We start from the raw sequence: 57,671 nt of genomic DNA on the forward strand, positions 1-57,671 counted from the left end.
TCATCTGTTTGAGTAAGAATTTGAGGTAACTCAACTATTTTATTGGTATGCGTTTGATTAAGCCAGATTGGCTCAGATGGTAATTTGAGCTGCTTTGATACTATGGCTCGATTTTGAATAACTGCATTTATAGCGTCGCCTACATGCGAAGCAAGATTTAAACCCTGATAATCATCCATACTAACACCACCAATACGAGTTGTGGTGCCAGCATGAACTTTGTTTCTAGCTTGAGTTGTCAGGCCTTTAAAAGACGCCGAAATCCATGTCATCTTGGTTCTCTGCAACATCTAATTTTAATGTGCTTAACAGATTTACAAAATCATCTGGTAAAGGAGAATGAAACTCTAGTGGCTCTCCAGTTATTGGATGATAGAATTTTAGCATTGCAGCATGTAATGCTTGTCGCCTAAAACCACGCAGTGTTTGTAGCAGTTCATCAGATGCGCCTTTTGGCGTTTGCACTCTGCCACCATATTGACTATCACCAACTAATGGGTGGCGTAAATGAGACATATGCACACGAATTTGATGCGTACGTCCAGTTTCAAGTCTCAAGCGAATATGGGTATGCGCCCTAAACTTATTAATCACTCGGTAGTGAGTAACCGCTTCTTTACCCATTTGATTAACCGCCATGTTAGTTCGTTTTGTTGGATGACGACCGATTGGCTTATCTACCGTTCCTCCCGCTGTTAAACGCCCTAAACATACCGCTTCATATTCTCGTGTGATCAAACGCTCTTGCATATCAGCAACCAACTGAGTTTGAGCCGGCACTGTTTTAGCAACAACCATCAAGCCCGTTGTATCCTTATCAAGACGATGCACGATACCTGCACGAGGCACTAAATCTATCGCTGGAAAATGATGAAGTAATGCATTCAACATTGTTCCAGATTGATTGCCTGCTCCTGGGTGCACAACTAGATTTGCCGGTTTATTAATGATCATCAGATAATCATCTTCATAGATAATGTCTAATTCTATATTTTCTGCTTCATGATGAACTTCTACTTCCAGTTCAGCAAAAATGGTAACAACTTCATTACCTGCCATTTTTTCACGAGCTTTAGTGACGACTTTACCATTTACCAATACTTTTTCGGCTAAAATCCAATCTTTTAGACGACTTCTTGAATATTCCGGGAACAAATCGGCGATTACCTGATCTAATCGTTTACCAAAATGCTGTTCATTTGCTTCTGCTTGTAGTTCAATAAGTTCTTTATTCATGATCTTTAATGTGAATTAAGTGAATTTGCCAGTGCATGCAGCATCTGACTGAGATAGAATGATGTAGATGTATTCATTCTACTCGAATTTTTACTTAACGAGAAAAGAAAACTTTCCAGGTTGAAAATAATGTTGAATTTTAAGTTTGTTCGTCACTTTAGTTTGTTAGTAGTATTAAGCGGTGTGTTATCAGCCTGTACTTCATCTCCAGATGAATTAGAGCGTATCTCCGACCGTTCACCTCAAGCCAGATATCAAGATGCAAAAGATTTTATAAATAGTGAATTATATAATCGTGCTATTACAATTTTAAATGACTTAGAAAGTCGTTACCCATATGGGCCATTATCTCGACAAGTTCAGATTGACCTTATGTTTGCCTATTACAAGGCCGGAAGATTTGAAGAAGCATTGCCAGCAATTGAACGTTTCCTAAAATTAAACCCTAATCATCCACAAAGTGATTTTGTTGTTTATTTACGAGGTTTAGTCAATCAAGAAAAAGGGATCAACGGATTCCAAGAGTTTTTTGGATTATCTAATGCCGATAAAGATATGGAGTCCTCTCGCGCTGCTTTTTCAGATTTCAAAAAGCTAATTAATAAATACCCTAACAGTATGTATGTTGAAGACGCCAAAAAACGTATGGTATCAGTCTTAAACCGATTAGCTGAACATGAAATTCTTGTAGCGCAATATTACATGCGCCGTTCGTCATACATTGCGGCAGTAAACCGCTGTAAATACGTAGTCGAGTACTATAAAGATAGTTCGTCTGTAGTAGCTGCATTAACTATTATGGTTGATGCTTATGACAAACTTGGATTAGAGCAGATGAAGGCAGATGCTCAGAAAGTATTGGATGCTAATTCATCTAAATAAGTTTATGATTTTTTTTGAACAAAAGGAGCCTAAGGCTCCTTTTTTTATTTGGGATTTCCTGCGTAAAGCTCTTGAAGTAAGGTCATCATTCTCACTACATCATCACTGTCTAGTGAGTAATATACCGTTTGAGAGGATTTTCTAGTTTTTACAAAGTTGTGCTCACGCAACAAAGCTAAATGTTGAGATAGAGCCGATTGAGCTAACTGAACCCTAGTTGCCAATTCATTCACCGAAAGCTCACCTTCCAGCAAGTTACACAAGATAAACAAGCGATTTTCATTAGACATGATTTTTAATAGTGCAAGGGCCTTTGGAGCACATTGACGCATTTGCTGAATGTTCATTAAAAAAATATTCTCAACTCTTAATTATCTTGTTTGGTAACGGTTTTTATTACGGAACTAATTTTTCGTGGTGAAAAGGGTTTAACAATAAAGCCAGACGCACCAAGTTTGATAGATTTTTTAACATTATCAACCGTGCCATGTGCTGTTACCATAATGACGTGCACGTTGCTCTTCATCACTTTCATTTCTTTTAAAATTAGCTGGCCGTCCATATCTGGTAGCTCGATATCTAAAAAGACTACATCTGGTAAGTTATCGGTAAAACGAGCTAAGGCTTCTTCACCTGTACTCGCCTGCAGTATCTCCATTGCGCCAAGCTGGCTTAAAGTCTGCTGTAAAAAGGCTCTTACCGAGCTTACGTCATCTACAATCAGAAATGATGTAGTGCTTAATTCTGACATTTAAACAGTGCCTCATTTGAGTTCTTTAGTTCGTCTTTGATTTGTCATTGAATCCATTTGTCGGATGTAAACATCCTATCAAAGTTTTAGGTCTAATCATTTAATTTTATTAGATTTTAATTAAATAATTAAGTTCTCGCGATAAACTGGAATTACAGTAAAACAAGTGTTTTGTTACTTGTACCTGTACAGTCTACTTGTGATAATCACTTATTTCACAGTTAGTTGAGTATAGACGGAGTCTGTTAAACCAACAATTTTTGTAATTCAATATATAAAACTTTTATAAAACAAATCACGTATTAGACCATAGACTGCAATAACCATGGAGTTTCCAATGAGTGAATTTAACGAATTCATCAAAGAAATGGGTAATGTAAAACCTATAAAGCAAGATCCAACAAGCACTGTTAAGCCAGCAAACCAGCTCACTCCTGAAACCATAGCAGCGAGACGTCAAAGTGCTGAAAATAAAGGTAATATTGATGGTAATCCATTAGCAACAGAAAATGTCGAGTTACTGCAACCCGAAGATTTATTGAGTTACAAAAAAGATGGCGTGCAACAAGGAGTATACAGAAACCTACGTCTTGGCAAATACGACATCAATTCCGTATTAAATTTACACGGTGTTTCAGTTAAAAACGCGAGACAAAATCTGTATTTCTTTATTACCGATGCAAATAAAAACAATATGCGTTGTGTACTTATTCAGCACGGTAAAGGCCTACAGAGTCAACCCCACCAAGCCCTTCTTAAAAGTTATATTAATAAATGGTTACGTCAATTACCGGCCGTACTCGCGTTCCATTCAGCTCAAACTTTCCACGGAGGAAGCGGGTCTACTTATGTGTTACTTAAGAAAAGCGATGAAGCTAGGCTAGATAACAAGGAGCGGCATCAGAAAAGAGGCGCAAATTTTTAGCGCCTCCGAGACATTGTGAAATGTTTAGCTAAAGTTACTTTTTAAAAAAGCTTGAGATAATACTTTTACACTCTTCACTACCAAGCAGTTGTTCAAAGTATTTTAATTCGTGAGTAATGACTTGGTTAATATTTTCTTTTTGAGAGTCAACAATTAAACCTTTTGATGCTCTAACCGACATGGCTGGTAAATTAGCTATTTGATTAGCAACTTTGTGTACCGTATCGAATAGGTCGTCAACTTTTACAACTTTATTTATAAGTCCCACTTGTTGTGCTTCGTTCGCATCAAATTTATTACCCAAAACAAGTAATTCAAATGCTTTTACACGACCAGATAGCATTGGCAATATCGCGCTAGAGCCTGCTTCAGGACATAAACCTAGTTTTGAAAATGGCAATTGAAATACGGCGTTATCTGCTGCGTAAACTAAATCACAATGCATTAATAACGTAGTACCTATTCCTATGGCTGGGCCTGCGACACTGGCAATAAGAGGTTTAGTTAGTGTGACTAACGTACGAAGAAACACGACCGTAGGATGAGCTTCAGTTAAAGCGCCACCAGTCAAAAAGTCGTTTAAGTCGTTGCCTGCTGTGAAACAAGTCGTATCGCCCTGAATAATTGCAACTTTAAGCTCATTGTTTTTTTCTAGTTCCAACAAAGCTGCTGTTAAGTCTTTATACATTTCTAACGACAGCGCATTTTTTTGCGCTAAGCGATCAATGGTAATAGTTAAAACACCATCAGATGATGAGGTACTGATAAATGACATAGCTAATCCTTATGGGGATAGGTGATATTAATTTTAGCTTTGAATTTTAAGTGTTTAAAGCCCGAAAAATCGAGCTCTAAAAAAGAATAGGTATACTAGCCAAAAACGCAAAGATTACCAACAGCCTTCACGTTTTTCGGAACTATGTAATGATACAATTAAAGCTGTGTTGCGAAGGTTACTACGGCAAGTATAGCGACGACTACACACACGTGACCTAAGCCAAAACCTTTATTGTAAGACGATGGAAACATCTGTCAGACCTTTATTATTTTTGTTAGTTGAAACTGAACAATTGGCGTTTTATTCGCCAACCTGTTAAGCATACTAAATAATAAAAATAAGCTTTTCAACAGCAAATCACATAATTCTTTCAAAAAACCAAAAAAGGCCAACCAATGCAATTACAGCTGACATTGGCACTTGAATAAATGCTCGATATGAAGGCTTTTTAGACCAGTAATAAAATAGAGCCGTTGCGCCTAGTAAAACCGTCAATTGCCCCAATTCAACTCCGACGTTAAATGAAAATAACGCCGATAAAAATGCATCTTTGGGTAATCCAAACTCACTCAACACAGATGCAAAACCTAATCCATGTAATAAGCCAAAGAATACAATCAACCAAATCCTCATTGAGCTGGTATTTTCATTTCGTATATTGTCTATCGCCATCCACGCAATACTCAACGCAATTAGTGGCTCTACTATGTCTCCACTTAAAGATATCAAGCCTAAACTAGACATAACTAAAGTAACTGAGTGAGCCAGAGTAAATGCCGTAATTTGCCAAAACAGCTTTTTAAAAACTATTGTTGAAAAGAAAAGTGCTAATACAAAGAGAATATGGTCTAGCCCCATAGGTAAAATATGTACAAAGCCACTTTTTAGATATTTTTGAATACGTTCTGCGTTTGTTAAGCCATCATCTACTGCACGACTTTTATCGTTTAGGCTTTCCATTGCTTTTAACATTTCAGGCGATGGCTTTGGCAATATTTTTTTGTCTGATACAGCCTGTGTACTTAACGCATCTTGACTAGCCACATAATTGTTCTCAGGCACATTCAATGTTTGTGAAGCCTGTGCAAGGTTAAAAAATGACAGACATACAAAAAATAACAAACTTTGTAATTTAATTATTAATTTAAAATATGACTTATTCTCTGCGCTTTTTGACAACATTATCTTTTCCATGAATATAAAAACCAACACTATTTTAACCTGTCCTAACAAACATAACACTTCAATTAACTATGATATTTCACCTTTCATCGCAAGAAGGTGACGTATGCGTAAAAGCTAAGTACACTATTTTTAGTTTTTAAAACAATAACAATATTTCAGGGATTACCTATGAAAAACGCATTAAAACTAACACTGCTAAGTGTTGCTTTAACCTCTGCGTATGTTGCTCCAACACATGCATTTATTGCCGACAAAAGTGCGGTAACTGAAGAGGTTACAAGCAAAGAAGACAAAAAGTGGGACGTAAAAAATCCAACTGGCGAAATGAAAACAATTTCAATCAATACTGATGAGTCTACATGGTCTAATTTAGATGTTCATCCAAATGGTAAAACTATCATTTTTGATATGTTGGGTGATCTATACACTATGCCAATCAGTGGCGGCAAGGCCACGCCACTAGTATTGGGTTATGACTGGAACATGCAAGCTACATACAGTCCTGATGGCTCTAAAATTGCGTTTCTAAGTGACCGTGATGGCATGATGAATGTGTGGGTAATGGATGCAGATGGTTCAAACCCACGTCAAGTTACTAAACAAACAAGTCACACTATTCATACTCCAACTTGGAGCCCTGACGGCCAATTCATCGCAGTGACTCGTGGTGTCATGTCTTCTCGCTCTGTTGCAGCTGGCGAAATATGGCTATACCACCACACAGGTGGTAGCGGAACAAAAGTAAAAGCCGGTTCTTATGGTGCATTTAACCAGAAAAATATCACAGACCCTAAGTTCTCCCCAGACGGTAAGTACTTATATTACACTCAGGATGTAACCAGCGGTCGCGTTTGGGAATATAATAAAAATTCTACTACCGAGTTATTTAACATTATTCGTCACGACTTAGATACTGGTGAAGAAGAGCGATATATTGGTGGTGCTGGTGGTGCAGTCATTCCTACTCCATCGCCAGATGGCAAATACATGGCTTACCTAAAGCGCGAAGATACAAAAACAGTTCTGTATATTAAAGACTTAAAGAGTGGACTTGATACTCGTTTATATACTGAAATGGAACGAGATCATCAGGAAACATTTGGTACCGAAGGTAACTATGCATATTTTGACTGGACGCCAAACAGCAAAAATATTGTTTTTTGGAGCAATGGTAAATTCCAAAGCATTGATATTAAGAAAAAGAACGTTGCTGCAATTCCATTTAATGTTGAAGTTGAAAAGCAAGTTCAAAAAGCCATACGTGTTGCTGTAGATGTAGCTCCAGATACGGTTCAAGTTAAACAAACTCGATGGGCAACAATGTCACCTACTGGTGATAAAATTGTTTATCAAGCGTTAGGCAAATTATATGTTCGTGATGTTAAATCTGGTAAAACAAAGCGCCTTACTAAACAAAGTGATCATGATGAGTTCTACCCTAGCTTTTCTCGCAATGGTAAATACATAACCTACACCACTTGGAATGATGAAAAGTTAGGAAGCGTTCGTATTGTCAGAGCTAGAGGTGGTAAAGGTAAAGTTATCTCAACTGAGCCGGGTCATTACATGCAACCACGTTTCTCACCAGATGGCGAAAAAGTCGTATTCAATCGTTTTACCGGTGGTTACTTAACTTCTCCTGAATGGTCAATGGAGCCTGGTGTTTATGTTGCAGACATTGACGGAGATAAAATGACGCGCGTTATCAAAAGTGGCGGCGATGCACACTTTGGCGCAGATAATGACAAAATTTTCTATACTTCATATCAATCAGGTTCTTATGGAACAAAGCGTAAGCTCGTCGAAGTGAATTTAGATGGCTTTGACCAAAGAGATGTCTTAAAAGGTGACAAAGTTACCGAATTTAAAGTATCGCCTAATGGCCAATGGATCGCATTTACTTATCAATACAATGCTTATGTGGCGCCATTTTCAAAGGTAGGTACTTTACAGTCAATTGGACCAAAATCATCTTGGGTTCCTGTTGGCCAAGCATCTAAAACAAGTGGCTCAGAAATGCATTGGTCTGCAGATAGCAAGACTTTGCATTGGTCAAACGCTTCTACTCTTTATTCAAGAAAGGTAGAAGATACTCTTAAGTATCTAGCAAAAGACGATGAAGCCTTGCCAGAGCCAACGAGCGAAGGCATCGATCTTAGCTTTGAAGTAAAAGCCGACATTCCTGACTCTAAAGTAGCACTTGTTGGTGGTAAGGTTGTCACTATGCGTGACGCTGATAACAACCAAGAAATAATTGAAAACGGTGTTGTTTTAGTTGAAGGCAATCGAATTGTAAAAGTAGGTAATCGTACCGACGTGCAAATTCCGAAAGGCTATAAAACCGTTGATGTTTCAGGCAAAACTTTAGTGCCTGGTATCATTGACTCACACGCGCATGGTTCTCAAGGAACACGCCAAATTATTCCTCAACAAAACTGGAAAAACTTTTCGTCAATTGGCTTTGGCGTAACAACACTTCACGACCCTTCCAATGATAATCGTGAAATATTTGCGGCAGCTGAATTGCAACGCACCGGTAAAATTGTAGGACCTCGGATTTTCTCTACAGGTCGTATTCTTTATGCGGGTTATTCACCGGGCGCTACGGCTAAAATCGACAACTATGATGATGCGAAGTATCACATCAAGCGTACTCAAGATAATGGCGCTGTGTCGGTAAAAAGTTACAACCATCCTCGTCGAGATACCCGTCAGCAAGTCTTAGCTGCAGCTCGTGAGCTAGGCGTAAATGTTGTACCAGAAGGTGGCGGTAAGTTATATCAAAATATGACGATGGTTATTGATGGTCATACAACACTGGAGCACTCTTTAAATATCCCTCGTGGCTATAAAGATTTGACGCAAATGTGGAGCCAAACAGAAACGGCTTACAACCCAACATTTGTTGTTGCTTATGGCGGTTTGTCTGGCGAACGCTATTGGTATGATAAAACCAACGTATGGGAAAACGAACGCCTAATGCGCTTTGCACCTCGTTATATTATCGAGCCAGTGTCTATTCGACGTGAAAAAGCGCCGGAAGATCATTACAACCACATTGAAATTGCTAAGTACGCTAAAACTCTTCGAGATAATGGTGTACGTGTATTGATCGGTGCTCATGGTCAACGTGAAGGCTTAGCGGCCCATTGGGAAATGTGGATGATGGCGCAAGGTGGATTTACTCCTTGGGAAGCACTACGTGGCGCAACTTACGACGGTGCTATTGCACTTGGTATGGACAAGGATTTAGGGTCAATTGAAGCCGGGAAATTAGCTGATATCGTGATCATTGAAGAAGACGTGCTTTCGGATATTCGCAAGTCAGAGTATGTATCTCATACGATGATCAATGGCCGTTTATTTGACGCTAAAACCATGAACGAAGTAGCAACCGGTAACTACAAAGCGAAACCTCTTTTCTTTGACCGTTTAAATATCAATGCGATGCCTACTGCAACCGCAACTGAGCTTAAACAAAAAGAAGAGAAGTATCACTGGAAGCATCATTAGTAGAAAGTTAATGTAAATTAACAATCTCTATTTTATTAAAGGGCCTTATGGCCCTTTTTTTATTTTTGGCTAAAGTTATGTTGCGACCAGCAACGAACCCTAGTCGTTCATGATTCAATTTTTTTGAACAACATATTAAATTTATACAATTATACTAAACAACAAATCACCTCTACTCTAACCACATAAGTTATTAACTAGTTTCATTAAAAAGAGAGATATTATGTTTGAGAACAAAGAAGGCTATACCATTAAAAATATTGATATAGCCATTCAAAAAGGCAATCAATGGGAAACAGTAAGTACCGACAGCATTTTTAACAACCGCACTGTTATTGTTTTTGCCTTGCCTGGGGCTTTTACACCAACATGCTCTTCAACTCATTTACCTCGCTTTAATGAATTAGCGCCTGTTTTTAAAGAAAATGGTGTTGATGAAATTGTTTGTGTATCTGTTAATGACACTTTTGTAATGAATAGCTGGGCTAGTTCACAAGAGGCTGAAAATATCACGATGTTGCCAGATGGCAATGCCGAGCTAACCAAACAGATGGGCATGTTAGTAGACATGGCGCAAGCTGGTTTCGGTACGCGCTCGTGGCGTTATTCGATGTTAGTGAAAAACGGCAAAATTGAGAAAATGTTTATTGAACCTCAAAAACCAGGTGATCCGTTTGAAGTTTCTGACGCAGACACAATGTTGGATTACATTAACCCGAAGGCTGAAAAACCTGTACCAGTGTCGCTTTTTGTAAAACCTGGTTGCCCGTTCTGTACGGCGGCAATAGACATGTTAAACGAGCGTCATATGCCGTTTGAAACTATTGTACTAGGACAACAAGCAACACTCACAAGCCTAAAAGCAATGACAGGCCGTGAGAAAGTGCCTCAAGTATTTATCGATGGCAAACACATTGGCGGTAGCGACGAATTAGCTGAATACTTTTCAAAGTAGAAAATGCAAAAAGGGCCGGTTGGCCCTTTTACTTTCACTCTCCAAACCGCTCAGACATCAAAGCTTAAATTTTTGAATCTAATCAAGTGTTGTACCCCTGCCGTCAACTGTATTATTTTTAGAGATTAAGACATTTCTATTATTCTCAGGCAATAAAAAAGCTCTGAACTTCAATTGTTTAACATTTAAACAAATCAAGCACAAAGCTTTCTAGTTGTATCGAAAGTAAAAATATCTAATAAAAAATTAGTACTTAGATACCATGTTTTCTAGAGAAATAACTTTAATTTTGTCAGCATGACCTGCTGTACCAAACGCTTCATAACGCGCTTCAACAATATCCTGCATCGCAGTGATAGTTTTAGCTAGGTATTTACGAGGGTCAAACTCACTTGGGTTTTCAGCAAGGAATTTACGAACCGCGCCCGTAGAAGCTAAACGCAAATCTGTATCAATATTAACTTTACGAACACCGTATTTAATACCTTCAACGATTTGATCAACTGGAACCCCATATGTTTCTGGAATTTCGCCACCAAATTCATTGATAATTGCTAACCATTCCTGAGGAACAGAAGACGAACCGTGCATAACTAAGTGCGTATTTGGAATGCTTTCATGAATCGCTTTAATGCGGTCAATCGCAAGAATATCGCCTGTTGGTGGACGAGTGAATTTGTAAGCACCATGTGACGTACCACAGGCAATCGCTAACGCATCAACATTAGTTTTCGCAACAAAGTCAGCCGCTTCTTCAGGATCTGTAAGCATTTGTTCTTTAGTCAGAATACCTTCAGCACCAACACCGTCTTCTTCACCCGCTTGTCCAGTTTCTAAAGAGCCTAAACAACCTAGTTCACCTTCAACAGATACACCACAAGCGTGAGCCATTTCAACTGTACGACGTGTCACATCAACGTTATAGTCGTAATCAGACGGTGTTTTGCCGTCTTCCATTAGTGAACCGTCCATCATGACTGATGAAAAACCTAATTGAATTGAGCGCTGACAAATCGCTGGAGACGTACCATGGTCTTGGTGCATACAAACAGGAATATGAGGAAACTCTTCAATTGCAGCTAAAATCAAATGACGTAAAAACGGCGCACCTGCATATTTGCGAGCACCGGCTGACGCTTGAACAATAACCGGACTGTTTGTTTTGTCCGCAGCGGCCATAATGGCGCGCATTTGCTCTAAGTTATTAACGTTAAACGCTGGTACACCATAACCATACTCGGCTGCATGGTCCAAAAGTTGGCGCATTGAAATTAAAGCCACATTCCACTCCTATCGAATTTCTCATCGTGTTGAAAGTTTTTGTAATCTATTTCGTAATTCTACAGAACGACTTTCAAAATGTCTTTCATCTTTTTCAATTTCTTTTAATTGTAGATTAAAATTTGGAAGCTATTTTATACATAGCGTTTATTTTCAAATAAGCTTTTCGAGACTTATCCTGTTCAAATTGCTGCATTTACTGCGTCAGCGATAAAGTCTGGACGCTCTAACGGCAACATATGCCTGCACCCTTTGCACAGCTTAACCTTTATCGAAGAAGGCAAAGTCTCAAGCCATTCATAATTTAATAAAGGGTCAGCGTCACTGGCCAAAAATTGAATAGAAAATTGACTCATTACATTCAAAAACACACCTTTCAAATCCCGGCGCTCTCCTGTAAAACTCAATTGATGCTTTAGGCTTTCAACCCCTAGCTTTTGATCCATAGACTGAATAAGTTGAATCATACTTTCATCATCGTGATGAATTTCATCCAACATGTATTTCACTCGACTGTTGCTTGCGCCCGAGTAGGGCTTTGCATCTATGTTTTGGATGATCCTTCTGCGTTGCCTCAACTCTCGACTGGGTAAGGCAGTTGGTGTGTTGGAACAAATAAAAAACTGAATATTAACTGCGCTATCAAGCGTTAAATCACCTTCATTAAGCGACGCTAAATAAGATGACGCGATATAACCTCCCAACGAGAAACCTAACAAGAATACAGGTTGCCCATCAGCCACAGCGCCCTCTATGATTTTATGCAGCTTTAATAACACCTCATTAATCGGCAGTTTAGGTATCTCAAAGTGTGTCGGCTCTAAGTCGGAAGATAATTGAGAACGAAGTTTGTCCCACAACCTAGAGTCACATTGTGTACCCGGAATTAACACTAATTTTGTTTTCATTTAAAAGTCAGTCATCCTTTTCAATTCATACCCTTTGCAATTCGCTTCTCTTACAATTCACACCGTCTTACTTTTAAGCCTATAATGGCATTGGCTAGAGTAAAACGATAGTCGTCGCTATTTATTAAATAAAATGGATACAGCACCTTAAATGACTTTGCGGAATGAAAATAATAAAATGTCTTTGAACTGTGACTTAGGTGAAACCGAGTCAATAACGCCAAACAGTGTAGAGCACACTGTTATGCCTCACATTAATATGGCAAATATTGCTTGTGGCGGTCACGCCGGAAATAAAGAGACAATTGCACAAACCATCCGATTAGCAAAAAGTTATAACGTAATTATTGGCGCGCACCCTAGCTACCCAGATAAACAAAACTTTGGCCGTTTAAGCGTTAAACTGTCACCGCAAGAACTCAATAATAGTTTAAACAAGCAAATAACCGGTTTTCTTAACATTGCACGAACGGAACAGTATTTACCTCGTTATGTGAAACCACATGGAGCCTTGTACAACGATTTAGTGAAAGATAATGAGATAGCAGAGTCCGTAATTAAAACCGTTGCAGAGGTTAACCTTACCTACCCAGATAACAAATTGTCGCTCATGGTATTGTCCTCGGCGCCGGATTTTGTTGTTAGTCTTGCCGAACAATACTCCGTTACATTGATCTATGAAGCATTCGCAGATAGGCGATACTTAGCAAATGGCCAACTGACTCCTCGTTTTCTAGAAGACGGTTCAAAGAACCCACAAGCACAACTTCATTTTTTAGATGCCCTTCAACAAATTCAAATGTTAAAAGTGCATACAGGCGTCATTGATAATCAAGGTTTACCGGTAAAGATTTCGGCAACTTCTATTTGCGTGCATGGTGATAACCCGCAAGCAGCTAGTGAAATAAAACTGCTAAAACTAAGTATCGATAGCGAGTTAATCCTTGATATTTTGACGCCCACTTCATTCATTTTTAGGTTGGCTCCTAACAGCAAATTATCATTGGTTCAGCTCAAAAATGAACTGGACAGTCAGTTTCATGAATCGCTTCAAGTAAGCACTATCGCTTTTAACTCGCTGTTAATTGAATCAACTTTGGCTCAAGAAGGCGTCAAAAAGTTGTTATATCAAGCATTTTGTTTAGCAAAAAATCTGCTGACCGAACACCAAAATCAAAAAGTGAACAATATAAAATTGCCTATTTATTATGGTGATGAAGTCTCGTTGGATATGCCTCATATTGTTAAAAATACTGGGCTGACAAAGCTACAAATAATTGACCTGCATCTTAGTTCAACTTATGAGGTTGGCGCTATTGGCTTTGCCCCGGGTTTTGCTTACTTAAAAGGTATCCCAAAGCAATTGCAAATACCAAGACATAAACAGCCGAGAACACGTTTACCGGCCGGTTCGGTAGCAATAGCAGAAGACATGACTGCAATATATCCGCAATCGTCGCCCGGCGGATGGAATATTATTGGCCAATGTCCAATACCACTATTTGATCCTTTAAACGACAATTGCCCTATCCCTTATAAAACTGGCGACAGTGTTTCATTTTATGAAGTTGATTTAGCTGAATTCAATAAGCTAAAAGCTCAATACACTGATTCTGATTCTGATTCTGATTCTGAAAAGAAGCCAAGCACCAACCGCTCTAAAACAACAAATACAAACTTGCACCAAGTGGACAACATTCATGGCCCAATTTTAAAGGTGATTAAAAGCGGCGCACTTAGTACGATGCAAGACTCCGGCAGACATCAAGTCTCTCAGTTTGGCATCACAACATCGGGCGCAATCGACAAGACCGCTTTTTATTGGGCGAATAAATTGTTAGGCAATAATCGCAATGAACCTTGTATTGAAATTACGCTTGGCAATGCTGAATTTGAGTGTCTAAGTGACGGGTTTGTTTGCATAACAGGGGCAGAAGTAAAATGCTTACTCGACGATAAAAGTATACCTCAATGGCAAATTATTCCAGTAACCGTAGGCCAGCGTTTAAAACTAGGCTACGCCAAAACAGGGTTACGAGTATATTTAGCGGTTGCAGGTGGATTTTTAAGTGAGACTTCTTTTGGTAGCGTTTCAACTTGCACAAGAGAACAATTAGGCACAGTCCTTAAAACCAATAATATTTTAATTGGGAAAGCACCCACTACCAACGGTGACAACAATGGGATCGCGGAAAGAAGTAAAGAAGGCACAAACATTCGCTCGTTATCTTTTAAACATGTGCCAAGTTATCCACAACGATTAGAGCTAGAGGTTGTAACTAGTAGCCATGCTTTTGAACTGGTAGTCGAAAACAGTAAATTGCTAGCTAGCTTTTTTGAAACAACCTTTCAGGTTTCAGCCGACTCTGATCGAATGGGAGTACGACTACAGCCAATTAACAGCGCACATACAATGAAAAGCGCAGAGCCAATCAAGCGCGCTGATACTAGCAACAACGAATTAAAACATACGCTTTCCATTTCACCTGAAGGTATACAACTTGGTGCGATTCAAATAACACCAGATGGCATGCCAATTGTCATGATGGCTGATCGTCAAACGTTAGGTGGTTATCCCAAAGTTGGAACATTAAGTCATGAGGGTGTTAATAAGCTAGCGCAAGCAAGACCTGGGACTCATATTCGCTTTAAAGCAACATCACTCAGCGCCACGTGAGTTTTGAGTTTTGAGTTTTGAGTTTTGAGTTTTGAGTTTTGAGTTTTGAGTTTTGAGTTTTGAGTTTTGAGTTTTGAGTTTTGAGTTTTGAGTTTTGAGTTTTGAAAGTCTTAGCTGAAAGAGTTTGTGTTCAAGCTTTTATTATCGAGCCTGAACACAAACAATTATTGCTGCCTAAATTTAGATTAAGCTTTAGCGCGTTGCTCTAAAATCTCAACGGCAGGTAACACTTTACCTTCAACAAACTCTAAGAAGGCGCCGCCACCAGTAGAGATGTATGAAATTTTGTCTGATAAGCCATATTTATCAATTGCCGCTAACGTGTCTCCGCCACCAGCAACTGAGAATGCATCACTTTCTGCAATCGCTTGCGCAACCACTTCTGTGCCTTTAGCAAAATTATCAAACTCAAATACGCCACAAGGGCCATTCCAAAGAATTGTTTTTGCATTCTTTAATATGTCTGCTAAAGCTTGTGCTGATTCCGGACCTAAATCTAAAATTTGCTCATTGTCTTGAACTTCAGATACATCTTTTATGACAGCTTCGGCCGTATCTGAAAATTCAGTCGCGACTCTAACGTCAGTCACATTGGGAATATCAAGTTCAGCCATTAAACGTTTAGCTTCAGGAATTAAGTCTGCTTCGTGCAATGACTTTCCAACGTTATAACCACGAGCAGCAACAAATGTATTTGAAATGCCGCCACCAACAATAAGTTGGTCACAAATTGTAGACAGTGATTGAAGTACCGTTAGTTTTGTAGATACCTTTGAGCCACCAACAATCGCCACTAAAGGACGCGCTGGATTATCTAAAGCTTTACCTAATGCTTCTAGTTCGGCTGCTAATAAAGGACCTGCTGCTGCAACAGGCGCATATTTTGCGACGCCGTGAGTTGAGCCTTGGGCGCGGTGAGCAGTGCCAAACGCGTCCATTACAAACACATCACACAATGCAGCATACTGCTTTGCTAGCTCATCAGCATTTTTCTTTTCACCAATGTTAAAACGCACGTTTTCTAAAACAACCACTTCACCTTCTTTAGCAACAACGCCGTTTAGGTAGTCTTTAGCTAACGATACTGGTGCGCTTAACTTTTCATTTAAATTATCAACAACAGGCTGTAAAGAGAATTCTTCATTGTATTCACCTTCCGTTGGTCGTCCCAGATGAGACATTACTAATACTTTAGCGCCTTTATCCAATGCTGCTTGAATAGTCGGAATAGAAGCGTCAATGCGAACAGCAGAGGTCACTTTACCATTTTGAACTGGCACATTTAGGTCTTGACGGATCAGTACGGTTTTACCGGCTAAATCTAAGTCCATCATCTTGATTACTGTCATTTCAAATCCTTCAACTCTGTTTATATCGATAATTTTATTGTTTAAATTGGGTTCTAATTATTTATATCAAGCAAGCCCATAACTTAACATAGTAACTAAACGTTTAAGTTCGCTTGTTTAAAGCTTCAAAAATGGTTTTAAAGAGGCGGTTGTATCCAACATTCTATTGGCAAAGCCCCATTCATTGTCACACCATACAAGAAGCTTGATTAACCTTTTATGGCTAACGCGTGTTTGATTGCCATCTACAATTGCGGAATGCGGATCATGGTTAAAGTCAACAGAAACTAAAGGCTCTTCTGTGTACCCTAATATTCCTGCAAGACCATTATTACAAGATGCCACAATTGCTTGATTTACATCGTTAATAGTAACGTCCGTGTTGACGGTTAAACTCAAATCCATCGCCGTCACATTGATTGTAGGAACACGAACCGCAATGGCTTCAAAACGACCAGCAAACTTAGGTAAAATTCGTTCAATGCCCGCAGCTAATTTAGTGTCTACAGGAATAATACTCTGGCTTGCCGCTCGCGTTCTTCGTAAATCTGGATGATAAGCATCAATAACTTGTTGATCATGCATAGAAGAGTGAATAGTGGTTATAGTGCCACTGTCTACACCAAAAGCATCATCGATAGCTTGAATCACTGGCACGACACAGTTTGTTGTACATGATCCATTTGAAATCACATCTTGTTCATTTGTTAATGAATCTTGATTAATGCCAAAAATGATTGTGTTATCTACATCTGGATCCGCTGGGTGCGAAAATATAACTTTTTGTGCACCGGATGTAATATGCGATGCGCCCTCTTCTCTTGACTTAAAAACGCCAGTACATTCTAAAACTACGTCTACCTTCAAAAGCTTCCAAGGTAACGAATTTAAATCTTCAATATGTAAAAGCTCAATATGATCATCATCAACTACTAAATTTTGTTGTTCATTTAAATGAACGTCAAAACCAAAGCGACCATGAGATGTATCATACTTTAATAGGTGAGCAATGCCTTCAGGATCGGCTATTTCGTTTATCGCAACGACGTTAAATTCGGCGCTACGATTTGTTTCATAAATTGCGCGCAACACATTGCGACCAATGCGGCCAAAACCGTTAATTGCGATATTAATAGGACGAGGATTGTCAGACATTAAAAAATTCCAAATACTTTAGTCACAAACTAAAGCTCATTACCCTGAAAACAAAAAAAGCGAGCACATATAATACTCGCTTTTTTAACAATATTAAATTGTAGAACGAGACTTGGTAAAAAGCCTCGAATTAAAATTTACAGTGACTGTACAGTTTTAATCACGTTTTCTACAGTGAAGCCAAAGTGTTTCATTAGTTCGCCACCTGGAGCAGACTCACCAAACGTTGTCATACCAACAACTTTACCACCAAAACCAACATATTTGTGCCAGTAATCAACGTGTGCTGCTTCAATTGCAACTCGTTTTGTTACTGAATTTGGTAGAACAAGTTGTTTGTAGTCTTCATCTTGCTCGTCAAACAGATTCGTACAAGGCATAGAAACAACGCGTGTTGCTGTGCCACTTGCATTAAGCTCTGCAGCTGCTTTCACGGCTAACTCAACTTCAGAACCCGTCGCAATTAAAATAACTTCAGGAGCGCTCTCTGAATCAACTAAGATGTAACCACCTTTTTCAATCATTTCTACTTGCTGCTCTGTACGAGCTTGCGAAGGAAGACCTTGGCGAGAGAAAATTAGAGAGCTAGGCCCTTCGTTATATTCAAGTGCTGATTTCCATGCGATTACAGACTCAACACCATCGGCTGGACGCCACGTATGCATATTTGGCGTCATGCGTAAGTTAGCAATTTGCTCAATTGGTTGGTGCGTTGGACCATCTTCACCTTGACCAATTGAATCGTGCGTATAAACAAAAATGTTTTGAATACCCATTAGCGCAGACATACGAACGGCATTACGAGCATATTCCATAAACATTAGGAATGTTGCACCGTAATTGATAAAACCGCCGTGAAGCGAAATACCATTCATGATGCCACTCATACCAAATTCACGTACACCGTAAAAAATGTAGTTGCCGGCAGCATCGTCTTGAATACCTTTTGAACCAGACCAAAGCGTTAAGTTAGAACCAGCTAAGTCAGCTGAGCCGCCTAGTAGCTCAGGTAGTAAAGGTGCAAACGCTTCAATCGTATTTTGAGAAGCTTTACGTGTTGCTAAGCTTTCTGCTTTTTGTTGAGTCGTTAATGCTAGTTGGAATGCTTTTTCTGAAAAGTCTTCAGGTAATTCACCAAGAATAACTCGACGTTCAAACTCTGCCGCTAGTTCAGGGTGTGCGTTTTTATACGCAACAAACTGTTCGTTCCATGTATTTTCGTCTTCTTGACCCGCTTCTTTTGCATCCCATAATTCATAAACATCTGCAGGGATTTCAAACGGTGCATGTGGCCAATTTAAAAATTCACGAGTTGCAGCTATTTCATCATCACCAAGAGGTGCGCCATGGCAATCATGAGTACCTTGTTTATTTGGAGAACCAAAACCAATGGTCGTTTTGCAAATAATAATTGATGGCTTATCAATAATTGATTGCGCCTCAGTCACTGCATTTGCTATCGCGTCAGGATTATGACCATCTACGTTTTCAACAACATGCCAGCCATATGCTTTAAATCGAGCTGCGGTATCGTCGGTAAACCAGCCTTCAACTTCGCCGTCAATACTAATGCCGTTGTCGTCATAAAATGCAACTAGCTTGCCTAACTTCAACGTACCCGCTAATGAACATGCTTCATGAGAGATGCCTTCCATTAAACAGCCGTCACCTAGGAAACAGTATGTAAAGTGATCAACAATATTGTGCTCGTCGCGGTTAAACTGTGCTGCTAGTGTTTTTTCTGCGATAGCCATACCAACGGCATTTGAAACGCCAGCGCCCAAAGGACCTGTCGTTGTCTCAACACCTGGCGTGTAACCATACTCAGGATGGCCTGGAGTTTTTGAGTGCAATTGACGGAAGTTCTTAATGTCTTCAATTGAAACGTCATAACCTGATAAATGCAGTAATGAATAAATTAGCATTGAGCCGTGGCCATTTGATAAAACAAAACGGTCTCTGTCGGCCCAGTTAGGGTTAGTTGGGTTGTGCTTTAAAAAACCACGCCATAGAACCTCGGCGATATCGGCCATGCCCATTGGGGCACCAGGGTGTCCTGATTTTGCTTTCTGAACTGCATCCATGCTTAAAGCACGAATGGCATTTGCTAGGTCTGTTCTCGACGCCATGCTAATTCCTATATTTATATTGGTTTTGTGCAAGTCGCTATTTGACCTAAATTTACTCCGTAAAGCAACGGCAATCGCGTATTTATTATGGCTTTAAAGTCAATTTTATTAATTACAAAAACTTCAATTGCGTTATAATGCGGCAATTAGTTAACACTCATTTATGGATAATCATGATCAACACTCAACTTCCTTTGGTTGACCTGCACCGTCATTTAGACGGCAACATTGCACCTAAAACAGTTTGGGAACTTGCCCAACAACACAATATTGACCTGCCTGGTAATAGCTTAGAAGAGTTTACGCCACATGCCCAAATTCAAGGCCAGTCATCAGATTTGTTAGGTTTTTTGCAAAAGTTGGATTATGGCGTGTCTGTACTTGCTGATTATGACGCTATCTACCGTGTTGCTTATGAAAATATGGCCGACGCTAAGGCCCAGCAAATTGACTATACCGAACTGCGTTTTTCTCCTCACTATATGGCAATGGCCTATAACTTAGACATGGCTGAGGTGGTAAATGTTGTGGCTGATGCTGTTGCCGCGGGTAGCAGAGATTTTGGCGTAAAAGCGAATCTAATTGGTATTCTTAGCCGCACCTTTGGCGTTGAAACTTGTATGAAAGAGTTACAAGCTATCCTAGCGCATAAAGATAAAGTAATTGCGTTAGACTTAGCAGGCGATGAGTTTAATTTCCCGGCAACTATGTTTGTTGACCACTTTAAATTGGCGCGTGACGCAGGTTTAAATATTACCGTGCACGCCGGTGAAGCTCGTGGCCCTGAAAGTATTTGGGACGCGATTAACTTATTAGGTGCGACACGAATTGGTCATGGTGTTGCAGCTATAAAAGACTTAAAACTAATGGATTACTTAGTAGAAAATAACATCTCTATTGAGTCTTGCCCTACTTCAAATTATCAAACAGCCACTATAGACGATATTAAAAAGCACCCTCTGCGTACTTTTTATAATCATGGCGTTAACGTGTTCTTAAACACGGATGATCCTGCCGTATCAAATATTGATATTTTAAACGAATATAAAGTAGCGCAAGAAATATTAGGCTTCAACAGTGATGAGCTTAGCCAAATTCAAAAGAATGGCGTAAAAGCTGCGTTTTTGACCGAAACGGAAAAACAAGCTTTATTAAACAGTAAAGGTTAAGTGTTTGCCAAACTACTATACAGAGGCGAAATTAAGTCGCCTCTGTTTTCAAACACTCTGCAACCTTTGACTCCACAAAAACAACTCTTTTCGTCTTATAATTCTTTTTACTTGATACTAAATAGATCGTTTCAAATACAGCCTTTTGTAGCCCATGAACTACCACATCCCTCTTACGATTAAATGCGTGCACGGCAAATTTTGGCAATACAGTAAAGCCGAGTCCTAAAGCCACAGGCTCCAATATAAGGCCGATTTGGTTAGAAAAGCCCTTGCCTGCAAACTGTGTAATGGAAGTAAACTGCTCGTAGTTTGCACCGAGTAAAAGCTGTGCGTGATGGGACGCATCTGGATGATCAATGAATCCTAATTGCTCTAAATTTTGCCAACTTGGATTAGTCGTGTTCTTAGGTGTGACTAACACTAACTCTTCCTGTCCTATGGCTTTAAAGTGTAAATCAGGCTCCATAGAATTACGTGTCACAATGCCTATATCAATTTCCTTGTTTTGAACTTGTTTAATTATCATCTGATTTGGCGCAAACGCGTACTCTATAATTAAATTTGGGTGTGCTTGTTGAAGAGCTAAAAGTTCAGGATATAACTTTAAGCCAATACTGCCTGGGCTGCTCAATAAAACATTCCCAAATGTCGAGCTATCCTCTTTTATTCTTAGCTCTAATTCATTAAAAGAACTTAGAAGCTCCATTCCTTTTTTATATAGCACTTGCCCTGCACTTGTTAACGTAAAAGATTTTCCTTCTCTTATGAGCAATTGAACGGCTAATTGCTCTTCAAGCTTTTTAATTTGTTGGCTAACGCCAGACTGAGTCATGCATAGCTGCTCTGCCGTTTTTGTAAAGTGGCCGGTATCAACCAGCGTGCAATAAGTACGCAACCAAATCTGATTAATCATTTCTATGTGTTCTTATTTTGATTCCAAATGATAATTTTTAATTATGACATTTACCCCTAAAATACACCATATCTTATGAACAAGAAGGAAATATATTATGTCATCAACCTATCCAAGAACTTTTTCACATATTGGTATTTCAGTGCCTGACGTGGAAAAAGCCGTTAAATTTTATACCGAAGTTTTGGGCTGGTATTTGATTATGGAACCGACGGAAATTAACGAGGACAAGTCCGCAATTGGTGAAATGTGTACTGATGTTTTTGGTCCTAACTGGGAAAAATTCAAAATTGCTCATCTATCAACAGGTGATCGTATTGGTGTTGAAATCTTTGAATTTAAAAACCAGCAACAACCTGACAACAACTTTGAATACTGGAAAACGGGGATATTTCATTTTTGTGTTCAGGACCCAAACTTAGAAGAGTTAGCTGAAAAAATTGTTGCCGCCGGTGGCAAAAAACGCATGGAAAAACCAAGATACTATTACCCGGGCGAAAAGCCATATCGCATGATTTATATGGAAGACCCATTTGGTAATATTCTAGAGATATACAGTCATAGTTATGAATTAACTTACGCTGCTGGCGCTTATTAGCCTGAACGTTAGCCTCGTTGGATGATTTTATCCATCGAGGCTACAAAATATCGATACAACAGGGTAAGTGACACAATATAAAACATTGATGATAAAAATAGCGGCCATTGCGAATTTAGCTGAAGTAACACGCCGCCACAAACAGCTGCAAATACATTAGCTATACAAAATGTCGTCGTTAATAACCCCATCGCCGCACCGTTTTTTCTACCTGATTGGTTTTCACTTATATAAACAGGTAATAAACCGTTAAATGTTGCAACTAGAATTCCTGTTATTGAAAACACAATCAACGTACTTACGCCGGCAGTAAATGGCACAATAAATAACATCACAGCTAAACCAAACATCGCCCGGCGCATTGGTTTTAAGAGGCCAAATTTTCTCTGTACTATGGTTACAACAAAAAGTGATGTAAGTGTCATAAATATCGTCATATTAGTAGTAGCAAGACCAATACCTAACGAGTCATAACCTTGCGTATCGACTAACCATACTGGGTAGAATTCATAAAACAAATTCATTGCTAATGCATAAAAGAAATAAGTGAAAAATAGCTTTCTCATCCACGGCTCTTTTATTAATCGAAGGGAATTTTCCTTATACGCCGACTGGAGTATCGACATCTTAAACTCTGGTATATCGTGATTACTTTCTTCTAATACCGCCTTCACTAACACAACGCATAACATTGAGGCGGTTGCAGCAGCAAACATAGCTGAATGAGCGCCATATTGCGCCAGTATACCGCCTATCAATGGTCCAAGTAACCAGCCTACAAATACAGCGCTGTTTATTAAAGATACGGCTCTAGTTTTCTCTTCAGAAAGCCTCGCGAGATCACTGTGCTCGCCATTTTTTTCTTTCGCGGCCTCTTCGCCAATATCTAGAGCTATCGCTCGAGCAATCGCTATATTTCCCTCAGTAATGCCGGTTAAAAATCGGCTCAAAACTAATAAAAAATAATCTTCAATGAATAATGCGTAAGCGGAGACTAGATACCCGAAAAAGCAAATGATGAGAGTTTGACTAAGAACTCGTCGTCGACCAAAACGATCTGATAGTGCTCCAATAAAGCTACTACCAATAAAAATGCCTAGAGGATAAATTGCGAATAGAATTGTTAGAAGAGTTTCACCCGACAGCCCAGCGTAAGAATTTAACGCAGTGATAGGAGCATCGATAAACAACGGCGTTAAAACAGGGTAAGGTAATGACAAACCCATACAAGCTAACAAGGTAACACACAGTGCAACCCATAACTTTGCTGACAAACCCAAAAACATAACAAACTCATATTAGAAATAAGAAAATAATTATGCTCGTAAGACTTAACTAATGCCACACAATTAAACTAATACTTAACACAAATAAGCTTATGAAAAGCACTAAAATTAACGATTTAATTACAAATCCTGTCATTCGTTCTTTTCATTAGGATAAAAAGTTCCTACTATGAATATAAGGTTAAATTTTCACCACGATTAGGTAATGGACGAATTAAAAGATCAATATTTATCTGCACTCGTTGTTGAGCAGCAGTCTTTAGCTCAAAGCCATATTAAATACTCATTACAACATTTAGGTTTTGATCGTATTGATTTTGTCGATCGTGCTCACCTCGCGATAGAGGCATTGCAAAAACGCCAATATCAATTGATTTTGTGTGCTTATGAACTAAATAAAGGAAGCGACGGCTACCAACTCTTTGAACGTTTTATCAAACAGGGTTTAATGCATATTAGTACCACCTTCATTTTCATGAGTTCAGAAAACGACATCTCACTTAGTCAAAGTATTATAGAACTCGAACCCGATGACTTTTTATTAAAGCCTTTTACCTCAAAACAACTCGAGTCTCGCATTCAACGAGCATTAACAAAAAAGCTAACCTTTGAGCCTGTTTTTGAGTGTCTTGAAAAACAAAATATATCTGGTGCGTTAGAGCACATTGACCAGCACATTAGCGCTAATTCACATCCGAATTGGACACCTTTTTTAATTAGGCTAAAGGGTAATATTTTAAAGCAAGAAAAAGACTGGCAAAAGGCCGAAGCTTTTTATCAATCGGTATTAAAAATTCGGTATTTTTCTTGGGCGCAACTCGGTTTAATTGAATGTTATATGCATCTAAATCGGCTTCCAGAAGCAAAACATCTATTGGAAGAGTTGCTTGATAACCCTTCAACAAAATTGCAAGCTTTGGATCTACTCGTTTTTTTATGTGAAAAAGACAAAGACTGGGAGAGCGCTTTACGTTACATAAAAAACGCAAGCTTGTTATCCCCTAGAAATATTGAACGGCAAAAGCATCTAATCGATTTAGCTAGAATTACGCAAGACTTTGAATCTCAGTATTTGGCCAGTAATAACATTATTCGCCACTTACGATATTCTATGTATGAAGCTCCCGGGCTATACCTCAATGCAATTCGGGCAAATATCGACTACGGCCTAACCACGTTTAACGAAACTGAAGTGTCAAGATTAGCCCAGCAAAGCCAACACATACTTGATAATTTAAAGCGAAAATTTCCAAAAACACCTTTAAATGAACAAATAGACATAGCAACAGCTCGTATTCACTTCTTAAAGAATGAATCGGAAAAGGCGAAGCATTTAATTAAAATGAAAATTGATGATAACAGCGAGTTTGTAGTAGATGATCTGGAAGATGCGCTCGATTTTGCAAAAGCTTTACATGAACTAGGCTTTTATAGGGACTCAGAAAAGGTTTTTAGTGAAATAGTAAAAGAGTCTGCATCGTTAACTAATCCGCTTTTTTCTCTGTTTATCAATGCCGAAAAACAACTGCGGGAAGATGTTAAATCATCACCAAAAGAATTAAACAACAATGCTGTAGGCTTTTACACTCGAGGTAAGTTAAATGAAGCGTTAAAGGCGTTCAAAACAGCTTTTAGGGTAATGCCTAAAAGTCCAGCCATAGCCTTAAACCTACTGCAAACTATTGCTGAAAGCCAATTTTTAGACTTGTCTTCAAGTGATGTTCAGACATTAATCGAGCAATGTAAAAACACAATTAATTCGGCAAACCTCAATGATGAGCAAACGCTTCGTTATAATAAAATTAAGGCCTCTTTATCCGAAGAAAGAGTTTAGTGCGCTTATTAAGCGCCACTGTCTCAGCTATAGAAGCCAATTGCTAAAAAAACGCTTAATTTTTTTAGAAGACAGCCAGTACCATGTTAAATAGACACCCAGAATAAAAATGGCCGGGGCCGACCAATGTGCTATGAGTCCGTTACCAATAAAGCTATAGGTCTGGAATCCTAAATCGACTAGCAACGTAAGTAAAATTGCGATGTTCGCATAACGCCAAAGCATTAATTCAAGGCGATTAATAATACGACCTTTACTTAGAAATAAAGCATAAACAATCAATGCCGTAATGCCCATAACAAGCGCGGACAGGAAGGTTCGACTATCGTTGTAAACAAGCGATAAAATTAAGGTTGGATCCTGGCGGTGAGTCAATGACATTAACCAAATAAAATAACCGCGCAGAAGATAAAGCAAAACTAAATAAAAACCAACGGGTACCTTTACCCTGCCATCCAAATCAAAATCGTTGTAATACAAACGCGGCGCCTAATAGATAGAATAATATGAAACTTAGTTTGATTGTGCCATAGAAAGTATTTCAACTAAATGTTCAATTGGCTGAATACCTGCTAATCCAATCTCCTCATTTATTATCATAAACGGAGCTTCAGTAATTCCAAGTTCACGTGTTAGGTCTTGGTCATATTGTACGCTTTGGATAACAGCACTGCCTGCGTCGTCGGGAAAACTAAACTCTGCACTAATTGCCTCTGCTGTTATTCTGTGGCCTTTTTCCCAATAACTTTGAAACAACCAGTTAATTAATTTTTCTTGCTGAACGGTGTTGCCCACCATTTTAATAATCTTGGCGTAGTCTATTGATTCAGCCGGTTGGACATCCTTTACGTCGAGATTCCGGTTTAATGCCGTTGCCTGTTGAGAAAAATCTTCAAGTAATAACTGAGCCCACACTTCTGACTGCTTAAACTGGTTTGCAAGCTTTTTGAAAATAGAAAACTCTGAGCCGCTATTATCAAGATTATCGCTAATCGACTGACTTATCGCTAGGTCTTCGTCCGCAAACCAGATCCAGTTTACTTCATATTTGAGTCTAGGACTCATCGCTAATGCTTGGTCAAAGTGCAGTTTTGCTATGTAAGAATAAGGATCAAACGCATTTAGCCAGAATTCAACTTTAATCATTTATAATTATCAATTAGTTAACAGGCCTATACCTAAGCAATTTACATTCCGACCTGATTAAACTCAGTAATTAATCACCTAATAAAGCGGTGGCAATAGCTCTATCGCTATTGGCTTGTGCTGCAATCGCAGTCGATATGTTCGAACGGATCCCCTGCTGGGTCAAATTTGCCGTTTCACGCGCAAAATCAGTATCTTCAATACGACTTCTTGCCGCTTCTGTATTTTCATAAGTGTTGTTAAGGTTATTAATCGTAGAACTTATTCTGTTTTGAAAAGCTCCAATTTCGCCACGGCTTTGGGTTATCTGTTCAGAAACTGCTTGGCTAGTTTCTATACCTTGCTGAGCGCCACTTTGTGAAGTGACATCGATACTTTTAAGCTGCGAGATTTGGTCATTCAAAGTACGGCTACTCAACCCTATTTGCTGACCTGCGTTGGCACCAACTTGAAAGTTTCTATTTTCGGAGCTACCAAACAGTGATTGACCCGCAAAACTAGTATTCGCTTGAATATCAGAAACCTGCTGTTGAATTTGGGTAATTTCTTGCTGAATCGCCTGTCTATCTGATGCATTTAAAGTACCATTTGCAGCTTGTAGCGACAGTTCATTAACTCGCTGAGACGCATCATTTATTCCAGACAATGCAGAATCAGCCACCGAGGCGTAACTGTAAGCATCATTGGCGTTTCGAATAGCCACCTGCGTTCCTGAGGCCTGAGCAAACAACCGATTGGCAATTTGCAACCCAGCGGCATCGTCTGCGGCCGAGTTGATTTTTAAGCCTGTAACTAATCTTTCAAGAGACTTTTCTTGCTGCTCTTTGACACTATTAATGTTATTCGCATTAAAATTTGGTGAACCAGAGTTAATTTTCATGATTGCGCTCCCTAATAAAAGGCTTACTTAAGTATAAGAAGTGATTTAAATTTACACAAGGCTAGGGATTTATGAGTTGTATAGAAGTAGCGAGGTGAAAGCTCTGATGTATAGGGTTTTAACTTAGCAAGCTGAGCGCTAATCTTCCCGACTGATTGGCTTGACTTAATAAGGAAGCAGATGCCTGCTGAATAATTTGTAACCGAGATAAATCTGCAGTTGATTGCGCAAAATCAGTGTCTCTTATTCTTGAAAAAGATGCGGATAAGTTTTCTTTTTGGTTGTTTAAGTTGTTAACAGTGCTTTCCATACGGTTCATTGCAGCACCAAAATTGGAACGTTCAAAATCGATTAACGCTAGTGCCTTATCAACTTCTGTAATAGCTCTTTGTGAGCTTGCAAAAGAGGTTACCGATAAATCTTTAATACCTAATGAAGTGGTTCCAAATGAATTTGTTCTGACCGATAAGGTTTCATTTGCGTTCGCACCAATTTGAAAAGTAAATACAGTAGAACCAGATCCTGGACGTAAATTTGGTTCCGCTAAATCTTCAATAAAGGAGCTATATTCGCGGCTAGATACTGCATTAGCAAAGATGTCCTCGGAATTTAATACCGCACCTTGATCTGCATCGCGCCCGCCAATAGCGCCGGTATCATCGTTGGTTAAGTTAATATCAGTATCCCAAAACGTTGATTTATTAGCGTCAAAGTCAGCAATAAAATCAGCTTCACTCGCCCAAGTACCTTCAGCCGCCAACGCTTGGTCTAAAGTCATAGGTGCACCACTATTGCCGGTTGCTAAATTTTGCATAACCTCTTTGATGCCTTCGCCGCCGTTCGCTTTAATAGCATCGTGCATATATCTTGTCGCTAAAAAGCCTGCACTGTATTCCGCTGAAGAACCACCCCATGCACCACTTAGGTTGACTGCGGTAACAGCGGCTTTACCGTCTCCTGCGAGTCGCTCATCGGCACCGTGAATTAATTCTGCAGAACCTTCAACAAACCAAGTAGCAACTGCGCCAGGCGTACCCAAATTCCAGTTCGCGAACTGCACTGCGTGAACCATTTCATGAGCAATAATTCTATCGGCGAACACACCACCACCAGCATCATTACCACTTGGTCCATTAGCAGGATTAAAACTGATATCCGCTAATGATATGTCAAGTGTCACTGCGGTTGCACGACCCTGCGCATCAAACGTCCCCGAGGATACCGTGGCTAATGCGCCACTTGCGATATCTGGTGTGAATGTAACGGCCATAGGCAAGGCCTTTGGATCAATGCCAAAATATTCACTGATCCTTAGTTCAGGTTCCGCTAACCACGTTTGTAAATATGCTAGTCTGTCGTCGTATTCACCAGGAACCCTGGAATTTGGTGCATCTTCAAATAGCCGTTGACCACCAAATGTAGTTGTTTCATTAATTCGATTGAGTTCTTGTTTTAATGCAACCACTTCTTCATTTAGCGCTTTACGATCGACGACCGTATTAGTGGCGTTTGAGGACTGGACGGCAATATCACGAATACGTTGAAGAATATTGGTGGACTCTTGAAGGGCACCCTCTGCGGTTTGCAGCATTGATATACCATCATTGGCATTTCGAATAGCAACTCCGTAACCCCGTATTTGAGCATTCAATCGATTTGAAATTTGCATGCCTGCAGCGTCGTCACCAGATGAATTTACTCTAGAACCGGAGGCTAACTTTTCATACGTACTAGTCAGCGCATCCGTGTTTCGTCGAAACACAGAGCTGATTTGTAGCGCATTAATGTTAGTTTGGATTTGCATGCAAAGCCACCGATAAAAATTCGTTAACATTCTTATCGGCGGTTAAATTTTATACTTTAGTGTTTTTTATATTTTTAATTAAAGTTTTTTACAAGGCTTAACCGAGCAATGAAATTGCCTGTTGAGGAATAGAGTTTGCCTGGCTTAGGATAGCTGTTGAGGCCTGTTGCGTGACTTGCAACTTTGCCAACTCTGCCGCTTCCTTTGAGTAATCGGCATCAACTAATTGTGAACGCGAATCCTCCGTGTTTTCATATACATTGGCAAGATTATTAACCGTAGACGCTAATCGATTTGTAATCGCCCCCACAGTTGCCCTTGCGCGATCTATTGTGGCTAAACTTGCGTCAATAACAGAGATTGCGGATTGTGCATTCGCTTGGGTTAATATATTCACTTCTGAAACACTGATCGTTGACGCAAATTCATTGTTTCCGCTCGTGCCAAGACCGTTATGGATGATGCCAAAGTCAGCATTTGAGCTAATAGAAAAGCTATCCCCTGTTGGTGCGAAAAATGACACATAACCGCGAACTATTGCACTGCTGCCATCATTATTGATAGAGGTAGTATTATTTGTGTTGCCATTTTTGTCCAACGAGCCTATCTCTAACACATTATTTACTGTTTCTGAGCTTTCGTTAAAATTAGAAATACTAATGTTATCGCCACTTACGCTTGTTAGCGTTAACGAACTGTCCTTACTGTTAATCTTTGCACCGATACCTGTAACTGCAGCTTGTTCGTTGACTTTGTTCATTAATGACGCTAAATCATTGCCGTAGTCCCCCGTCGCGGTAAACGATATCGTGGCAATATTTTGCCCATTGCCGATATCAAACTCGACTTGCTCACCTTGTTCAAAGGCTGCGCGTCCACTGGCGATACCACTGTGTATATGTAAGCTTACATTATTCACTGCTTCACTTTTTACACCTGTATCGCTAAAGGCTGCATTGATCTTGTTAGACATTTCTTTTGCGGACTCTGATGAATTTAATTGCACAGTATCTGACTTTAAGCCATTAATAGTGATAATTTCACTACTTGCCCCAGGTGCCCCATTTCCAAACCCGTTTAACGATAATGCCGAATCAGCAGCGCCTAAACTTGCACCGGTATATATGCCTCCAAGCGCCTGACCTGCTGCTGTAAACTCAAATAGTTGCATATCTTCAGGATATACAGACGTCAGAGTGCCATTGATGATTTCATTTGCTTCCGCGCCAACTTGAAAGGCTTGCACGCCAAATGAGCCATTTAATATATTCTGGCCACCAAACGTCGTTTGTTCTGCAATTCGATTCAACTCTTGTTTGAGTTGAGTAAACTCATCATTTAACGATTTTAAATCACTACTTTGGTTTGTCGCATTCGCGGCTTGAATAGACAGGTCTCGCATCCGGCCCAGTATCTTTGTGCTTTCTTGCATACCACCTTCGGCGGTTTGCATCACTGAAATACCGTCGTTGGCATTGCGTATTGCCACTTGGTAACCCATGCCCATCTTATTTAGACGGTTGGAAATTTGTAAGTTTGCACTGTCATCTGACGCAGACTGAATTCGTTTACCACTACTAAGTGTGCTCATTCTATCTGATAAGGATAATGAATTAGATGAAATTTCATTTCCAAGTTTTATTGCAGTGGCATTTGTCATTATTTGCATTACAAAATTCCAAAAAAAAAGTAACCCGTTTAGGGTTACTCTATGGAATATTCATGCCAATTCTTTATAAAAATTATGCTTGATCAGATATTTGATCCCAGCCTTCTTTAATCGTTTTAATTAGGTCAACAACCTCATCAACCTTTTTGTGATCTTTTTCAATATTGGCCTGAACTAATTGAAGTTGCATGTAATCATATAGTGCATTTAGATTTTCAGAGATCTCGCCACCCTTTTCCATATCCAATGCGCTGTTTAACGCTAAAATAATGTCAATTGCGTTAGCAAGGGTGTCATGATAATTGCCACTGCCATTTTCCATCATTGCTGATACTTTAATTAACCTATCTATAGCACCAGCCATCAACAGTTGTATAACTTTATGCGGTGACGCGTCAGTTAACTGTGTCTGAGCATTCATATGGTTATACATTTTAATTGCTCTGCGCATACCTACTCTCTTCTTTGTTTTTCAATATACTAATTATACGTTTAGATATTTGTTAATCTTTTTGCCATTTGTCTTGGCACTATGCATTTGTTCTTGGATCTGTTTTTTAGTTGTTAATAAACTCAACTCAAACTCGTCATGCAGTCTAATACACGCTCTAATTAACTCTTCTTTTTTAACAACGTCATTTTCAGAATTAATTGCTTCTTTAGATGTTTTATCAAAATCAACTAGGATACTTTCGATACTTGCAATATCGTTTGATTCCATCGCTGATTTAAAGTCTGCTTCAAGTGATGTTAAAAATGAGCCCATTAGTCTTTCCTAACTACGCCAGGAAGATTTTCGAGCTGAGCAGCCAAGTAGCTTCCGGTCGAGTTCAACTGGCCAACTAACAAATCCATCGCGTTAAACTGGCTAAATAATCTATTTTCTAGCGCTGTCATTTTTTCTGCAAATTTAGCGCGTTCATCCTCAAGTCTGTCTAAAGATGTTTTATAACTGTCAATTTTTACCTGTATTAAACCATCACCGCCAGTGTAGCCTTTTAACGTATCTGTTAGTTTGCCCATGACGCTATTATCACCTACAAACAAGTCTTTTACTGCGTCAAAGTTATTATCAACACCTTCTTTTAAAACTTTTTCATCGACATCTAGGGTGCCGTCACGGTTTGTTGTAATTCCAAGGGCAGCAAGACTTAAACCAGATGAACTATCTGCCGAGCTTAATATATTTTTTACTTGGGCCGTTAATGAGCGAAGAAGTGACTCGCCAACTAATTTTCCGACAATCTTAGAGTCAGTATTAACACGCCCTAATGATATAGATGTTTCTAGAAACTTATTGTATGACGATGCAAACTCAGCCAGCGCTTCTCCTACTTGAGATTTATCTTGGCTAACGGTAATGGCGTTGTTATCACCTACATCATTCGCTTTTAATACGTTAATTGATACGCCTTCAATTGCGTTAGTAAATAAGTTACTACTTTGCGTCACACGTAAAAAGTTATCGATGAGTATTTCTGCATCTTTGGGTTCTTGAGTTTGTTGCATGTCAGCTGTGTCTACGCCATTAAACGCAAATTTTGACAAGCCTAAATTGTCGGTGTCATTGCCATCTGAATCAGCAACAGCGATTGTAATTGCATTATCTAATCCAATATCATCGCTAGTAAAAACAAGGTGCTGACCATCATTGTCTGTCACTATAGAAGCGGTAACACCTGGATTACCATCAGCTTCATTAATTTTATCTTTTAGATCCCTGAGCGTCTCAGTACCATCTAAAGTTAAATCAAGCGTAGAACCGTTCACCGTTAAACTCATTGTTCCAGAGCCTACGGTATCCGTTTCAGCATACCCACCCGACGTGAGTTTTTGACCTTGAGCAATAGAAACAACTTCTACCTTAAACGAGCCTGGTGCGGCCTCAGAAGTTACCGACGTGCTAAAAAATTCATTTGAAGTGGGTGAGATTTTGTTTAATTCGAAGTTATTTGCATCGTTTAGCTTTTTGGCAGCGTCTTCAAATGCTGACACGGCGCTAACTAAACTACCAAAAGCAGTAATTTTTGCGGTTGCTTTTTCTTCCTGTTGAGCGATACGCGCATCAAAAGGTACTTTTTCTGATTGAACTAAGCCTGTAACGATTCCCGTTACATCTAATCCTGAACCAATACCAGGTGAAGATAATCCAGCCATAATAAGCCCCCGTCAAATTAATATACTACTGATGATTGCCTATACTTTTGTTTCTAATATATTTCCAGAAACATGGAAGACATCAGTAATTTTCGCAAGATTCTGTGCCAGTTTTAAAACTTCTTCAGATGGTATTTGGCGAATTATTTCACCATTGGTTCCATCTTTAACTGTAACAACTTGCCTACCTGTCTCTGTATCGACCGTAAACTTTAATTCTTTATCAATTAAATTAACAAAGTTCTGCAAATTAGATGCCACTTCTTCTAAAACTTGTTGTTCATCATCCGCTTGCGATTCTTTAACGACCTTACTGGTTTGCTCTTTTCCGGCTATTGCTTCCACCGACTCAACGCCATTCACGTCCGACACTGCTTTGTTCGCAATCGCTTGCGTCTCTGCTTTTTTGTTAAGGTCGGTGGCTTGACTTGCGCCAGACCGTTCTTGATTTTGAATTGCTGCTGTAGAAGCAGCGTTGATAGTATTCATTGTAATCACCATTTTATCAACTGCTTAAACCACAAAACCAATGGTCAGTAAACTGCCATTGGTTTTAGTATAGACGACTAACTTTTATTAGTCGTCATTGTGGCCAGTGGCTCGTCTTTATTAACCTAGAAGACTAAGAGCTGCCTGAGGTAACTGGTTCGCCTGAGCTAAGATTGAAGTACCAGCCTGCTGTAGGATCTGGTTCTTAGTCAATTGAGCAGTTTCAACAGTGAAGTCTGTATCACGAATACGTGAACGCGCAGCTGTTGAGTTCTCAGAGATAGAGCTCAAGTTATTCACAGTAGAGCTTAGACGGTTTTGAACGGCACCTAGTGTTGAACGGTTACGGTCAATTTTCGCTAATGCACCATCAATTACAGATATAGCATCTTGAGCTCCACGAGCTGTAGTCAAATCAATATCATTTTTGATATTTTTCTCTACCGCAATCTGAGCTGAACCAGCTGTAATTTCAGCGGCAGTCGATGATGCAACGTTAAATAACAACGTGCTATCTAATTGAACTCGGCCACGCACAGACGCTGCAATGTTCGTTGTTGTAACTGTAGATGCTGCACCAGCTAATGCACCATCTGCGTCTAATGCTTGAAGAACTAAATCATTGGCAGTAGTCGTTGAGCCTTCAGCAAAGTTGTTAACTTCAATGTCATTGCCCGCTTCTGATGTTAGGCTAATTGCTGTATTTTGTGCATCAAATTTTGCACCAATACCAGTAACTGACGCTTTTTCATTAATTTTGTTAGTTAATGTTTGTAAATCGTCTGCTGCAACACCAGTGGCTGTAAATGAAATTGTTTCATTTGCTTCACCATTGCCTAAATCAAAACTGATTGTTTCACCTGAATCAAAAACTGCACCTGAAGTTAAACGAACCTCAGTAATTGCATCAGCTTTAACACCCGTTGTATTAAATTCTGCATTAATTTTACTTGCGATGTCAGCCGCTGAATCATCTACTGCTACTGAAACTGAAGCTGGGTTTACACCGTTTACAGTTAACGTCTGTGCAGTTAAGTTATTGGCTGTACGAGCACCTGCTAATGTTGCATTTGATGCTGTACCTTCACTTAAACCGGTACCATCTAGAATTGCACGAGCACTACCTAAATCGTCAGTTTGAGAAGAGTTAATCGCCAAACCGATAGTTTGGTTTGCATCAGCACCTACTTGGAATTGTTGGTTACCAAATGAACCGTCTAGTAAGTTTTGACCACCAAACGTAGTTGTATCGGCGATACGGTCTAATTCAGCTTTTAACTGAGTCACTTCTTCTTGAAGTGCTTTACGGTCAACTGTTGTGTTTGTCGCGTTAGCAGACTGAACAGACAGGTCACGCATACGCTGTAAGATGTTAGTACTTTCTTGAAGTGCACCTTCAGCTGTTTGAGCCATTGAAATACCGTCGTTGGCGTTACGTACAGCAACGTTTAGACCGTTGATTTGAGACGTTAAACGGTTAGAGATTTGTAGACCCGCTGCATCGTCTTTCGCACTGTTGATACGTAGACCAGATGCTAAACGCTCCATTGAAGTCTTAAGACCACCAGACGCCATGCCCAGTTTGTTTTGAGCGTTTATTGAGGCTGGATTTGAGTTTACTGTTAATGCCATGTTGATTCTCCTACCCCTAAGCGGGTGAAAGTTAATATTTCGTTCAAAAATGTTATCGGCGCTTTTATGAACGCCTTTAATATTTTTTTCACTTTTTTTAATTCAACGTGGCCAATATTCCCTAAAACGCAGAAAGGACAGCATGTTAGCTGTCCTAATTTATTTTCATTCTTTTTATAAAAAGAGCGAATTAACCGCCTAAAAGACTCAATGCTGCCTGTGGAACCTGGTTTGCCTGTGCAAGAATTGTAGTACCTGCTTGTTGCAATATCTGGTTCTTAGTTAGCTGTGCAGTTTCAGTCGCGAAATCCGTATCACGAATTCGAGAGCGTGCCGCCGATGAGTTTTCTGAAATAGATGACAAGTTATTAATAGTTGATTGCAATCTATTCTGAACCGCACCTAACGTAGAACGGTTTCGGTCAATCTTAGCTAATGCGCCATCAATAACAGCGATTGCGTTTTGTGCACTATCTGCCGTAGTTAGGTCAACACTGTCTACTGATATTTCTGTTGCTTGAACCGCAGTACCTGTAGCGGCATTAACAACACTGTCTGCTGCTAGTGCTTCGGTCGATGAAACATTAAACAACAATGTGCTGTCTAGTTGCACAAATCCTCGAACGATTGCTGCTGGAGTTGCAGCTGCAATCGGGCCAGATGCAGGCGCAACAACAGCACCGGTTTCAGTAATAGCAGATAACGTAAGATCATTTGCCGTACCACCACCTTCTCCAAACGCTGCAATTTCAATGTCATCGCCGGCTTCTGAAGTCAAATCAATCGCTATTTCTGCAGCATTAAATTTTGCGCCAATTCCTGTAACAGCTGCTTTTTCATTAATTTTATTCGAAAGCGTTTGTAAATCCTCTGAAAGAGATCCTGATGCAGTAAAGCTAATAATTTCTGGATCAGCACCGGTTCCGTTACTCAATTCAAAAGTTACAGTTTCACCAGCATCAAAATTAGTATCACCAGCTTCTTCTAGGCGAGCTAATGTTCGAGCATCCGCTTTAACGCCGGTAGTATTAAATTCAGCAGAGATCTTAGATGCAACTTCAGCGGCTGAGTCATTCTGACTTAGCGCAACATTCGCAGTATTAATGCCGTCGATAGTTAACGTTTGTGCTGGTAATAAAAAGTCAGCATCAGCTTGAACTGCAGCTAAGGTCGCTCCAGCTTCCGCTACCGCCATCGAGCCACCATTTAGGTAACTACGAGCACTGCCTAAATCATCGGTTTGTGCAGAGTTTATCGCTAAACCAATTGTTTCATTGGCGTTGGCACCGACTTGGAACTGTTGGTTGCCAAATGAGCCATCTAATAGGCTTTGGCCACCAAATGTAGTGGTGTCAGCAATTCGATTCAGTTCAGCTTTTAACTGAACCACTTCTTCTTGCAGGGCTTTACGGTCAACGGTTGTATTCGTTGCGTTGGCAGCTTGAATAGACAAGTCACGCATACGTTGAAGTATGTTTGTACTCTCTTGCAAGGCGCCTTCAGCGGTTTGAGCCATTGAAATACCGTCATTGGCATTTCGAACAGCGATATTAAGGCCATTTATTTGAGAAGTTAAACGGTTTGAAATTTGTAAACCAGCGGCGTCATCTCGAGCGCTGTTAATTCTTAAACCGGATGCGAGTCGTTGCATTGAGGTTTCTAAACCTTTGCTTGAACCCATAAGGTTTCGCTGGCCGTTAAGCGATGCCACATTGGTATTTACTGTTAATGCCATCACAATCTCCTTTCAGACTGTTACTAAATCAAATTAGGTTTGGTTACTACCATTTATATGTATTGTTTAATATTCAACATTCGTGCCAATGAAGACACTTGAAATAAAACATATGAATATCAATACAGACAGTGACTTAATTGCCGTTTTTAAAAGCCTGTAGCCGTCATTTACTCGAAGTATCATCACTTACTCGTCACTTAAAAGTTATGAATTAAAAAAGCCGGCAATAAAATGCCTTATTAATAACCAACTGATCTGGCAATGCTTTTCCGCAAAAACAAAAAAGCCCCAAACGGGGCTTCTTAAATGAGAATTTGAGAAAACAATATTGTTAGGCTTAGCCTAACTAGGATTAATCATTAGTTACCTAATAGAGATAACGCTGCCTGTGGCAACTGATTAGCCTGTGCAAGAATTGACGTACCAGCCTGTTGTAGGATCTGGTTACGGGTTAATTCTGCTGTTTCTTTAGCAAAGTCTGTGTCACGGATACGAGCTCGTGCACCCGATGAGTTTTCCACTATATTTGCTAAGTTTTGAATTGTCGATTGTAAACGGTTTTGAACTGCACCTAGTGTCGCTCTGTTTCTATCAATCTTGCTTAATGCACCATCGATAATAGCAATCGCATTTTGTGCGCCTTTTGAAGTAGTGATGTCTACAGACTGAATATTTTCTTCATTTGCCTGAGCAACTACCGTATCTGCTAAGCCTGTTAAGTCTGACGCACCACCGCCGGCTGTATCCGAAGATACGCTGAACAATACTGTGCTATCAAGTTGCAACTGACCTTTAACAGTAACGTCGTTAGCGCCGCCTGAAGTTACCGCAACCACTGCACCGATATCGGCGTCATCATCGTAGTTACGACCTTGCATATTAAATGTCGCTGCTGCACCTGCACCTGAGTCAGTAAAGTCTTGGATTACGATATTATCGCCATCTTCCGATGTTAAAATCACTGATGTTGTTGCTGCATCGTATTTAGCACCGATACCAGTGACTGCAGAGTTTTCGTTTACTTTATTAACCAAGGTTTGTAAGTCGTCTTCTACGACTCCACTTGCAGTAAATGAAACAATAGATTGCCCTACTGTCGAATCTGTTGGGTCACCATTTGCCAACACAAAACTAATACCATCACCATTAGCTGCGTTAGTAAGACCTTCAATACGCGCTACACTTTTTGCGTCAGCTTTAACACCCGTGGTATTAAATACTGAGCTGATTTTTGCCGCCATGTCCGCAGCAGAATCATTTTGATTAATTGATACTTGCGACGGGTTAATGCCACCAATAGTTAACGTTTCACCAGCAGCATCTGCTAGAGGGTGACCAATACCGGTAACCGCTGTACCCAGGTTTGTTGCTGGAGAACCTGCTAAGTTTGTTCCACCCATCTTGTAACGGGCACTACCTAAATCATCAACTTGCGCAGAGTTTATCGAAATAGCAATCGTTTCATTTGCTTGTGAACCAACCTGAAATTGTTGAACACCAAATGAGCCATCAATTAACTTTTGGCCACCAAAAGTCGTTGTATTGGCAATACGATCTAACTCTGATTTAAGTTGAATGACTTCCTCTTGCAACGCCTTACGGTCAACCGTTGAGTTCGTTGCGTTTGCAGACTGAATAGACAAGTCTCGCATACGCTGCAGAATATTTGTCGACTCTTGCATCGCACCTTCTGCTGTTTGTGCCATGGAAATACCATCGTTGGCATTTCGCATCGCCACATTAAGGCCGTTAATTTGCGATGTTAATCGATTTGAAATTTGTAGACCCGCAGCATCGTCACGGGCACTATTAATTCTTAAGCCCGACGCCAAACGATTCATAGATGTTTCTAGATTGTTGGTCGAACCCATTAAGTTACGCTGTCCATTAATGGAAGCAACGTTAGTATTTACGAATAAAGCCATTGTTTTCTCCTGTGAACTTAACTAGGGGATTGCCCCTGCTGTTCTTTCTCACACTTGACTTTGCATTCTATGTGCCAGTTTTATATCCCTTTTTGCAAATTCCAAAAAAAATAATTAAAAAACATTAAAAACAACAACTTGAAAGTAGTGGGATTCGTTTGTTTGCGCTTTAAAATAGTCAATTAGCGTGATTTTAAGAACTCAAACGGAAAATAATGAATGACAAATATTTGATAAAAAAAACGGCAATAATGAAAAAGGATCATAATTGCCGTTTTTTTGACTACTTGATCCGCTTAAGCGGAAACAAATAACCCGTCGTTCTTATAGATAGTTAAATAGAGATAAATTTTGAATCTTTGCGAAGCTTTGTTGCGAAGCTTGTAAACCAACTTTATTACTTTCTAAGTTATTGATGGCTTCATAGATATCAATTTCTTCAACTGTAGCAAGGGTGCTTTTGGTTACTTCTTGATATCGGTATTGTGCGGTGATCTCGACTTCAATTGCATTTAATCGAGCACCCATTTCAGATCGTGTATTGTCTATTGTTGTCAGTCCTGCTTTTAATTCACTAAGCAAACCACCAACTAAGTCAACTCGAGCTTGACTCTCTGGTCTGTCAATATGAAACACATCACCTACAACTGGTACAGCTGAGATATCAAATTTAATACCTCGAAAAGATATTTGATTGTTTGCCGTGTAGTCTTCCGGTCCGGCAATTAAAGTACCTTGGCTGTCATAAACCTCAAAGTTGCCGCCAGCAACAATATTTACCGTGTAATCGTCAAACAGATGTCCAGATGATGGATCAACAATATTACCAATTGTCAGCTCCGCAGTTGAGGCATTGCCTGCATCTCGTGACGCATTATAACTCGTGCTTACCATAGACATAGCGTCAATTGCTTGTTGAAGTGTCCACAGAATACTAGTATCTGGTGAACTATCGAATTGAAAGGAATCACCAACCGCAGGCGCTGGATTAGTTTGTGTTTTAAACTGGATGCCATTAAATTCAACACTGTCGCCAGGTGCAATATCTAAAAAAGCAGATTTGTTAGGCTCAATAGGAACTGCAACGCCACCATTGTCCCTAACTTCTACACGGATACTGCCAGGAGCAGCACCAGCAATAAAGTTCACCGTATAAGGTGCCGGAAAAACAGGTGGTAATGTATTTTCAAATTCGGCTTTTTTAGTTACAAAACCCAAAGAAATTTCTGTATTAGACGGATTGCCAGGGTTTCTGGTTGGGATAAAACTAGCCGTTGACGACGGAACATTATCAATAAATTGACTACCAGGATCATTCACTTCTACTTTGAAACCAGCGGCAATTAACACATCCCGTTGACCATCATCACCTTTATAAATGTTATATCCGTAGTCATCTTTTTGATAAGGTTTAGTCGTGGTTTGATAACCTGAAAATATAAAGTCGCCATTAGCATTCGTAGTATTTGCCAAGCCTTCAAATTGAGTTAATCGTTGCTGCAATTCTTCTGCGATCGCATTTAAGCTGTTTTGATCCATCGTACCGTTAATAGATGTTAGCAGTAGCTCTTCAGCACGAAAAATTATATCAGTCATGCTGCTAACCGCATTTTCACTTAATAAGTTGAAACGCTCGGCGGTGCTCTGCGCAGTTAGGTACCTGTCAGAAACGTCAAGTTCTTTTCTCAGTCTAATCGCTGTGTTTGCCCCAGTTGGATCATCTGACGGACGTAGTATCTTTTTACCTGTAGACAACTCCATCTGCGCTCGGTCAAGCGCCGACTGACGATTCTGCATGTTCGTTAAGCTTCGTTCAAAATAGTTACTTGTGGCTATACGCATTGTCATAATAGTCTACCTTGCTGCCTGTAATAATGTTTGGAAGATATCTCTAGCAACCGTAATTATTCTTGCCGCTGCGGAATACGCTTGTTGATATTGAATTAAATTTGCGGCTTCTTCATCAAGGTTAACGCCTTGAATACCTGCAAGCCTTTGTTCGGCACCGCTTAATAACGTCTCGAATGATGACGTAGATATTTCGCGACTCTTTGTTTCTACACCAATCGTCGTCACTAAGTCTGCGTAACTTTCTGACAAGCTATTGGTGCCATTATCAAGCTTTCTTTGCGATTGAAAGCTCAACATTTCTAGCATGTTCGTATTATCGCCCGGACCGAATTTCTTAGTCTCGTCAAAGCCTGGGTTATCTGCATGAACGACGCTAAAGACTTCATTTCCAGCTAACACTCCTTTTAGCTCAAATCTAAAGCCAGCAACTGTATCATCGATAATTTGATCCGCTGGAATTGCCGTAGGTCCACTAATAATTGTGCCACCAGAATCCCTAACTACATAGTTTGTTGCTGCGGCATCAATCTCAATTGAAATCGAATTATCTGGCAGTGGCGCTGGTAATGCTGCAACCGGAGCAGAAGGCGCTGTCATTTCATACAGCTTTAATTCGATATTATTTGGATTGTTTGTCGCTGAAATGGCTAGCGCGTTATCAGCTGCTGCAATTTTTTTAGGATCTTCTAAAACTCGCTCTATGCTTCTTGCACCGCTGATGGTAGGACGGATCATAAAACTATCACCGGCGGTTAAATTATTTGTATCAATCGACAGCGAAATGCCCACGCCCTGAACGGCAATTTGTGCGCCACCGGCCATAGCAGCGATATCAGCGGCGTTAAATTGAGTGATAAGGTTCCCTTGCATATCTTTCATATCAAGGTTTGTGCCGTCATAATCCAATCGATAGTCGTCACCCGATAACTCATTTGTATTACGAATATAGACTTCAAACTTTGTCTCATTTGTATTAAATTGAGAATTAAGCGTTCGACTCAAAACGGCCTGTGGTTCGTTAATGTCTTTAAACAGGTACTCTCCAGACTCACCATTTAAATCACGGCCTAATGTTTGCTGGCGATTAAAGTTATCCGCCAAGCCAATTGCTAACTTACCTATCTCTTGTAATGTCGGTAAAATTAGATTGTCTCTAGCGTCAAATAAGCCAGTTAGAGAACCGCCTGATAATTGATTTGTAATGTATGTTTTATTGACTGTGTCTGCTCTGGTGGCAATACCAATTTCCAATTTACTTGAATCAAATTCATTTCGTTCAATCGACAGTGGCAACGCAAATGAGTTAGTCACTAGTGTAATACCTTTACCAATTGTGACATTAATCGTACCGTCATCTCGCTTAATGGTATCAACTTGTATTTTTTCGCTTAATTGTTTGAGCAATAAATCACGCTTATCAAGTAAATCGTTTGGCGGAAAACCGTCACCACTAACGGCATTTTCAACTTGAATCTTACCGTTAAGATTGGCGATCTCTGCCCCTATCGCATTTATCTCTTCAACCGTAGTTATAATCTCTTCGTTTACCGCACCTAAATGTTGGCCGGAAATCTCTTCGTAAAGAGTATTAAATCGTTTTGCCACGGTTTCTGCTCGAGCGATCACTACGTTTCTTGCCGAAATAATGGTTGGCTCTTCTGTAATACCATTTATCCCATCAAACATTTCTTCGAATGACGTAGTGATTCCAGTTTCAGGATCGGCCAATAGGTTATCCATTCTCGATGCGTTCACATATTTAGTATTATTTGAATTAAACTGGCTGGCATTGAATATGACTTCTTGATAATTAAAGTCATTAAATGTGCGAGTAATGGCGGCGAGTTGTGTACCGTTACCTAGAAAGGTGCTACGAAATGCTAGTCCAACCGTTGACTGAGTTTCGACTCGTTGACGACTGAAACCTTCCGTATTTACGTTGGCAATATTGTGTCCAGTAGTATCGAGCCCATGTTGAGCTGCTGATAAACCAGAAATACCCGTACCTAATATTCCGCCAGCCATTATCTATTTCCTCTATTCGCCATCACTTGGTTCAGAAAATTTGCCAATCATTTCTTTGAAATTGTCGCTGTTTAATATGCCTAAGATCTTATTTGCATAGTTTGGATCGGTTGCATAGCCAGCGTCTTGTAGACCTTGCAAAAACTGTTCCGGATTGTCAGCATTATCAAGGGCTGATTCATAGCGGTTACTCGATTTTAGGAAGTTGATAAAGTCGCCAAATGACTCATTAACACTGTTGTAAACACGGAAAGGTTCAACTTTTTTCACGGCGACGCCATTTTCAAATTCAAGTGTGGACTGCGCAGTTTTATCGCCATCCCAATCTCGAAGTGCTTTAACATTGAATAAGTTGAAACTTGAATTACCATCCTTATCTTTTAACACATGTTTGCCCCAACCTGTTTCAAGGGCTGATTGAGCAATCATTACAGCTGGGTTTAGACCAATTTTAGCGGCATTTTGTTTCGCAAAATGCCAAACGCTATCTACGAAAGCTTCCGGTGAATCAAAATTGATTCCTACACTTTCTGAACTCTTGGCATTTACGTTATTTGTTAATTGCCCTGTTTTTGAATTTTCCTCGGCCGTGGCAAATAGTCTTTGTTTAACGGCATCGTCTCTTGTAACGAAGCTGAGGTTTTGAGCTGTTGGTTGTACCGACTCAATTGAGTTGTCAATGTTGTTATTTGTCGATATTTTGCCAACTAACTCATCAAAACGGTTATCATTTCGCAGCACACCTGCATTAATATATTTATCGTTGTCACCACTCAGTTGATCAACAATAATATCGGCGAGTCCCATACTGCCTTGTTCAGACATATCAGTAGCCAACTGGGAGTCATACATATCTCTGAAAAACTTAGTCGTATTTGAATGCATGGGATTGCCCTCTTCAAATACTGCGTTTGCTTCTCGCATAGACTTGAGCATCATGCCAATAAATATCGACTCAAAATGTTGTGCAGCTTTGTGCAGCGCTTCTTTATTTCCAGGATCTAATCGAGACTGGGACTTTAGTTCTTGAAGTCCAATTAGGTCTAGAGAATTACTTGAATCACCAATACTATTCATTGTCGTTTTTTTGACACTTTCGCATCAAAATGAGCCTATAAATTAATCATAATTTAGTTATATCAAGACTTGTGCCAACAACAGGTTTTGTCATACGTAACAAGATTTAATGTTGAATTGAGATAATTTGAATTGAGGTAATTTGAATTGAGCTAAATTAATGAATTTAAATGAATTAATTTAGGTTAGGCAAGGTTAAGTTGAGTAAGGTTGAGTTAAGTGAATGTCAGTTTAAATGAGGGAGCTCTTATAAGAGCGCCTGATGAACCGTAAAAGAATTACAGTCCATCAGTGGGCTAATGTCATACCATAATCCTAATGAATCATAGTGAAATATTTAGACAACTCTTCTTTTAGTTCGCCGGTAATGTCACCGACAAAACAGACTTTGGCACCATTTGGTACACGTGAAAATACTGTCTCAATTTGCTCTGCAATATTTTCTTCTGTGCTAATAAAGTCAGCAAAATATTCTGTATCTGAAATTTCTTTAACATTAGTTAATGCTTCAAACGCAGCTAAACCAACGGGTGTAAATTCGATAACACCATTTTCAATGATACCACCAGATAAACAGCAAAATATTTGCTTGTCACCGTAAGCTATTTCATAAACGTGATATTGAAGGTCGTGAGACTCGTTAATGTCTAACAACTCTAATATCGCCTGATTCGTGTCTTTATTCGCAGTTACATCACTTAGCAATACTTGTGAAAATGCCATAGTGTTATTCCTTCTATTATTTAAATTAAAAGTTAAATCACAACCAATTGGCCGTCTATTGCACCAGCTTGTTTAAGGGCTTCTAATATTGCCATTAAGTCGCCAGGCGCCGCGCCCACTTGGTTTATGGCGCGTACTAAATCGTCAAGATTCGCACCAGGGTCAAAAACAAATGCTCGAGTATCATCTCTAGCTACATCAATTATTGTTTGATTTGTTACTACCGTTTGCCCTTGGGCTAGCGGATTTGGCTGATCAACCTGTTGGTTTTCTGCAATGGTTACTGTTAAATTACCATGGGTAATCGCAGCTGGTTTTAACCTTACATCTTTGCCTATTACGATTGTGCCAGTACGAGAATTAACAATAATCTTTGCACTGGTACTCGCAGGTTGAAACTCTAAATTCTCTATCGCTGATAAGTAGGCTACTCGTTGAGAGATATCACGAGGTGCAATTACTCTCACAGATACTGAGTCCATTGGTTTTGCTGTGTTTGGACCCACTAAATTATTTATCGTGTCTGCAAGCCTTTTCGCTGAGGTAAAATCTGGTTCATTTAAATTAAAAGTGATGTGATCACCATTACCAAAAGGAGTAGGCACACTGCGCTCTACCGTTGCACCATTTGGTATGCGACCAACAGTCGGTGTATTAATCACAACTTGTGAACCATCTAAGCCTTGCACACCTAAGCCCCCAACGACTAAGGAACCTTGAGCTACTGCATATATTTTACCATCAGCGCCCTTAAGGAACGTCTGTAGTAACGTGCCACCTCGTAAACTTCCCGCGCTACCAATTGACGAGACTGTTATATCTATGTTTTGGCCTGGCTTTGAGAATGCCGGTAAATCGGCATGTACCGCAACAGCTGCAACGTTCTTAATTTTGGGTTTTAGGCTAGCTGGTAATTGAATACCAAAATTGCCTAACATTGCTTTAAAACTTTGCTCAGTAAAACTTGTTTGTTCGCCTGTTCCAGGTAAACCTACCACTAGACCATAACCTACTAGTTGGTTTGATCTGATGCCTTGAACCGTTGATACATCTTTTATACGGACCGCATTTACACTGCTACTTAATAACAGGCCTACCACGGTAACTATACTTAATAATATTTTCATCTCATTCCCCTAAAACGGCCACATTGTGCTCATGAAGAATTGTGATAACCAGCCTGTTTCTTGGGCTTCAGCCAAGGAACCTTTGCCGCTATATGAAATTCGAGCGTTTGCTACGCGAGTAGAATCAACGGTATTATCAGACGACACATCTTCTGATCTGACTATGCCTGTCAGACGAATGAATTCTTGTCCTGTATTTAACGTTAACCACTTTTCGCCACGAATAATCAAGTTACCATTTGGCAACACACGTAAAACGTGAACTGTTATTTGTCCATTTAGACTATTACTTTGATTCGACTTAGCGTCGCCTTTAAACGTGCTATCAGACTCAATACCCATTTCTAACGTATTTCCGTTAATTGTTGGTGCGAGTCCGTTTAAACCTACTAACGGTGAAAGGCTTGCATCTGTTTCTTTTTTTGTTTCTGTTTTTGCTGTTTTAGACGCTTGCGTATTTTCCATCAACATCACCGTAATGATGTCGCCTACACGCCTGGCTTTTGTGTCTGAGTACAGGCCATTAGACCAACCGGTATGATACAAGCTACCGGTTGCTACAACTTCTTCTGTTGGAATTTCCGGCATAATAGGTGCGAAAAATGGATCTTCTTCGACAACATCATGGTTCATAGCGCAACCACTCAATAAGCCTAATCCAATCAATAACGTACTAGTTTTAGCCACATCCATGATGGTTTGGTTTAATTGATTTAGCGAACTATTGATGTTCATAATCATGCTCCGAAAACGTCTATTAATTAAAGTTGCTGCGTAATGAAACCAAGCATCTGGTCAACTGATGAAATGACTTTTGAGTTCATTTCATAAACTCGCTGACTTTCAATCATGTTCACTAGTTCTTCTGTCACGTTCACATTTGATGTCTCTAACGCGCCTTGAACAATAATGCCTAAGCCATTTACGCCAGGGTTACCTTGAACCGGAGCGCCACTTACACCTGTTTCAGTGAATAAGTTTTGACCTATTGGCTCTAAACCGGCCGGATTAATAAAGTCACTTATCGTAAGCTGACCAATCGCTACACCAGCACCCTGCCCAGGCAACTGAACCGTAACTTCACCCTGTTGGGAGATGGTAATTGATTTTGCTTCAGGCGGTACGTTCATCTCTGGTTGCAGAGGAAAACCTGCACCGGATGTAACGATTCGACCATTCTCATCTAGCGAAAATTGTCCGTTTCTTGAATACGCCAACGTTCCATCTGGTCGTTGAATTTCAAAAAATCCATCGCCTTGGATCATAAAATCTAAACTATTCTCTGTAGTAGACATATTGCCTTGCGAGAAATTCTTTTGAGTTGCGACAACTTTAGTACCCGCACCTAACATCAGACCGTTCGGTAACTCAGTATCTTGAGAAGATCGCCCTCCAGGTTGGTTTATATTTTGATAGAGCAAGTCTTCAAACACAGCACGGCTTTTCTTAAAACCAATCGTACTGGCATTAGCTAAGTTGTTTGAAATAACAGCAATGTCTGTTTGTTGGGCATCTAAGCCTGTTTTACTTATCCAAAGTGCGGGATGCATAGCCGCCTCCTCAATTGATTCTAATTAAACTATTCGTAACAACGTGTCTTGCGAACGATCTATATCTTCCGCTTTTTTCATCATTTTTATTTGCATTTCGTATTGACGCTGGTGCGATATCATCGCCACCATTTCTTCAACCGGGTTAACGTTACTCATTTCTAAAGCGCCACTGACGATGCGTATATTTGGCGATGCTTCACAAAATCCACAGGCCTCATTAGACAGCACTGCATCTTTAGATCGAAATAAACCATCAAGCCCTTTTGTCAAATCGTTGTCACTTGGCGGTTCGATAACTTTTAACCGATCAACGACTTCTAAAAAATTAGCTGGGGCACCTTGAGGACGAACCGTGATGCTGCCATCCGGTCCAATTTCAACCTTTTCTACTGGAACAGGAATAACTATTGGTCCACCTTCGCCTAAAATTGGCGTACCTTTAGCAGTCGTCAATAAGCCGTCACGTGTAATTTGGAGGTTGCCTTCTCGTGTGTAAGCCTCTTCACCATTTTTATCTTGAACCGCCAACCAACCGCGTCCCGAGATGGCAACATCAAGCTCACGGCCTGTTGTTGAAATTGCACCATGATGCATTTTTGAACCTGGGCGTTCTTCCATAGCAAAAACACGCGTAGGAAGGCCATCACCAAAGGCTTGCATTGATCGTTGCTGTTCAAAGTCAGAACGAAAACCAGCCGTTTTTGCATTGGCTAAGTTGTTGGCATTCATTGAAATACCGATTAAATTTTGTTTCGCTCCGGACATGGATACATATAAGAGCTTATCCATCTTTGCCTCCGTCAATTGCTCGACGTTAAAAATACTTATCTTGTAAAAGCATTAATCGTGCCAGAGCTTGAAAGGCTTATTTTAAAAGGGCTAAACTAGGTGAAGAAGTAACGTGGTAGATTAGGCTGTTTTGTTTTGTCTGTGCATCGAAACAAGTAGTTGAGCTTCTGAACGAGAAATTTCACATTCTTGAATAACTTCTTCGACGTCTGCGCCTAACTCAATCATTTTTTTAGCGCGTGTATATAACGGGTTTGGTTGATTTTCTTGCTCTAGTAGCAAAACCTTGTTGTTTAACTCGGTAATTACATCTAGCTGTTGTTGTTGATTTGTTTGCAGCTGAAGTACTAGATCTTTTAGTTGCTGTAAATACTGATCAGACTTTGAATGCAACAACTTATCATTTTGAAGTTGTTGTTTAAGTTGGGCCAAAGCTTCGTCTTGGTACTGCAGGTTTTCTTGGAATTGAGCATGCAAAAGTTGTTGTTTAGTAGATAACTTACGATGGCGTGACATTAAAATTAATAATCCAATTAAACAGACTACTAAAACTGCAATTAAAATCCCTGTCGACACCATCATATATTCGCTTCCCAGATTTAGATATCTGAAATTTCGTCCCATTCTTCATCGGTCATGAGCTTATTCAAGTCAACTAAAATAAGTAACTCACCACCTCTGTTACTAACACCTTGTATGAACTTAGCACTCTCATCTGTGCCTACGTTTGGTGCGCTATCTATTTCTGACGTTTTCAGATATACAACTTCAGCCACGCTATCGACTAAAATACCGATAACTTGCTTATCAGACTCAATAATTACGATTCGAGAGTTATCGCTGACCTCACCATTGGTCAAACCAAAGCGAGCACGTGTATCGATAACCGTTACAACATTACCACGAAGATTGATAATACCCAGTACATATTCAGGAGCACCTGGAACAGGAGCTATTTCAGTGTATCGCAATACTTCCTGAACTTGCATTACGTTGATACCATAAGTTTCATCTTCTAAACGAAACGTCACCCACTGCAAGACTTCATCATTACCGTCTGTTAACTTAGTGACTGGGGCTCTTTCTTCACTCATTTGAGCAACTCCTAAATTGAATAACTTTATTCTTGTCGTGCATTTATGCCTTTATCAAGCATGGCAACTAAATCATTGACATGCAATAAAGCACACATTTTTTCTTTAATCGTGCCTAATAGCCATGGGCGCTTACCAGGCTGAGTACGCCATTTAACGTCATCTGGTTTTATATACTCAGTAGTAACGAGCTTTTCTGCCGCTAAACCCCAATTACTTTCACCCAACATAATTAAGTATTTATAGTCTAATTTTGCTTGTAATGAGTCATCATATTTTTCTGGCATGACCCATTTGGCTGACTCAACAACATTAATTTTTTTGTCTCTGTTTACCATTACACCTAAAAACCAGTCGGGTTTTCCAAATAAACTGGTAACATCATCTAAATTATGAATACCACCAAGTTCGTGTAATGGAACAGCCAGCACTAAGCCTGCTACCTCAAAGAACAACGCCTGAAAAGGCTCTTCAATTTTGTCAATTGAAGGTGTTATAGCCGGTTGTACTTGTGCTTCAATTTCTACTTTAGACTCAACAGCAGTTTCTGTGCTAACCGTAACTTTAGGTTGAACTTGAACTTTAGATTCAGTTTCAACTTTCGGTTCAACAACAACTTCAGCAGCTTTTTCAACTGGTATTTCTACTGGTGTTTCTACTAAAGCATTTTGCTGCTCTTTGAGCGCTAGTGCTTCGGCTTCTTGCTGCTGCATGCTAACAGCAAGTAACAATTGCTCTAGAGAGTTAACCTCTGGCTCAACCTCTTTAACAGGCAAGCTTTTATCGGCAACAATTGCTTTCTCTATAGGCTTTAATTTTAGTTTATTTTTTTCAGGTAAATCTTCTACATTACTAAAATCTTGTTTAATTTTAGCACTGTATTTAGATTCTGCGAGGCGATTAGTAGATGTTGTTTTAACATCTTCTATTTGGGTGACCGTTTTTAACGGTTTATTATTATTATGCTCCAGATTATCAGTGTCATCAGTAAGTAACTGATCCAAATAATCCTTCATCACATTTTCACTGGCAAACATAACGTCAATTATTCTCTATTTGTTTTAATAGTTCTTGATAGGCAAATACGCCTCGAGAATTTTTGTTAAATATTGGTAATGGTGTCCGTTCCATACTAGCTGTTCTAAAATTAGTATCAATAGGTATGACACCTTGCCAAACTTTATTAGCATACATGTGATTTAATTCTTTGTATGCAACCTTAGAAGCTTTTGTTCTTTTATCATACATGGTTGGTATGATACACACATCATATTCTTTAGATTGTGATGACTGTATTAACTCCATCGTGCGGTACATCCGCTCTAAACCTTTTAGTGCCATACACTCAGTTTGAACTGGAATTAATACCTTATCACAGGCGGCTAATGCATTAACCATTAATACACCTAAAATAGGCGGACAATCTATGATTACGTGATCATATTCGGTAGCAAATTTTGCGAGCGCTTTTTTAATAATCAATCCCATACCGGATTTTTTACTAAGTACCCCATCAAGCGTTGCCATTGCCATGGTGGCGGGAAGAATATCTAAATTTGGTACTGGTGATTGCCAAGTGCATTTATTCCAATATGCTTGGTCCATCGTGTCGGAACGAGTAAATACGTCATAAACACCAAACTCGAGTTGTTCAGAGTCTAAACCAAAATAATAAGTCAGCGAGGCATGAGGATCGGTGTCTATCATAAGCACCTTTTTACCTTGTTGAGCTAAAATTGCTCCCAAAGTAATAACAGTGGTCGTCTTCCCTACTCCACCTTTTTGGTTAGCTACCGTCCAAACTTTCATCGTACAACCTATTCGTTTCCATCGTTATTCGATTTTTGCTCATTCTCGGCCTCTTGTCGAGTAGTGATTCGAATTCCGCCCCCAGGAAGCTGAATTACTCGTAATTCATTGCCATTATTAGTCTCATTTGGAAATTTATCAGCAATCTTTTGCTGTAGCTGCTGTTTATTAGGTTCTTCTGGCCTAGGCTGTAAATAGGAATATTTCGACAGAGCAATAACAACTCGTCTATTACGAGATCGGCCTTCGGCATTTTCGTTACTAGCAATTGGATCATTTGGACCGTTAGCTTTGATGCTTAACCTATCTTGCACAATTCCAAACTGCTCAAGTAAGTTCGTAATAGAAGCAGCTCGAGCTGCGGATAGTTCCCAGTTAGAAGAATAAATCTCATTATTTATTGACAGGTCGTCTGTATAACCGCGAACCTCAACGTAATTGTTAACTTCTGATAAGGAGTTGGCGACTTCTTGAATGATAGGTAATGCTTGGGGGTTTGCTGTGGCGCTTCCTGACGCAAATAACACGCCGCTAGACAACTCGATAGTTAACCAATCATCGTTTAATTTTAGTTTAGCATCGCCGGTATCTGCAACATCAACTAGTGCAGTTTGTAAGTCTTGTTTCAAAGCCTGCAAAGGATTGCCGAGCTTTTTATTTTTTGACTCATTAATTAGTAATTCTTGATCGGTAAGTTCAGGGCCTTTTTCTTCATTTAACGAATTGCCATCAAATACATCTTGTTGTGCTATTTGATTCGTCAAGATCCCGTCACCCGCGGTTCCTTTACCTTTGTCTCCTGTAATATGAAAAATTTGACCTAAAGATTGAGAGAGGGTATCGAATGACTTTTCTTTCACTATCGACAATGCGTATAAGACAACAAACAATGCAAACATCAACGTCATGTAGTCAGCATAAGAAACCAACCAACGATCTAAGTTGTCTTGTTGCCTAGATTTTAAGCGCTTGCTAATTCTCGCCATTTCTTCCGCCCTCTATACAGCGACACGTGAATAGGCTTCTAATTTGCGCTCAATACTATTGGGGTTTTCACCATTGGCTGCACACAAAAGACCTTCCACAATCATTTCTCGATATAACACTTCATTGTCGATCTGGGATTGCAATTTCTGCGCCACTGGAATAAAGAAGAGGTTAGCTCCGCCGACACCGTAAATGGTGGCAACAAAAGCGGTTGCGATTCCATGCCCTAAAGCAGATGGATCGTCAATATTGGCCATCGCTTGAATCAAACCAAGAACAGCACCTATGATACCTATCGTTGGACTGTATCCGCCTAGGGCGTCATAAATCCTAGCTGAGCGATATTGTCGATCACTATCTAGTTCAATATCAAGCTCTAAAGAAGCTCTCATAACATCAGATTCAACACCATCAACCAACAGGCCTAGCCCTTTCCTAATAAAGGCATCATCATGGCCATTAATGTCGTCTTCGAGTGCCAAAAAACCTTTTTGACGCGAGATATCGGCCCAACGTGTAATCATTTGCTGTGCAGAATAAAAATCGACCGGCTGTTTATGCCAAACATTGCCGAACATTTTTAAACCTTGATAAAAGTACGTCGACGGAGTTTGTAACATCACAGCACCAAATGAGCCGCCAATAACAATAATAAAAGCTGGGAAATGAAATAAAGCGGAGATACCACCACCTTCAATCGCATATCCACCAATTACCGCTACAAGCGCCAACATTACACCCGCTATTGCTAACCTATCCACCAGAAGTCTCCTTTAAAATTGCTGAACCAATTTTGTCTAGTGCAAAATTTTGCTCCGCAATTCCGGCAACGGTTACTGCTTGCGGCATGCCATAAACAACACTGGTATCTTCGTCTTGGGCCCAAATTGTTGCGCCTCGTTGCTTTAACATCCTGCAACCTTCGCGCCCATCTGCACCCATACCAGTTAATATTATGCCTAAAACCTCTCCACCATATGCTTTTGCTGCACTTCCAAAGGATAAATCCACACTCGGTTTGTACGTCAAACGCTCTGAATCATCATCTCTTATAACAATATTTGTTTTGCCACCCCTGCTTTCTAGCAGCATTTGTTTGCCACCCGGCGCCAAATAGGCATGGCCTGGTTTTAATACGTCTCCAGTTGTTGCCTCTGAAACTGAAATTTTACATTGCGTATTTAAACGACTAGCAAAAGCTGGCGTAAATGCAGCGGGCATATGCTGGACGATAATAATAGGCAAAGGGTAATTTGCCGGTATTTCTGACAACACCGTTTGAAGTGCAACAGGGCCACCGGTTGATGTGCCTATAGCCAAAAGCTTATAACTCTTTCCTGATGCCCTAAGATGTTTAGTTCGTGTAATTGGTGTTACCGGCTCTTTAGGCACTGGTTGCCTAGCTAACCTAGCTCGAGTACGCTCGACTAATGAAGGTTTATCACTGGCTTTGGGTTCAACTTTATTCGTTCGAGTCGTGGGTGAAATTCTCGATACCGGACGATTTGCCGGTGCTAACTCACTTCGACTAACTGTTGCGCTACTAATATTTCGAGGGGCAGACCTTTTTTTACCTAGTTGCAAAACACGGTCTTGTAAAAGTTGAATACCTTCGGTTTTATTTTTGGCTATATCTTCAAAACGTTTGGGAAGAAAGTCTAATGCACCAGCTTCAAGTGCATTTAATGTCGCTTTTGCGCCATCATGTGTCAGTGAAGAAAACATGATTATAGGGGTAGGTGTTGCCGCCATAATTTCACGAACAGCAGTAATACCATCCATAACTGGCATCTCGATATCCATTGTAACAACGTCTGGTTTAAGCAACGCTGTCTGAGAAATAGCATCTTTTCCGTTAGATGCATCACCAATTACTTCTAGTTCCGTATGGGCATTCAGAATTTCCGTTACTCGGCGTCGAAAAAACGCCGAGTCGTCTACAACAAGAACTTTAATGGTCATTATTTAATTATTATTTAAACCTTAAGTTTGAACGTTTAGCATAATGCTTAAGTAAATTAGGGACATCAAAGATAAGCGCGATGCCACCGTCAGAGGTAATTGTTGCGCCAGCCATGCCAGGTGTACCTTGAAGCATTGCATCTAGAGGTTTTATAACCACTTCTTCTTGGCCAATCAAAGAGTCAACAACAAAACCAACTTGTTGGACACCAATCTGAATTACAACAACATGACCTTTGTTATCACTTCTATTTGCACCGTTTTTAGATGATTTTATTAACCAATCTTCCAAATAAAATAATGGAATTGCTTTATTTCTAACAATTACCGTTTGCTGACCATCAACAATATTGGTTTTTGTTAAGTCTAAATGAATAATTTCATTAACAGTAGAAAGTGGTAACGCAAATATTAAGCCTCCAACAACAACCATTAACGTTGGTAGTATTGCTAAAGTAAGTGGGACTTTGATTTCTAACGTTGTACCTTTGCCTAACTCTGAATTAATTTCAACAGAGCCATTTAGCTGCGTTATCTTTGTTTTAACAACGTCCATACCAACGCCACGACCAGATATGTCAGAGATCTCTTCTTTTGTAGAAAACCCTGGGGCAAAAATCAGGCTGTATGCTTCTTTATCCGATAATCGTTGTGCTGCATCAGGGTCAAGAACCCCTTTGTTAATCGCTATTTCTTTTAATCTTTCAGGGTCCATTCCTTTACCATCATCTTCAATGGTAAGTAAAATATGATCACCTTCTTGTGAAGCCGATAGCCTAACCATACCCATTCTTTTCTTACCCGCAGCTTCTCGGTCATTAGGCATTTCAATACCATGGTCAACGGAGTTGCGGACTAAATGGACTAGCGGATCTGCTAATGCTTCTACTAAATTCTTATCTAGATCAGTCTCTTCACCGACCAACTCTAGCGTTATCTCTTTGTTTAAGGTACGCGCTAAATCTCGAACAACGCGTGGGAAACGACCAAAAACTTTCTTAATTGGTTGCATCCGCGTTTTCATTACGGCACCTTGAAGATCTCCAGTAACAACGTCTAAATTACCAATCGCTTTTGTCATCGCTTCGTCTGAGCCAAAGTTTACACCTAGACTTACCAAGCGGTTGCGAACAAGTACTAGCTCGCCGACCATATTCATAATTTCGTCTAGACGTTTTGTGTCTACACGAACAGTCGTTTCAGCTGGAGCAGCGGCTTTTTTGTCAGCTGGTTTAGCTGCTGGCGCAGGAGGTTTAGCCGCTGGCGTTACAGTTGCTTTAGGTGCTGCAGGTTTTGCAGCTGGAGCCTTAGGCGCCGGTGTAGGCTTTGGAGGTTCAGCTTTAGGTGCTTCAGACTTAGGTGCTGCACTGGCTGCAGGAGCCTTAGCTGTAGGACCACCACCTTTCCCATGAATATCGTCAAGTAGAGCTTCGAATTCATCGTCTGTGATCTCGTCACCGCTTGCAAATTCACTACCAGGAGCTTTTGCTGGCGGAGCAGAAGGCTGCTTTGTATCTTCTACCTTAAACGAGCCTTTGCCGTGTAATTCATCTAATAAAGACTCAAATTCATCATCACTGATGTCATCGCCACTATCAAACATAGACTTGGCATTTTCAGGAGGCTTCTCGTCCGCTTTACCATGCAACTCATCTAAAAGAGCTTCAAATTCGTCTTCTGTGAACTCTTCAACTGAGTTATCTTGGGCAGAAGACTCATCCATCGCATCAATATCAAAAAAGTCGTCATCTGTTGCCGCAGGCTCAGCTTCGACCGCTGGCTCTTCGTCGGCTGGGGAGCAATAGTGGTGGAGTGCAGCAAGCAATTCTGGAGCTGCCGGCTCTGGCTGATCACCAGCCTTGACCTGCTCAAACATCTCATTGACAGTATCAAGTGCTTGCAAAATAACGTCCATTAACTCTGGCGTTACGCTTCGTTTACCGGTTCTCAAAATATCAAACACGTTTTCTGCGCCATGACAAGCATCAACAAGATTAGTCAATGCTAAAAACCCGGCACCACCTTTTACGGTATGAAAACCTCGAAATATAGAGTTTAATAAATCAGCGTTCTCTGGATCGTTTTCCAGTTCAACTAATTCTTCAGAAAGCAACTCTAATATTTCTGCTGCTTCAATTAAGAAATCTTGTAGTATTTCTTGATCCACGTCCAATGCCATTCGGCATCTCCCCTAATTTAAAAGCCTAAACTAGACAATAGGTCGTCTACTTCGTCCTGATTCGAAACTGCGTCTTCACGCGTCTCTGCATCAATAATTGGTCCTTCAGCCCCATTGTTATCGACTGGTTTCTTCACTTCATTAACGGATTTTTGATTCGGTTCACCAAATACAGTTAACAAGTGAATCAGGCTTTCTTCAACATCTTTAACAAGTTCTATAACTCGTTTGATTACCTGACCAGTTAAATCTTGAAAATCTTGAGCCAACAGAATTTCAGTCATAATTGCATGAATCTTAGCGGTGTCAGCTTCTGCGCCTTCCATAAATTCATTTATGGAATAACACAAACTTTTGAACTCGCCCAATTCAATTTGACGCTGCATTAACTTATCCCACTCTGGTTTAAGTCTTACAATGTCACTATTAATCTTATCAGTTAGAGGGAGGCCTTCATCTATGGCGTCCATCGTTTTATTAGCTGCGTCTTCTGTTACTTTCATAACATAGTTTAGACGCTCTTTCGCATCAGGGATATCGTCTGTCGCTAAGTTAGCAATCTTAGGGTCTAACTGAAAATTACTTAACGAGTCGTGAAGTTGTCTTGTTAACTTCCCAACCTCACCAAACAGCTCACTATGCTCTTTGCTTGTAACTTCACGTAATATTTTGTTAGCAGAAGTATTGTCTCCAGCCTCAAGCGCTTCAACTAGCGCTTTTGCGTCTTCCAACGAAATCTGCGGGTTAGTCTCTTCAGACATAATGACCCCTTATCAGATTATTCTAAACGTTCGAAGATTTTATCAAGCTTGCCTTTCAGCGTAGCAGCCGTGAATGGTTTCACAATGTAGCCGTTTACACCTGCTTGCGCTGCAGCAACAATCTGCTCTTTCTTAGCTTCTGCTGTTACCATCATCACCGGCATATGCTTTAGTTTGTCGTCTTTACGAATTTCACGTAGCAAGTCAATGCCTTGCATACCTGGCATATTCCAGTCAGTAACAACAAAGTCGAAGTCACCGTTTTGTAACATTGGCAACGCTGTGCTGCCATCATCTGCTTCTGAGACATTAGTAAAGCCTAAGTCACGAAGAAGGTTTTTGATGATTCTTCTCATTGTTGAAAAGTCATCAACAACCAGAATTTTCATATTCTTATTCAAAGCATCCTCCAGTGAGGTAAATTATTAATTTACAGTAATTATTATTGATAAAAATCGCCATTATACAAGTTAAATCAACCAATCTTTTAATCTTGACTTTAAGCGAACAAGTGCTTGGCTATGAATTTGGCTCACTCTGGACTCACTAACGTTAAGAACTTCACCGATTTCTCTTAAATTTAGCTCATCATCATAATAAAGTGATAAAATCATTGCTTCTCGTTCTGGCAAGGTTTTAATCGTATTGGCTAGACTTGCGTTAAACGCACTTTTTTCAATGCCACCATACGTTAAATCACGACCAATTTCACTTGCTGGGGCAATAATATCATCACTAACGCCAAGATCTTCCATTCCTAAGATTTT

52 protein-coding genes (2 of these 52 running past the window's edge) are annotated in these 57,671 nt (G+C 39.9%); 8 read left to right on the forward strand and 44 right to left on the reverse strand.

The window, feature by feature from the left end; translation table 11 throughout:
• Together pgeF and rluD are read right to left on the reverse strand one after the other, a co-directional pair.
• Positions 1-272: the 5' end (the start) of a peptidoglycan editing factor PgeF gene (pgeF, locus tag ACZ1GV_RS08510; RefSeq protein ID WP_472673791.1), read on the reverse strand. The gene continues 490 nt to the left of window position 1, outside the view; 272 of the gene's 762 nt are visible here — the first part of the coding sequence; it begins with the start codon at positions 270-272; its stop codon lies off the left edge, out of view.
• Positions 247-1,236 carry a 23S rRNA pseudouridine(1911/1915/1917) synthase RluD gene (gene rluD, locus ACZ1GV_RS08515; RefSeq protein WP_472673792.1) on the reverse strand — a complete coding sequence of 330 codons (990 nt, stop codon included), beginning with the start codon at positions 1,234-1,236 and terminating at the stop codon, positions 247-249. Before rluD ends, pgeF begins: the two co-directional genes overlap by 26 nt.
• A gap of 129 nt (positions 1,237-1,365) precedes the next feature.
• Here rluD and ACZ1GV_RS08520 point away from each other — a divergent pair, with 129 nt between their 5' ends.
• Positions 1,366-2,118: an outer membrane protein assembly factor BamD gene (locus ACZ1GV_RS08520; protein WP_472673793.1), complete on the forward strand. Its 753-nt coding sequence runs from the start codon at positions 1,366-1,368 to the stop codon at positions 2,116-2,118.
• Between the two features lie 44 nt (positions 2,119-2,162).
• On the opposite strand, the gene ACZ1GV_RS08525 is transcribed toward ACZ1GV_RS08520, so the two are convergent.
• Both ACZ1GV_RS08525 and ACZ1GV_RS08530 read right to left on the reverse strand, forming a co-directional pair.
• A complete protein-coding gene (locus tag ACZ1GV_RS08525; protein WP_472673794.1) occupies positions 2,163-2,465 on the reverse strand; it encodes an ArsR/SmtB family transcription factor in 303 nt (100 codons plus the stop codon).
• Between the two features lie 20 nt (positions 2,466-2,485).
• Entirely contained in the window at positions 2,486-2,869 is a 384-nt protein-coding gene (locus tag ACZ1GV_RS08530) for a response regulator (RefSeq protein ID WP_472673795.1), read from the reverse strand.
• A gap of 337 nt (positions 2,870-3,206) precedes the next feature.
• Between ACZ1GV_RS08530 and smrA the strand changes: the two genes are divergently transcribed.
• Positions 3,207-3,794, forward strand: coding sequence for a DNA endonuclease SmrA (gene smrA, locus ACZ1GV_RS08535; protein ID WP_472673796.1), 588 nt, complete (start codon positions 3,207-3,209; stop codon positions 3,792-3,794).
• A gap of 34 nt (positions 3,795-3,828) precedes the next feature.
• Here smrA and ACZ1GV_RS08540 read toward each other — a convergent pair whose 3' ends face one another.
• Positions 3,829-4,569, reverse strand: a complete 741-nt coding sequence (locus tag ACZ1GV_RS08540; protein WP_472673797.1) for an enoyl-CoA hydratase-related protein — start codon at positions 4,567-4,569, stop codon at positions 3,829-3,831.
• A gap of 360 nt (positions 4,570-4,929) precedes the next feature.
• Positions 4,930-5,754, reverse strand: a complete 825-nt coding sequence (locus tag ACZ1GV_RS08545) for a HupE/UreJ family protein (RefSeq protein WP_472673798.1) — start codon at positions 5,752-5,754, stop codon at positions 4,930-4,932.
• 171 nt (positions 5,755-5,925) lie between these two features.
• Between ACZ1GV_RS08545 and ACZ1GV_RS08550 the strand changes: the two genes are divergently transcribed.
• Together ACZ1GV_RS08550 and ACZ1GV_RS08555 are read left to right on the forward strand one after the other, a co-directional pair.
• Complete coding sequence (locus ACZ1GV_RS08550; RefSeq protein ID WP_472673799.1) at positions 5,926-9,270, forward strand: amidohydrolase family protein; 3,345 nt, start codon at positions 5,926-5,928, stop codon at positions 9,268-9,270.
• A gap of 223 nt (positions 9,271-9,493) precedes the next feature.
• Complete coding sequence (locus tag ACZ1GV_RS08555) at positions 9,494-10,225, forward strand: glutathione peroxidase (RefSeq protein ID WP_472673800.1); 732 nt, start codon at positions 9,494-9,496, stop codon at positions 10,223-10,225.
• Between the two features lie 246 nt (positions 10,226-10,471).
• On the opposite strand, the gene fba is transcribed toward ACZ1GV_RS08555, so the two are convergent.
• Together fba and ACZ1GV_RS08565 are read right to left on the reverse strand one after the other, a co-directional pair.
• Positions 10,472-11,506: a class II fructose-bisphosphate aldolase gene (gene fba / locus ACZ1GV_RS08560; protein WP_472673801.1), complete on the reverse strand. Its 1,035-nt coding sequence runs from the start codon at positions 11,504-11,506 to the stop codon at positions 10,472-10,474.
• Positions 11,507-11,688: 182 nt separating this feature from the next.
• On the reverse strand, positions 11,689-12,414 hold the full coding sequence (locus ACZ1GV_RS08565; RefSeq protein ID WP_472673802.1) for an alpha/beta fold hydrolase: 726 nt from the start codon (positions 12,412-12,414) through the stop codon (positions 11,689-11,691).
• 151 nt (positions 12,415-12,565) lie between these two features.
• On the opposite strand from ACZ1GV_RS08565, the gene pxpA reads away from it, so the two are divergent.
• On the forward strand, positions 12,566-15,091 hold the full coding sequence (gene pxpA, locus ACZ1GV_RS08570; protein ID WP_472673803.1) for a 5-oxoprolinase subunit PxpA: 2,526 nt from the start codon (positions 12,566-12,568) through the stop codon (positions 15,089-15,091).
• A 185-nt stretch (positions 15,092-15,276) separates the two neighbouring features.
• On the opposite strand, the gene ACZ1GV_RS08575 is transcribed toward pxpA, so the two are convergent.
• From ACZ1GV_RS08575 to tkt, 3 genes are all read right to left on the reverse strand, one after another.
• The gene (locus tag ACZ1GV_RS08575; RefSeq protein WP_472673804.1) at positions 15,277-16,440 is read right to left on the reverse strand and encodes a phosphoglycerate kinase; all 1,164 of its coding nucleotides are present in this window, start codon (positions 16,438-16,440) and stop codon (positions 15,277-15,279) included.
• 117 nt (positions 16,441-16,557) lie between these two features.
• Positions 16,558-17,595, reverse strand: coding sequence for an erythrose-4-phosphate dehydrogenase (gene epd / locus ACZ1GV_RS08580; protein ID WP_472673805.1), 1,038 nt, complete (start codon positions 17,593-17,595; stop codon positions 16,558-16,560).
• 137 nt (positions 17,596-17,732) lie between these two features.
• A complete protein-coding gene (gene tkt / locus ACZ1GV_RS08585; protein ID WP_472673806.1) occupies positions 17,733-19,724 on the reverse strand; it encodes a transketolase in 1,992 nt (663 codons plus the stop codon).
• Positions 19,725-19,897: 173 nt separating this feature from the next.
• Here tkt and add point away from each other — a divergent pair, with 173 nt between their 5' ends.
• Positions 19,898-20,893: an adenosine deaminase gene (gene add / locus ACZ1GV_RS08590; protein ID WP_472673807.1), complete on the forward strand. Its 996-nt coding sequence runs from the start codon at positions 19,898-19,900 to the stop codon at positions 20,891-20,893.
• Between the two features lie 31 nt (positions 20,894-20,924).
• Here the strand turns inward: add and ACZ1GV_RS08595 are convergent, their stop codons facing one another.
• Complete coding sequence (locus tag ACZ1GV_RS08595; RefSeq protein WP_472673808.1) at positions 20,925-21,809, reverse strand: LysR family transcriptional regulator; 885 nt, start codon at positions 21,807-21,809, stop codon at positions 20,925-20,927.
• 97 nt (positions 21,810-21,906) lie between these two features.
• On the opposite strand from ACZ1GV_RS08595, the gene ACZ1GV_RS08600 reads away from it, so the two are divergent.
• The gene (locus tag ACZ1GV_RS08600; RefSeq protein WP_210562145.1) at positions 21,907-22,407 is read left to right on the forward strand and encodes a lactoylglutathione lyase family protein; all 501 of its coding nucleotides are present in this window, start codon (positions 21,907-21,909) and stop codon (positions 22,405-22,407) included.
• Positions 22,408-22,415: 8 nt separating this feature from the next.
• Here ACZ1GV_RS08600 and ACZ1GV_RS08605 read toward each other — a convergent pair whose 3' ends face one another.
• A complete protein-coding gene (locus tag ACZ1GV_RS08605; RefSeq protein ID WP_472673809.1) occupies positions 22,416-23,693 on the reverse strand; it encodes an MFS transporter in 1,278 nt (425 codons plus the stop codon).
• Between the two features lie 205 nt (positions 23,694-23,898).
• Here ACZ1GV_RS08605 and ACZ1GV_RS08610 point away from each other — a divergent pair, with 205 nt between their 5' ends.
• On the forward strand, positions 23,899-25,527 hold the full coding sequence (locus tag ACZ1GV_RS08610; RefSeq protein ID WP_472673810.1) for a tetratricopeptide repeat protein: 1,629 nt from the start codon (positions 23,899-23,901) through the stop codon (positions 25,525-25,527).
• 27 nt (positions 25,528-25,554) lie between these two features.
• Here the strand turns inward: ACZ1GV_RS08610 and ACZ1GV_RS08615 are convergent, their stop codons facing one another.
• The 31 genes from ACZ1GV_RS08615 to ACZ1GV_RS08765 all read right to left on the reverse strand — a co-directional run.
• Positions 25,555-26,007: a DUF2919 family protein gene (locus ACZ1GV_RS08615; RefSeq protein ID WP_472673811.1), complete on the reverse strand. Its 453-nt coding sequence runs from the start codon at positions 26,005-26,007 to the stop codon at positions 25,555-25,557.
• Between the two features lie 33 nt (positions 26,008-26,040).
• The gene (locus ACZ1GV_RS08620; protein ID WP_472673812.1) at positions 26,041-26,673 is read right to left on the reverse strand and encodes a DsbA family oxidoreductase; all 633 of its coding nucleotides are present in this window, start codon (positions 26,671-26,673) and stop codon (positions 26,041-26,043) included.
• A gap of 70 nt (positions 26,674-26,743) precedes the next feature.
• Positions 26,744-27,553, reverse strand: a complete 810-nt coding sequence (locus ACZ1GV_RS08625) for a flagellin N-terminal helical domain-containing protein (protein WP_472673813.1) — start codon at positions 27,551-27,553, stop codon at positions 26,744-26,746.
• A 118-nt stretch (positions 27,554-27,671) separates the two neighbouring features.
• Positions 27,672-29,357: a flagellinolysin gene (locus ACZ1GV_RS08630; RefSeq protein WP_472673814.1), complete on the reverse strand. Its 1,686-nt coding sequence runs from the start codon at positions 29,355-29,357 to the stop codon at positions 27,672-27,674.
• Positions 29,358-29,454: 97 nt separating this feature from the next.
• Complete coding sequence (locus ACZ1GV_RS08635; protein WP_472673815.1) at positions 29,455-31,026, reverse strand: flagellin N-terminal helical domain-containing protein; 1,572 nt, start codon at positions 31,024-31,026, stop codon at positions 29,455-29,457.
• Positions 31,027-31,099: 73 nt separating this feature from the next.
• Positions 31,100-31,477 (reverse strand): flagellar export chaperone FliS, encoded by a 378-nt coding sequence (gene fliS / locus ACZ1GV_RS08640; protein ID WP_210562137.1) that lies wholly within the window; start codon positions 31,475-31,477, stop codon positions 31,100-31,102.
• A gap of 33 nt (positions 31,478-31,510) precedes the next feature.
• Positions 31,511-31,792: a hypothetical protein gene (locus ACZ1GV_RS08645; protein WP_472673816.1), complete on the reverse strand. Its 282-nt coding sequence runs from the start codon at positions 31,790-31,792 to the stop codon at positions 31,511-31,513.
• Positions 31,792-33,183, reverse strand: a complete 1,392-nt coding sequence (fliD, locus tag ACZ1GV_RS08650; RefSeq protein WP_472673817.1) for a flagellar filament capping protein FliD — start codon at positions 33,181-33,183, stop codon at positions 31,792-31,794. Before fliD ends, ACZ1GV_RS08645 begins: the two co-directional genes overlap by 1 nt.
• Before the next feature lie 39 nt (positions 33,184-33,222).
• Complete coding sequence (locus ACZ1GV_RS08655; protein ID WP_472673818.1) at positions 33,223-33,672, reverse strand: flagellar protein FlaG; 450 nt, start codon at positions 33,670-33,672, stop codon at positions 33,223-33,225.
• 120 nt (positions 33,673-33,792) lie between these two features.
• On the reverse strand, positions 33,793-35,304 hold the full coding sequence (locus ACZ1GV_RS08660) for a flagellin (RefSeq protein WP_472673819.1): 1,512 nt from the start codon (positions 35,302-35,304) through the stop codon (positions 33,793-33,795).
• A 190-nt stretch (positions 35,305-35,494) separates the two neighbouring features.
• The gene (locus tag ACZ1GV_RS08665) at positions 35,495-37,039 is read right to left on the reverse strand and encodes a flagellin (RefSeq protein ID WP_472673820.1); all 1,545 of its coding nucleotides are present in this window, start codon (positions 37,037-37,039) and stop codon (positions 35,495-35,497) included.
• Between the two features lie 362 nt (positions 37,040-37,401).
• Complete coding sequence (locus ACZ1GV_RS08670) at positions 37,402-38,967, reverse strand: flagellin (protein WP_472673821.1); 1,566 nt, start codon at positions 38,965-38,967, stop codon at positions 37,402-37,404.
• A 324-nt stretch (positions 38,968-39,291) separates the two neighbouring features.
• Positions 39,292-40,815 carry a flagellar hook-associated protein FlgL gene (gene flgL, locus ACZ1GV_RS08675; protein ID WP_472673822.1) on the reverse strand — a complete coding sequence of 508 codons (1,524 nt, stop codon included), beginning with the start codon at positions 40,813-40,815 and terminating at the stop codon, positions 39,292-39,294.
• Between the two features lie 6 nt (positions 40,816-40,821).
• Positions 40,822-42,843, reverse strand: a complete 2,022-nt coding sequence (flgK, locus tag ACZ1GV_RS08680; protein ID WP_472673823.1) for a flagellar hook-associated protein FlgK — start codon at positions 42,841-42,843, stop codon at positions 40,822-40,824.
• A gap of 12 nt (positions 42,844-42,855) precedes the next feature.
• Positions 42,856-43,920 carry a flagellar assembly peptidoglycan hydrolase FlgJ gene (gene flgJ / locus ACZ1GV_RS08685; RefSeq protein WP_472673824.1) on the reverse strand — a complete coding sequence of 355 codons (1,065 nt, stop codon included), beginning with the start codon at positions 43,918-43,920 and terminating at the stop codon, positions 42,856-42,858.
• A 315-nt stretch (positions 43,921-44,235) separates the two neighbouring features.
• Positions 44,236-44,643: a hypothetical protein gene (locus ACZ1GV_RS08690; protein ID WP_472673825.1), complete on the reverse strand. Its 408-nt coding sequence runs from the start codon at positions 44,641-44,643 to the stop codon at positions 44,236-44,238.
• 32 nt (positions 44,644-44,675) lie between these two features.
• Positions 44,676-45,770 carry a flagellar basal body P-ring protein FlgI gene (locus ACZ1GV_RS08695; protein WP_472673826.1) on the reverse strand — a complete coding sequence of 365 codons (1,095 nt, stop codon included), beginning with the start codon at positions 45,768-45,770 and terminating at the stop codon, positions 44,676-44,678.
• Between the two features lie 9 nt (positions 45,771-45,779).
• Complete coding sequence (gene flgH / locus ACZ1GV_RS08700; RefSeq protein WP_210562389.1) at positions 45,780-46,463, reverse strand: flagellar basal body L-ring protein FlgH; 684 nt, start codon at positions 46,461-46,463, stop codon at positions 45,780-45,782.
• Positions 46,464-46,531: 68 nt separating this feature from the next.
• Positions 46,532-47,320 (reverse strand): flagellar basal-body rod protein FlgG, encoded by a 789-nt coding sequence (flgG, locus tag ACZ1GV_RS08705; protein WP_210562125.1) that lies wholly within the window; start codon positions 47,318-47,320, stop codon positions 46,532-46,534.
• Positions 47,321-47,344: 24 nt separating this feature from the next.
• Positions 47,345-48,112 (reverse strand): flagellar basal-body rod protein FlgF, encoded by a 768-nt coding sequence (gene flgF, locus ACZ1GV_RS08710; protein ID WP_210562124.1) that lies wholly within the window; start codon positions 48,110-48,112, stop codon positions 47,345-47,347.
• A 120-nt stretch (positions 48,113-48,232) separates the two neighbouring features.
• Positions 48,233-48,694 carry a DUF2802 domain-containing protein gene (locus tag ACZ1GV_RS08715; RefSeq protein WP_472673828.1) on the reverse strand — a complete coding sequence of 154 codons (462 nt, stop codon included), beginning with the start codon at positions 48,692-48,694 and terminating at the stop codon, positions 48,233-48,235.
• A gap of 17 nt (positions 48,695-48,711) precedes the next feature.
• A complete protein-coding gene (locus ACZ1GV_RS08720) occupies positions 48,712-49,206 on the reverse strand; it encodes a chemotaxis protein CheW (protein ID WP_210562122.1) in 495 nt (164 codons plus the stop codon).
• Positions 49,207-49,232: 26 nt separating this feature from the next.
• The gene (locus tag ACZ1GV_RS08725) at positions 49,233-50,243 is read right to left on the reverse strand and encodes a chemotaxis protein CheW (RefSeq protein WP_472673829.1); all 1,011 of its coding nucleotides are present in this window, start codon (positions 50,241-50,243) and stop codon (positions 49,233-49,235) included.
• Positions 50,244-50,247: 4 nt separating this feature from the next.
• Complete coding sequence (locus tag ACZ1GV_RS08730) at positions 50,248-51,015, reverse strand: ParA family protein (RefSeq protein WP_472673830.1); 768 nt, start codon at positions 51,013-51,015, stop codon at positions 50,248-50,250.
• An 8-nt stretch (positions 51,016-51,023) separates the two neighbouring features.
• Entirely contained in the window at positions 51,024-52,001 is a 978-nt protein-coding gene (locus ACZ1GV_RS08735; protein WP_210562120.1) for an OmpA family protein, read from the reverse strand.
• 12 nt (positions 52,002-52,013) lie between these two features.
• The gene (locus ACZ1GV_RS08740) at positions 52,014-52,763 is read right to left on the reverse strand and encodes a flagellar motor protein (protein WP_472673831.1); all 750 of its coding nucleotides are present in this window, start codon (positions 52,761-52,763) and stop codon (positions 52,014-52,016) included.
• The gene (locus ACZ1GV_RS08745) at positions 52,756-53,964 is read right to left on the reverse strand and encodes a protein-glutamate methylesterase/protein-glutamine glutaminase (protein WP_472673832.1); all 1,209 of its coding nucleotides are present in this window, start codon (positions 53,962-53,964) and stop codon (positions 52,756-52,758) included. The genes ACZ1GV_RS08740 and ACZ1GV_RS08745 overlap by 8 nt, the downstream gene beginning before the upstream one ends.
• 10 nt (positions 53,965-53,974) lie before the next feature.
• A complete protein-coding gene (locus tag ACZ1GV_RS08750) occupies positions 53,975-56,143 on the reverse strand; it encodes a chemotaxis protein CheA (protein WP_472673833.1) in 2,169 nt (722 codons plus the stop codon).
• Between the two features lie 17 nt (positions 56,144-56,160).
• Complete coding sequence (locus tag ACZ1GV_RS08755; protein WP_472673834.1) at positions 56,161-56,904, reverse strand: protein phosphatase CheZ; 744 nt, start codon at positions 56,902-56,904, stop codon at positions 56,161-56,163.
• Between the two features lie 17 nt (positions 56,905-56,921).
• Positions 56,922-57,305 carry a chemotaxis response regulator CheY gene (cheY, locus tag ACZ1GV_RS08760; protein ID WP_210562115.1) on the reverse strand — a complete coding sequence of 128 codons (384 nt, stop codon included), beginning with the start codon at positions 57,303-57,305 and terminating at the stop codon, positions 56,922-56,924.
• A 69-nt stretch (positions 57,306-57,374) separates the two neighbouring features.
• On the reverse strand, positions 57,375-57,671 hold the end of the coding sequence (locus ACZ1GV_RS08765) for an RNA polymerase sigma factor FliA (protein WP_472673835.1). It continues 429 nt past the right edge of the window; the window shows 297 of its 726 coding nt (coding positions 430-726); the start codon falls outside the window, past its right edge; it ends in the stop codon at positions 57,375-57,377.

Source organism: Psychrosphaera sp. HA2-10, from assembly GCF_055693745.1.

Coding starts and splice junctions, on each gene's coding strand:
- rluD (WP_472673792.1), bottom strand. CDS start 1,236: ATGAATAAAGAACTTATTGAACTACAAGCAGAAGCAAATGAACAGCAT.
- ACZ1GV_RS08520 (WP_472673793.1), top strand. CDS start 1,366: ATGTTGAATTTTAAGTTTGTTCGTCACTTTAGTTTGTTAGTAGTATTA.
- ACZ1GV_RS08525 (WP_472673794.1), bottom strand. CDS start 2,465: ATGAACATTCAGCAAATGCGTCAATGTGCTCCAAAGGCCCTTGCACTA.
- ACZ1GV_RS08530 (WP_472673795.1), bottom strand. CDS start 2,869: ATGTCAGAATTAAGCACTACATCATTTCTGATTGTAGATGACGTAAGC.
- smrA (WP_472673796.1), top strand. CDS start 3,207: ATGAGTGAATTTAACGAATTCATCAAAGAAATGGGTAATGTAAAACCT.
- ACZ1GV_RS08540 (WP_472673797.1), bottom strand. CDS start 4,569: ATGTCATTTATCAGTACCTCATCATCTGATGGTGTTTTAACTATTACC.
- ACZ1GV_RS08545 (WP_472673798.1), bottom strand. CDS start 5,754: ATGTTGTCAAAAAGCGCAGAGAATAAGTCATATTTTAAATTAATAATT.
- ACZ1GV_RS08550 (WP_472673799.1), top strand. CDS start 5,926: ATGAAAAACGCATTAAAACTAACACTGCTAAGTGTTGCTTTAACCTCT.
- ACZ1GV_RS08555 (WP_472673800.1), top strand. CDS start 9,494: ATGTTTGAGAACAAAGAAGGCTATACCATTAAAAATATTGATATAGCC.
- ACZ1GV_RS08565 (WP_472673802.1), bottom strand. CDS start 12,414: ATGAAAACAAAATTAGTGTTAATTCCGGGTACACAATGTGACTCTAGG.
- pxpA (WP_472673803.1), top strand. CDS start 12,566: ATGACTTTGCGGAATGAAAATAATAAAATGTCTTTGAACTGTGACTTA.
- ACZ1GV_RS08575 (WP_472673804.1), bottom strand. CDS start 16,440: ATGACAGTAATCAAGATGATGGACTTAGATTTAGCCGGTAAAACCGTA.
- epd (WP_472673805.1), bottom strand. CDS start 17,595: ATGTCTGACAATCCTCGTCCTATTAATATCGCAATTAACGGTTTTGGC.
- tkt (WP_472673806.1), bottom strand. CDS start 19,724: ATGGCGTCGAGAACAGACCTAGCAAATGCCATTCGTGCTTTAAGCATG.
- add (WP_472673807.1), top strand. CDS start 19,898: ATGATCAACACTCAACTTCCTTTGGTTGACCTGCACCGTCATTTAGAC.
- ACZ1GV_RS08595 (WP_472673808.1), bottom strand. CDS start 21,809: ATGATTAATCAGATTTGGTTGCGTACTTATTGCACGCTGGTTGATACC.
- ACZ1GV_RS08600 (WP_210562145.1), top strand. CDS start 21,907: ATGTCATCAACCTATCCAAGAACTTTTTCACATATTGGTATTTCAGTG.
- ACZ1GV_RS08605 (WP_472673809.1), bottom strand. CDS start 23,693: ATGTTTTTGGGTTTGTCAGCAAAGTTATGGGTTGCACTGTGTGTTACC.
- ACZ1GV_RS08610 (WP_472673810.1), top strand. CDS start 23,899: ATGGACGAATTAAAAGATCAATATTTATCTGCACTCGTTGTTGAGCAG.
- ACZ1GV_RS08620 (WP_472673812.1), bottom strand. CDS start 26,673: ATGATTAAAGTTGAATTCTGGCTAAATGCGTTTGATCCTTATTCTTAC.
- ACZ1GV_RS08625 (WP_472673813.1), bottom strand. CDS start 27,553: ATGAAAATTAACTCTGGTTCACCAAATTTTAATGCGAATAACATTAAT.
- ACZ1GV_RS08630 (WP_472673814.1), bottom strand. CDS start 29,357: ATGCAAATCCAAACTAACATTAATGCGCTACAAATCAGCTCTGTGTTT.
- ACZ1GV_RS08635 (WP_472673815.1), bottom strand. CDS start 31,026: ATGCAAATAATGACAAATGCCACTGCAATAAAACTTGGAAATGAAATT.
- fliS (WP_210562137.1), bottom strand. CDS start 31,477: ATGCGCAGAGCAATTAAAATGTATAACCATATGAATGCTCAGACACAG.
- ACZ1GV_RS08645 (WP_472673816.1), bottom strand. CDS start 31,792: ATGGGCTCATTTTTAACATCACTTGAAGCAGACTTTAAATCAGCGATG.
- fliD (WP_472673817.1), bottom strand. CDS start 33,183: ATGGCTGGATTATCTTCACCTGGTATTGGTTCAGGATTAGATGTAACG.
- ACZ1GV_RS08655 (WP_472673818.1), bottom strand. CDS start 33,672: ATGAATACTATCAACGCTGCTTCTACAGCAGCAATTCAAAATCAAGAA.
- ACZ1GV_RS08660 (WP_472673819.1), bottom strand. CDS start 35,304: ATGGCATTAACAGTAAACTCAAATCCAGCCTCAATAAACGCTCAAAAC.
- ACZ1GV_RS08665 (WP_472673820.1), bottom strand. CDS start 37,039: ATGGCATTAACAGTAAATACCAATGTGGCATCGCTTAACGGCCAGCGA.
- ACZ1GV_RS08670 (WP_472673821.1), bottom strand. CDS start 38,967: ATGGCTTTATTCGTAAATACTAACGTTGCTTCCATTAATGGACAGCGT.
- flgL (WP_472673822.1), bottom strand. CDS start 40,815: ATGACAATGCGTATAGCCACAAGTAACTATTTTGAACGAAGCTTAACG.
- flgK (WP_472673823.1), bottom strand. CDS start 42,843: ATGGCTGGCGGAATATTAGGTACGGGTATTTCTGGTTTATCAGCAGCT.
- flgJ (WP_472673824.1), bottom strand. CDS start 43,920: ATGAATAGTATTGGTGATTCAAGTAATTCTCTAGACCTAATTGGACTT.
- ACZ1GV_RS08690 (WP_472673825.1), bottom strand. CDS start 44,643: ATGGCATTTTCACAAGTATTGCTAAGTGATGTAACTGCGAATAAAGAC.
- ACZ1GV_RS08695 (WP_472673826.1), bottom strand. CDS start 45,770: ATGAAAATATTATTAAGTATAGTTACCGTGGTAGGCCTGTTATTAAGT.
- flgH (WP_210562389.1), bottom strand. CDS start 46,463: ATGGATGTGGCTAAAACTAGTACGTTATTGATTGGATTAGGCTTATTG.
- flgG (WP_210562125.1), bottom strand. CDS start 47,320: ATGCATCCCGCACTTTGGATAAGTAAAACAGGCTTAGATGCCCAACAA.
- flgF (WP_210562124.1), bottom strand. CDS start 48,112: ATGGATAAGCTCTTATATGTATCCATGTCCGGAGCGAAACAAAATTTA.
- ACZ1GV_RS08715 (WP_472673828.1), bottom strand. CDS start 48,694: ATGATGGTGTCGACAGGGATTTTAATTGCAGTTTTAGTAGTCTGTTTA.
- ACZ1GV_RS08720 (WP_210562122.1), bottom strand. CDS start 49,206: ATGAGTGAAGAAAGAGCCCCAGTCACTAAGTTAACAGACGGTAATGAT.
- ACZ1GV_RS08725 (WP_472673829.1), bottom strand. CDS start 50,243: ATGTTTGCCAGTGAAAATGTGATGAAGGATTATTTGGATCAGTTACTT.
- ACZ1GV_RS08730 (WP_472673830.1), bottom strand. CDS start 51,015: ATGAAAGTTTGGACGGTAGCTAACCAAAAAGGTGGAGTAGGGAAGACG.
- ACZ1GV_RS08735 (WP_210562120.1), bottom strand. CDS start 52,001: ATGGCGAGAATTAGCAAGCGCTTAAAATCTAGGCAACAAGACAACTTA.
- ACZ1GV_RS08745 (WP_472673832.1), bottom strand. CDS start 53,964: ATGACCATTAAAGTTCTTGTTGTAGACGACTCGGCGTTTTTTCGACGC.
- ACZ1GV_RS08750 (WP_472673833.1), bottom strand. CDS start 56,143: ATGGCATTGGACGTGGATCAAGAAATACTACAAGATTTCTTAATTGAA.
- ACZ1GV_RS08755 (WP_472673834.1), bottom strand. CDS start 56,904: ATGTCTGAAGAGACTAACCCGCAGATTTCGTTGGAAGACGCAAAAGCG.